Here is a 57,671-nt window from a genome sequence, read left to right as displayed (position 1 = left end):
CAATGGTTGCAGCGAGGCCGATCGAGGCATATGGCTTAAATCGCTCGAACGCACCGGGACAGCTTGGTACGGGTGTTGAATTTACTTCAATTACCCGTATTCGCAATGCTTTCCTGGATCAGCAATACCGTGAACAAAGTCATGGTGTTGGCAGCTTGGAGATTCAGACGGATACGCTTAACAAGCTCGAGGGCTACGTCAATGAACCTTCTGATCATGGAATTCGTGCAGTCATGGAGAAGTTCTGGAGCTCATGGTCTGACCTGAGCAAGGACCCAGAGAACGTAACGGGACGGGAAATTTTGCAGGAAACATCGAAGGCGTTAATGGATACATTCAACGAGCTGAATCGTCAATTGACGGATCTACATGCGGATTTAACTTCCAATGTCGATGTAAAGGCGTCAGAAGCCAATTCGCTTCTCTCTACCATTAGTTCATTGAACCGGGAGATTGGCAGAATCGAATCCATTGGCGATAGTGCCAACGATCTTAGGGATCAACGGGATCTCATGACGGACAAGCTCTCCAAAATCATGAACATTACAGTATCCGAAACTAACCAAGGTTATACCATTAACATGGGGACGACGAACCTGTTGGAAGGAACGACAGTCACTCCGGTCACTGCGGGAACGCTGGAAGCCGCGTATACTAGCGGATCTCTGCAGGGCGGAGAAGTTCATGGCATGATCGTATCCCGCGATAAATACGTGACGGAATTCGCGAGTCAGTTGCACACGCTAGCGAATACGATTGCAAATGGGGAAATCGAGGTTACGATACCCAAAGGGTCGGTTCTGCCTGGTACTACCGTGCCGCTTGCTGCCGACCAAACCATTACGGTTAACGGTATTAATGGATTGCATAAGCTTGGTTACACGTTAGAGGATCCGGCTACTGCCGGACAAGATTTCTTCGTCTTTACCGCTGATCCGAACAGTTTGACAGGTTGGAATTATCAGCTTAATGCATCTATAGCGGCCGACTCCAACAAAATCGCTACTTCGTTGCGCACGACTACTGACGGTGGCGGAGTAACAAGCGTAATTAAAGGGAACAACGGATTGGCGCTCCTCATGTCCGAATTAAAAAACGTAAGGTTTGCTTTTGATGAGACTGCAAAAGGCGGAGGTATTACTCAAGCAACGGTTAGCGACTTTTATGGTGCCGTTGTCGGTGCTCTTGGCGTTCAAAGTCAGGAAGCGGATAGACAGTACAACAACTCACAGATGCAATTGGACCAAGTTCAAAGCAACAGATTATCCGTCAGCGGGGTTTCTTTGGACGAAGAAATGTCCGATCTGATTAAGTACCAATATGCCTACAGCGCATCTGCAAGATTCATGACTACATTCGACGAGATGCTGAATAAGCTTATCAATGGAACAGGAGTCGTTGGCCGCTAATTTAAGCGGTTATCGCTAAGGGGGAACTGGAGTATGACGCTTCGAGTAACGCAGAGTATGATGCATTTGCAATTGTCTAGAAACTTAAACAGGAATATGACCCAGATGGAGCAGTTGCAACAGCAAACGGCGACTGGTCGCAAGATCAACAAAGCATCCGATGATCCGGTAGGTATTACATATTCCTTACGGTACCGCTCGGAGCTATCGGCCACGGAGCAATATCAGAAGAACGTAGACGCTGCGCTCTCTTGGCTTGACTTTAATGATACAGTGCTCAGTCAGGCGGGAGATGTTTTGAAACGGGTTAAAGATTTATCTATTCAAGCTTCGAATGGAACCAATTCGCAAGTTGCGCTTGATAGCGTCAAAAATGAAATCATTCAACTGAAGAATCAGCTTGTAGATATTGCGAATAGCAAGATTAATGGAAAATATATATTTAATGGGGAGAATTATGACCAAGCTCCCTACAGCAAAACAAACCCAAAAGCTTCTGAAACGGATAATGGAACGATACAATACGCCGTTGGTTTTAATATGACATTGGATATTAATCAGCCAGGTGAGAAAGTATTCGGTATTGCTGATCCCGCAGGTACGACAGATAATGTTTTTTCCGTATTGGATCGAATAATAACAGGGCTAGAGAGCGGTTTGCATGATTCTATTGATGCTGAGTTTTCAAATATAGACATAAGTATTAATCGAATTTTAAATATACGGTCGGAGTTTGGTGCTCGAACGAATCGGGTAGAGCTGATTCAGAATAGACTTGGAGATTTAAATATTAATTTAACTGGTATGCAGTCAAAAACCGAAGATGCTGATTTCGAAAAGCTGCTTATTGGTGCTCAGATCAACGAAAATATTTATCAGGCTTCGCTATCAGTTGGTGCAAAAATTGTTAGTAAATCCTTAGTGGATTTTTTAAGGTAGTATGTTACCGATACCACAAATTCAAATTCAGTCGACATCGGCAAAAATCGGCATGAAGAGTGAGGCAGGAAAATTTGATATCTCGCAGCCGAGAGCACAAATGAATATTCAGACCGAACCGTCCACTTTGGATATTAAATCGGAGCAACCTGTTGTTATCGTAGATATGTCCGCGATGTGGGATGCGCTTAATGGCGGCAGTCATCTGCAGTTTATGAACCGTATATATAATCAAAGCGGTAAGTTCGTTGTAGAAGCAGTCAGAGGCACCGTGGAGGAGTACAACAGAATTGGAGAGATACTGACTGACGTCGACCAAGTTGGTGAAGCTGCTTGGTCTAATCTTACGAAGGAGCCGATGCAAATTGAAGTTTATGGTTCTGCTTCGTATGATAATGTTCAGTTTGAGGCGAAAATTTCAAAACCGGACATTAACTTTAATCGTGGTCATGTAGAGATTGATATCCGTCCCCAAAAGGTGGAGGTCTCATTCACAAGGGGGCAGTTGCAAATTTACATGGAACGTTATCCATCTCTTCAAATAAGTGTACCCAAAGTTAATATGTTTGGATAGCCATGATTTTGGGAATCCGTATAGGTGTAGCAGACTTATACGGTTTTTTTAATTTAGGGAACAGATATGCACTACGAACAATTTCCAACTGTCGTATCGCAAAATAGTGAAATGAGGTGTAGTTATGCTGATGCAATCATCACGTTTAGGTGAAATCGAATACGATGAAAATGAAGTGATTTCTTTTAAAAATGGGATACCTGGCTTCAAAGAGCATAAAAGATTTAAAGTGATCGCAGTGGAAGACAGCCCATTTATGTATCTACACTCAATAGACGACGGTGCACTATCATTTATAATCGTATCGCCTTTTGATTTTTTTCAGGAGTATGAATTCGATTTGCCTGATTACGTATTAGATGAATTGAGTATTGCAGAGAACTCAAGTCTGAAAATCATTAGCATTGTAACCATTCGGGATAATCTTGCTAATGCAACTATTAACTTGGCTGCACCGATCATAATCAATGTAACCAGCAAACGAGGCATACAATATATATTGCCGGACGGCAAGTATAAAGTAAGCCAATTACTCTTCACAAAACAAGATATGGAGTAAGGGGGGGATTTAATGCTTGTATTGTCTAGAAAAAAAGGAGAATCAATACTGATTGGAGAAGATATTGAAATAAGCATAATTGAGATTACTAACGACCAAATAAAGCTAGGCATAAAAGCACCCAAGGAAGTTGCAATCTTAAGAAAAGAGTTGTATGTATCGATCGAGCATACCAATCGTGATGCAGAACAGTCTCCAATAAGTATGACAGAACTTAAAGAACAGTTTAATTTGTTGAAGAAAGAGAAGTCTTAGGAAGACATAAACTACTGGTTATTTTTTTTGGATCTCAGCATTTTGCAACCCGTGTCTTTTTTTCAGAGACGCGGGTTATCTATATGTATGAAAGATTGCCGGCTAGCTTAGGCTGGCTATTTCCGCTCTCATCAAAACAATAAAAACAGCCGAAAAAAATGAAGACTGCTATAAACATTTCCGAAATGCCGCCGATAATATTAATATAGCCGTTATATAAACAACTGCTAACCACAAGGATGTGGAAATCACAACATTTCAGGGAGGAATTATCAATGCGTATTAATCACAACATCACAGCTTTGAACAACCACCGTAACATGGGAATGAACGATGTTAAGGCTGGAAAATCCATGGAGAAACTTTCGTCCGGGCTTCGCATTAACCGTGCTGGCGACGACGCTGCAGGTCTTGCTATTTCCGAGACTATGCGTGCTCAAATCCGTGGTCTTGAACAATCCCAAAAGAACGTTCAAGATGGTATCTCCTTCGTTCAAACAATGGAGGGTGCACTTAACGAAGTAAGTGCAATGTTGGTTCGTATGAAAGAGCTTAACGTTCAGTCCGCTAACGGAACTTACAGCTCTGATGATACTGCAAACATTACTGCGGAGTTGAATGCTCTGAACTCCCAAATCACGCAGATCACAACGACGACTAACTTCAACGGCAAGAAACTGTCCGATTCCATCGACATCAGAACAAGTGACGTTGCAAGCACTGTCATTACAATCGGTTCAACAACTGTATCGCTGGGTTCGACAGGTGAGTCTGACGTTGATGCTGCAATCAAATCGGTTACAACATCGCGTGGTACATTGGGTGCTCTTCAAAACCGTTTGGAGTACACTTCCAACAACCTTGGTACTACGATTGAAAACATCAGTGCTTCTGAATCGCGTATCCGCGACACAGACATGGCTAAGGAAATGGTTGAGCTCACGAAGAACAACATTCTTCTTCAAGCTTCCCAAGCTATGCTTGCGCAAGCGAACCAACAACCGCAAGGCGTTCTTTCCTTGCTCCGTTAATCATCTTAGAAAAAATAGGGCGCCGATTAAAATCGGTGCCTTTTTTTTGTATAAGAAACCCCCCAGTTCGACTGAGGGGTTCAGGAAAGCTTATAGCTATACGTAAAAATCCCATTGACCTTTATGATATAGGGCCGATGGAAGCCACCGGCTAAGTCGGTGGTTATGACTATATATACTAATGAAAATCTGTCATATACCGATAAATAATATATAAGGAGCTAATCGGGAGGTTATGAGATGATTACTGGAATTGCCGGTGGCAGCTACTCCGGAGGAAGCCAGGCAGAGAGCCGGCCTGTTGCTCGAGAGTATGCACAATATCAACAAAACTCTGAACCGATTACACCTACTCCAACATCAAGTATATTTAATCAACCAGATACAGGTGTAAAGAAATCTATTGGCGACGAACAATGGGACAAGATTTTAAGTGCTGCTGTAAAGGATTTGCAAGGGCCGAATACTTCACTAAGTATTTCAGTCCACGAGGAATCCAATCAACTTTTAATAAAAGTAGTAAATAAGGATTCGGGAGACGTAATACGCGAAATCCCTCCAGAAAAGACCTTGGATTATTTAGCGAATTTATTGAAGTTTGCAGGAATCATAATAGACAAAAAGGTTTAAGGAGGTTGCTAGATGCGATTATCAGGCTTGGCATCTGGAATGGATATTGACACGATGGTGAAGCAGCTAATGATGACTCGTAAAGGGCCGTTGAACAGGCTGCAACAAGAAAAGCAGACACTCGAATGGCAGCGTGAATCCTATCGTGAAGTGAGTACCAAATTAGTAACTTTAGTGAACGACAAAATGACAAGCTTGCGGAATACGTTTAATAATCAATCGTTGAAGGCTTCGACAAGCGGCACTAATCCTGATGCGATCTCGGTGGTAGCGAGGAAGGATGCGACAAGACTTCCGGTAAGCATTAATGTAACCAATACTGCAACGGCATCATCTGCGACAGCTACTTTTACCGGTATTACCAGGGATTCTCTTGTAACTATTGCATCTGGAGGGGCAATTTCGAACAGCTCATCTATTAATATCGTAATAACAAAACCTGACACCTCATCAGAGACATTAACTGTAAACTTTGAAGCTACCGATACGATGCAATCTTTAGTGAAAAAGATAAATAGCCAATATGGAGAAAAAGTGTCGGCTACCTTCGACAGTGCCTCGGGGAATCTGGTTGTACAAAATAAAGTAACAGGGGCTAGTGCAGGCACGATTAGCCTGGATGGCGTTCTGTTTAGCAATATTGATCCGGAAGTTTCAGTTGCTGGACAAGATGCGGTGTACACCATTAACGGTACAGATCCGAGAACTAGCTCATCTAATACGATTACTTATGATGGACTTACCATCACATTGAAAAGTGCAGGCACCGCAACGGTTACGACTGCAGCTAATACTGACGAACTCGTATCGGCAGTAAAAACTTTTATTGAAGAGTATAATTCCTTGCTGTCGCTTATTAATGGTAAAACGAACGAAGAACGCTTTCGTGCGTACAAACCATTGACAGATGACCAGAAGGAAGGAATGACAGAAGACGAGATCGAAAAGTGGGAAGTAAAATCAAAGAGCGGGCTATTAAGAAATGATAGCATTCTCACAGGGATCACAAATTCGCTACGTACATCTATGGTTACAGGTGTTGATACAGATTATGGTTCAGTGTCTATAATGGATTTGGGTATTGTAACAGGCTCTTATGGCACAAGGGGGCAGTTGAAGTTAGAGGACGAAAGTAAGCTGCGTGCTCTTATTGAGCAGGAACCGGAGAAGCTGAGCGCCTTTTTTGGAGCTAATCAATTTGGCACTGACGCTTCATCCAAAGGCATGTTAAATCGTATTACGGATATTGCGAAAAAAGGGATGGATGATCTTTATAACAAGGCGGGCACATCTAGAATAAGTGCAGATCTTACTTCAGGATTTCTTGCCTCGAGTATAATAGGAAATCAGCTTAATCAGCTCGATTCGCGAATAGCGGAACAGAATCGAAAACTCGTTATTTGGGAAAATAATTATTATAAACAGTTTTCAGCAATGGAGTCTGCAATTAATAAACTAAACAGTCAAAGCAGCAGTATCACGAATTTGTTATCGTAAGAAAGGAGCGTCAAGGTTGATAACAACACCTTATGATAAATATCGTCAAGCACAAGCTCAAACTGTGAATGGTTCCAAGTTGGTAATCATGCTATATGAAGGTGCAATCCGTTTTACCAAATTAGGAATTGAGGGTATTGACAACAAGAACATTGAACAAGCGAATAACAATTTGATAAAAGCGCAGGCGATTATCAATGAGCTTGTCGCAACCTTGAACTTCGATTACGAGATATCTAAACAGTTGGTTCAATTATATGAATACATGTTGCACTTGCTGATCCAATCCAATTTACGCAAAAGCACATCTGAGGCAGAAGAAGTTGTAACACTCCTGACAGAATTAAAAGAAGCGTGGGTTACGATTAGTAAATCCGGCGATGCAACCACACATGCAGGGGCGAATCGTGCATGATCTGACGCTGCTATTAAGCAGACTTCGGGATTTAACTGTAACGATTGTCGAGAATATCGATAAAGTTACCTATGAGAAACTGGAGACTTTTGTCGAGGAGCGAGATGAACTTTGTGCCGACCTCATAAACAAGAGTAAATTGAGTGGCGGGTTAAATGAGGAGCAGAAGGCAAGCTTGAAATGGATACTGTCGCAGGATCAAACCATCTTAAAAAAGATGGAGCATTACAGGGATGAAGCAAGTGACTGGTTGCTTCGAAATCAGCAAAATAAGAGTAGAAAACTAGCTTATAACGCGGAATACGACTATGAGAGTATGTTTATAGATTTTAAGAAGTGAATAGCAAACAAAAACCAGTTTCAAAATCGGAAACTGGTTTTTGTTTGCTATTCGGTATAGCTACTTTATAATAGACAGTTTGCGTAACAAAGGGAAATAATCATATAACAGGTTCATATAATGAAGCTTCTTTGTCTCATTGTTTGAATGACTGATGTAATAACCAAGCAGTTGTTTCGAATCCGGGCCAAGTTCAATTGCTCGTTCAAGAAAGACGAGACCGTCATCAATTAGGTTGTTATTGAAATGTAGGAACGCTAGGTTCTCGCACCCCGAAGCAGTTAACTCATTTCGTTCCAGTACTATTTGATAGTAATTCACGGATAGATCAATTTGGTTCTTTTTAAAAAAGAAATTAGCTAGTAGGTTTAGAAGCGCAGAATGCTCGGCTCGTTGAACTACTCGGTCGAACAACTCATATTTTTTCAACAAGAAGAGTTCGGATGCAAACTCGAATATTGCGAGAGATTGTTCATCTGACCATTCATCGAGTATCTCTTTATCATGAATGAGCTTTTCATATAATGCTGCTGGAATAGATAGTTCATTTGCAGCCGTTTGAAAGATTTCAAGAGATTTTTCGCAGACTCCCCACAATATATTGCCTGCTGCGACGCAGCGAAGTGTACTGCTTTGATCGATAGGTAAATCTATCGATTTAAGAAGTGCTCTGAAAACTTGTTGTTGATCATGTAAGATTGCATATTTAAGCTGTATCTCCATTCGAAGTAAAGAGGGATCGTTTAACTCGGAATAGTAAATCTTTGAAAGCTCGGTCTGCCCGATATTTGTTAAAATGCTAACAAGCATATGCAGGTCTCTCTGCTTTAGTTCAGGGTATAGTTTATCAATATATTGCTGAACAGATTGGACGGATTCATGGTTTGCTAAAACGTCGAGAAGCTGACTCAGTGCATTATATTCATTTGGATTAGATTGGAGTATCTTTGTTTGATAATAAACGAAACTATTCAAATCCTGCTCTATGGAGGCGAGATGTGCCAACCTATTTAGAGGTATGCTTGACCCATACAAAGGGTTAATCAACCAAAATTTACTCTTGGCCGACAACTGTTCCGCTTTTTGAATAGATTTTTCGAAAGCAGATTTGGATTTTCCGTACATTCCCATTTGTTCATAGATAATGCCTTGAAAGCAATGGTATTCAGGAAAATTATCATAGGCTTTGAAAAACTTTTCATTAAGCTCCCATGCGTCAGAAAGGCGATCAAGCTTTAAAAATATATTCCATATTTTTGATGCGCAGTCGAACCTCCAAGGGTGCTGCGATGTTGTTTTTGAGAATGCTCTTTCATAGCTGTATAACGCTTTTTTAAGATCCCCTTTAACAGAGAATTCATTTCCTACGCAAAAATGATCGTATGGGGTGAATCCCGTTTTTTTCTTTAGTTCTGAAAATATTTTTTCGTTTCTTTGCTGCTTTCTCTTTTTATCTATGACGTCCAGAATATAACCGGTATGAAACACGGTTATTGGGGAGGCAGTAACTCTTAATGTTTCGCCGGAAGTATTTATCAGCTGCTCATGAATGGGGCGTTCATACTGAATGCCTTGGAAGTTAGGGAATAATCGAGGTATCGATGCTTCCGTTAATTTGGTCGAATGGATTGATTGCCCAACGTAGCTTACTACAGATATGGTGTATATGGATGAAGGAGTTATCGCTTCTTCCTGTAAAAACAAGCGAATCCTTGCAATATCATCAGGATTAATATATTCGTCGGCATCCAACACGAGCACCCATTGCGATGTTGCGTGCCGAATACTTTCATTTCGAGCAACTGAGAAGTCATTTACCCATTTGAAGTCATATACGTGATCGGTATATAAAGCGGCAATTTTCTTCGTTGAATCGGTTGAACCTGTGTCGACAATAATGAGTTCATCAGCTAAATCATTTACACTCTTGAGACAGCGTTCCAGAACATCATCCTCGTTTTTTACAATCATGCATATAGATAAGAGCTTCTCCACGATGCTAGATCTCCTAACTTATCGATATTATAATCAGTATTATATATTATATCGTCATTTAGATCGCACTTATTATATTAGAATGCTGCCTGTGTAAGATGTCTACATAATATGTAGTAAATCAAGACAAACAAATGATTAAAAAGACCATCATCTGTTAGCTCGGATGTCTAATAAAACCGTGGATGTATCCGCTTCCAAGAAATTGTTTGACAATTCCATGATTTCGGTGGTATAGTCAATTTGTGGGCCAGACCTCATTGAAGCCTCACAGTATTTGAAGATGAAGGGAATGTTTGCGAATGCAAGGTAAAGTAAAATGGTTTAATGCAGAAAAAGGCTATGGATTCATCGAGACTGAGCAAGGCGGCGACGTATTTGTTCATTTTTCCGCAATCCAATCCGAAGGCTTCAAAACGCTTGAAGAAGGTCAAGCGGTTGAATTCGACATCGTTGAAGGCGCACGCGGTCCACAAGCTGCAAACGTAGTCAAACTGTAATCATCCGGCTATTATTAGCCACTGAAATAGATGGTTCAATTGACAGTGCCTATCACAAAGCTCCGGGGAAACCCGGAGCTTTATTTTTTATACACCAAACATAGTCGCCATCTCTAGGGTGTATACCTAACTGGGGTTGGCAAACGACGTGGTGGACCTACCTAGGAGATCAGCCGTTTCGTTGGACTGCGATCTGGTGAATCTATCGATGATCTTCCCGAATGTCAGTGATCTGCTGAAGCGTTTGTCGATCAGCGAGCATTTACCCTTAATTTTATGGGTGGAATGTTCGATATACTAATATATATATGCTCATTAAGAAGGTGCTGGTGGATATGGGACTTCTAGATCGTTATAGAGGAATGAAAGTTCTGGTTACAGGACATACAGGATTTAAAGGGTCATGGATGAGCAAGGTACTTACTCTAAGTGGAGCAGAGGTTATCGGCTATGCCCTTGCACCTCCAACCGAACCCAGTTTGTTTAAATTGTCAGAAGTAGACAATAAATTATCTTCCATTACGGGAGACATCCGTGACCTAAAGAGATTACAGGATTGTTTCGCTACTTATCAGCCAGAAATCGTGATTCATATGGCAGCCCAGCCATTGGTTAGGGAATCATATAAAAACCCGGTTGATACATATGCAGTTAATGTAATGGGAACTGTTAATTTATTGGAAGCCGTGCGCGGTTGTGATAGTGTGAAATCGGTAGTCAATGTAACAACAGATAAAGTTTACCGAAATAAAGAGTGGGGTTGGGGATATCGTGAAAACGATGAATTAAATGGTTTTGATCCATATTCTAATTCCAAATCGTGCTCTGAATTAGTGACTTCAAGTTATATCAATTCCTTTTTTTCTTTCCGACAACAAAGTTGTGCGATTTCAACCTGCAGAGCAGGCAATGTAATTGGTGGTGGCGATTTTGCAATAGATCGGATTATTCCCGATTGTGTGCGAGCTGTCTCAGCAAATCGTGAAATTATTGTACGCAATCCAGCCTCTACCCGCCCGTATCAACATGTGCTTGAACCCATATTTGCCTATCTTCAATTGGCAATATCGCAATTAGAGAATTCAAAATTCGCGGGTTCCTATAATATCGGACCAGATGATGAAGATTGTGTTTCCACAGGGGAGCTAGTGGATATGTTCTGCGGAATCTGGGGAGAATCGGCATCATGGAATTGCATACCCGAAGAGAACGCACCTCATGAAGCGCATTATTTAAAACTCGATTGTTCCATGTTCAAAAGCGCTATAGGTTGGAAGCCAAAGTGGCATATTGAGGATGCTTTAAAGAAAACGGTTGAGTGGAGTAAAGCCTATCAAAATGGTGAAAACATTAGCGAAGTTATGAATCGACAAATTCTAGCCTACGCAGAGGGATAAAGGAGGGTGCGCTTTGAAAAAGGCTTTGGTAACGGGTGCGAACGGGTTCTTGGGTGCAGCTCTCATAAATGAATTATTAAAACAAAATGTATCGGTTATTGCTGCGGGGCGTGAAGGAAGAGACGATCATATTCCGAATCACGAGAAAGTGCGTTTTGTTTCTTTTGATATAAGCCGGATTTGTGATCTAAAAGATAAGATTGCCGATACAGATATCGATGTCTTCTATCATTTAGCTTGGGCAGGGAGTGCAGGTCCATCGCGTGCTGATACAGCCTTGCAGCTGCAAAATGCGCAGTGGACAGTGGATAGTGTTCGAGTTGCAAAGGAAATGGGCTGTAAGCGATTCGTAGGTGCGGGAAGTATTATGGAGAAAGAAACGACGACGGTTGCGTTTTCCCAAGGAAGCGAGCCTGGGATGGGCTACATTTATGGTGGAGGGAAGTTGATTGCCCATTGCATGAGTAAGTCTGTGGCCGCTCAACTTGGAATTGATCATCTATGGGCGGTTATAACTAACGCATTTGGCGAAGGGGAAATATCCCCGCGTTTTATCAATACGACGCTCCGCAATATAATGAATGACAAGCCTTTACAATTTACAGTTGGGACACAAAATTATGATTTTGTTCACGTGGCGGATGTGGCTAGAGCATTATATCTAATTGGTGACAACGGGAAAACGAATCATGAGTACGTTATTGGAAGCTCCAATGCACGTCCGTTGAGAGAATTCATCCTCGAAATGAAAGAACAGCTTGCACCGGAAAAAGAGTTTCAATTCGGGGATGTTCCCTTTACTGGCGTTAATCTTCCGATGGAGGTATTCAACTGCTCAGAAACCGAGCGGGATACAGGTTTTCGTGCCGAAATTTCCTTTTCCGAAGGTATTGTAAGAACGATGAAATGGGTTCAAAGAGAGGATCAATAATCATGCAGAACTTTTCGTTTCACGCCACAGAAATAGAAGGATTGATGCTTATAAAACCTTTTATAGCCGAAGATGAGCGTGGTTACTTTATAAAGGATTATTCCCGTGAAGTTTTCGAGAAGAATGGGATTCGTCATAATTTGGAAGAAGTTTTCTATACTAATTCCCATAAGGGAGTTATACGTGCTATTCATTTCCAACGTGTTAAACAGCAGGCGAAATTGGTCCGATGCGTTCAAGGACATATCTTCGATGTCGTGGTAGATCTGCGTAAGAACTCAAAAACCTTTGGCAATTGGCAGGGATTTTATTTGTCTGGAGAATCGAACGATGAGTTGCTTATACCTGCAGGCTGCGGGCACGGCTATCTAGTATTAGAACAATCCATCGTGTCTTACAAATGCGCAGAAAAATTTTACGGCGAATATGATGATGGCATCATATGGAACGATCCGGCATTGGCTATAGAATGGCCATTGAACCTAGTAGATGGAAGTGTCATTCTTTCTGCAAAGGATCAGAAATTACAGACATTTGCCCAGTTTGTAGATGTATACGGTGGCTTCTAATCTTCTGGGAATGAAAGGATGCATATGGAACAGATAAAAGTTACGTTTTTAATGATGGCATATAATGCAGAAAAGTATATTGCAAAAGCAATCGAAAGTGTCCTTAACCAGACAGAACGCAGCATTGTTCTTTGCATTCGTAACAATGGCTCTACCGACTCTACCGGCGAGATAATTAGGCGATATGCGGAGTTGGACTCGCGTATTCATGTTGTCGAAAATGAAAAAAACAATGTGAGTCAAGAAGGAATAACTCCCTTTCAGACAGGTTGGTGGCCTTATACTGAAGAGACTGCGGGTGAATACTTTTCTATTATAGATTCAGATGATTACTTAGCGCCTGATTTTGCAGAAGTTATGTATAGTGCGGCCAAGCGAGCATCTGCTGACATGGTGGTTGCCGGACATTACTTTGTGAACGAAGAAACGAATGAAGTTGTTGGACAACGCACACCCCCAAGGGTTGAAATGGATAAAATCGAGGAAATTGGAGTCAACTTCGTTCAACTTTATAATGGCATGCGAACTTGGTGGGGGAAGTTATTTCAAAAGGATTTTTTCATTCGTCATCATTCGGAATGCTGGGATAACATTGAACCTTTATCATGGACGATTGATACTGTTGTTATGTTGAACTATCTGGTTCGTTGTAGGATGCTTGTTTGTATTGATCGACCTCTTTATTATTTTCTGAGCCGAAAAAACTCGTCCTATAATACTCGCCCATTTGGTTATCTTCGTTTGTGCGAAGCGGACATTTTATACTTGGCAGGCTTTAATGTTTTGGACAAATTGAACATTCGATCTTTAGAAAATGAGGCCTTCCTACTTAATTTACATTGGACTTATATAGTGGAAGCATTAAACGGATTAAATCACACCAGTAATATGATTTCGCCTTTAAAAACGCTCGAGAGACTGGGTGATTTATTTAGTAATAGTATAGTGAGTTCCTACTTGGAATCCTCTTTTGCTCAAATTTTTGTCACTTGTGAGCCTTATATCCGTAGAGCGATGAATTCCGAACAAGAGAAAAACGTAATTTGGGGATCCTACTTATCCCGTCTTGTTTATCTAATGGAACAAGTTCCACAAGATACAAAACTATATTTTCCTTTGCTGTTGTCCTGTGTATGTGATCCTCAAAATAAGAATCGTGCTGGAAGAGGGTTCATTCTAAAGGCTAATCAAGAAAACAACAATACATCATATGGTCAGAAGTGGTTTCTGAGTTGTTCTAGGCAGATTCAAGAGTACTATTATGAACACCCGCAGCTACTAGTCGAGGAAATCGATTCTAGGGATCGGGATGATTCTCTCACTGAAAAAGAGAATTTATTAATTGAAAGCTTTCAACAAGAAGATATGGCGAAAGCGTGTGATTTGATTGAGGAAATCAGTCAGCAATCACCACTAAACCGGATTGCAATGTATTATCGCATTTATGTAGCTACATTAATTGATGAGTTTCCGCTCGCTTTAGTCATGGCAGCTTCCGCTAAGGTCCTATGGCCAAACGATATGGATATACAGCTATTGTACTGGAACATTCTGAATTCTTCGAACGATTAAATTATTAAAGGGGACTGAACATGAAGGTTGTTATTCTCGCAGGGGGACTCGGGACCCGTATTAGTGAAGAAAGTCAAGTGCGTCCTAAACCAATGATTGAAATCGGTGAATTCCCAATACTGTGGCACATTATGAAAATTTATTCCCATTACGGTTTTAATGATTTTGTGATTTGCCTCGGTTACAAAGCGCATATGATAAAAGAATTCTTTGCGGATTATTATTTGCATATGTCTGATGTTACGTTTGATTTCCGTAATGACAATCAAATGGTGATTCATCAGAATGTAGCAGAACCATGGCGTGTTACCTTGGTTGATACGGGTCTCTCGACTTTGACGGGAGGACGTCTCGCGCGCGTTAAGAAACATATTAATAACGAAACGTTTATGCTCACCTATGGAGATGGTGTGAGTGATATTGATATTCCTCGATTACTCGATCATCACAGAACCCATAAGAAGACTGTTACACTTACGGCTGTACAGCCAGGGGGGCGTTTCGGTGTTCTAAACCTTGATAATGCGGGAACTGATGTAATTGGTTTCGCCGAAAAATCAGTTGAGGAAGGCGGCTGGATCAACGGTGGATTTATGGTCATGGAGCCAGAAGTTTTCGACTATTTAGATGGCGACTTTACCGTTCTCGAGAAAGAGCCTATGGAGAATCTCAGTGCTAATGGCGCTTTATGCGCGTATAAGCACTACGGATTCTGGCACTGTATGGATACTTTGCGCGACAAATTGGTTTTGGAGAATTATTGGTCAAGCAAGAGTGCCCCGTGGAAAATCTGGGATGAAAACAGGAAATCGGGGATAAATGTATGAATAGTCCGTCTATTAGCGTAGTTCTTCCCACCTATAACCGTTGGATGTATTTGCCGCGAATGTTGGATAGCTTGCTGGAGCAAGAGTTTCGTGATTTCGAGATCCTACTCATCAACAACGGTTCAATAGATGATGGAAAAACCGATGAAATATGTTGCGCCTATTCGGAAAAGTCCTCTGCTATTCGTGTTTTCTCTATTGCCGAAAATCAAGGTCCTGCACCCGCTCGAAATCTTGGGATTCAGGAATCTACAGGTGAATATTTGATTCATCTGGATGATGATGACTATTGCGAACCCAACCATCTTAAGTTGCTGCATCAGCTGATCGTTCAACAACAAGCGGATGTTGCTATTTCGGGCTCGGTTCATGAAACGAATGGACTAATAGAGCCGAATCATGTGTATGAAGGGACATATGTTTGGAATCGCGCCGAGACGGTAAGTGAATTTCTCAAGCGGGAGAAGTTTAATACAGGGAGCCAAACGAAGCTTTACCGGCGCAGGTTATATGATGGAATCCGTTATGTCCCTGGGAAAATAATCGACGACATTCATGTGACGTATCGCCTGCTTGCGAATATTAATAAAGCGGTTGCTCATGGAATCCCGACATACCGATTTTGTAAGCATACGAACAATACCACCTCATTTCTTGAACAGGATATTGTGTGGCCTGAACTTTTGGATGAGTATTTAGCCATGCAGCTAGATAGGGTTGCTTATATTTCTGAGCATGTACCGGAGGAGTGCAAGCACGTACGATATGCAGCATGGTCATATATGATTTCAATGGTAGAGAAGATCCATCATGGTCGAGGGAAGGGTTGCGAGAAACAATTAGATATCATGAAAGTAGAATTGCTCACTCATGCAGAGGAATTCCTTCATGCTCCATGGATCACAGAGAGAGAACAAAAGCTTATGAACGCTCTTGTGTTAAACGAACAAAATGGAGGGAACCCATGATATGAACCCTTTGATAAGCATCATCATAACCGTATGTAATCTTGATAAATATATTGGCGAATGTTTAGACAGCCTTGTGCATCAAGAAGGCTTTTCTGATTATGAAATCGTTGTCGTTGACGATGGTTCGTCAGATAACAGCCCAGATATTTGTCGTGATTATGCTGAACGTTATCCCAATCACGTTCGGTTTGTTCCGCTTGAGCGGCCTTCGCAGTTATATCGCGCTCACAAAGCGGGATTGGAGACTGCTCGTGGAACCTATTTGCAGATTATAGATGGGGATGATTTTGTCAGGAGAGGATATCTGCACGAGGTGGCGGAAATTATTCAAACGCAAGCTCCTGACGTGATTATTGGGCGTTATATGAGCTTTACGGAAGCGAATGCATATCCCTTGATAGATATATCACTAGACCGTGATCGCATTGATTATTGTTCGACAGATAATGTCCTTCGTTATATTCAATCCATTCCTAATTATCATTTGGCCTATTGGCGATATATTTTTAAACGCTCGCTTATAAATGGATCTTTGTTTGAAAGTCACTTGGAAGAGGCGCGGTTTTGTCCATTGCTGGATGCCATTGTAACATTCCGTATCTTGTTCTCCGCATCCTCCTTTGCATTGTTGGAAAACCCGTTCCTTTACTATCGCCGCAGAGCAAACTCTACATCTTCTGCTGCTAAGCTCCAGTCCCTTGCTCATGTTCAATCCTTTGCTGAGTTTCTTGCATTGTTGCAGGAAGTAAAGGATTTCGATGCCAAGAAATCAATTGTTATTTCGAAACTAGCCCAAGAACTGAAATTGGTTTTAGGGCATAGCGATTTATGGGCTAGTGAAAGTTGGCAGCAAGCAGTGAAGATATTGAATCATGTCCGAACTGTTTTGTCACTGATCAAGGAAGATTTGCATGAAGAACTAGCACGGTTGCAAGTTTTTATGGAAGCCGACGATTTGAACGGGGAAACACTTGCGACTTACTTTGCATCAGAGCGGCAGCGCATCGTAGGTTATGTTGAAGGTCTATCACCTGCTTCGATTTATATATTGCCATGTGGTCGTTATGCACAGGATATTATGCGCTGGTTAGACTACAGCAGATTCTCAAATATGGCTTATTTAGATAATAACACGGAGATGCATGGTCTAACCATTCAAGGAAAGTCATGTGATGCTCCAGCCATATTGGATACACTTACCGATGCTCAAAAAGAACGAACCGTTGTTTTGATTGCAACGATTTATCGTGATTTGAATGAACTTCTATATCAACAGTGTGTGAACTATGGAGTTCCGGAAAGTAATCTGCTAGTTTGTTAAAGGTTGGAGGGGACAAGATGGAGTTTGACGTTGTAATTGTTGGAACCGGACTTGCTGGAAGTATTCTGGCAAGAGAGTTGGCTGAAATCGGAAAGCGGGTTTTGATGCTGGAACGTCGGGCACATATCGCAGGCAATACATTCGATGAAGTGGATGAACACGGAATATTGGTACAGCGATATGGACCGCATACTTTTCATACTAATGATCGCGGTGTGTATGAATATTTATGCCGATTCGTCAAGATGAATCCCTATAAGTTGACTTACAGGGCGATCGTTAAGGGGATTGCGGTTCCTTGTCCTTTTAATTTTACATCCATTCGCATGCTTTATGACTCGGAAACCGCAGAAGATTTAATTTCTCGTTTGCTGCGAGCTTATCCCGGTCAAGAGAAAGTTACCGTCTTTGAACTGCTTGAGTCAGATGATGATGCAATAAGAGGTTACGCTGAAATGCTTTTTGAGGAAGATTTCCGCCCTTATACAGCTAAACAGTGGGGAAGGGATCCGGAGGAAATCGATAAGAGCGTCATACGCCGTGTCCCTATATTGCTGAATGATAGAGATAGTTACTTTAATGATGAATTCGAATGTCAACCAGAGGGCGGATTTACGGCAATGGTCCGCAACATGGTGGATCATCCGCTAATATCCATAAGGTTACAGACGGATGCTTTGCAAGATCTGGAGCTTGATGAAGAAACGGGACGGGTTTCTTACCAAAAAAATTCTGCCCCACATATTATTTATACTGGAGCCCTTGATGAATTGTTCGGTTGGCAATTTGGAGCACTTCCCTATCGCTCACTTGTCTTTGAGTGGGTCTCGCTTCCACAATCTAGCTTTCAGGAAACAGCTATTGTTGCTTATCCCAAGGACGCTGCATTTACTCGTATCACAGAGTATACCAAGCTACCTGTGCAAGATATTCCAGGGAGGACAGTCATTGCCAAAGAATATTCACTTCCTTACGATAAGTCAGCTGACCAAGGGAACGAGCCTTATTATCCAATAGGTAACGATCAAACTCAACTTCTAAAAGAAAAATATCTGCAGCTAGCTAAGGAATTCAGCAATCTGACACTCTGCGGCAGATTGGCAGATTATCAATACTACAACATGGATAATGTTGTGCGGCGTGCGCTTGATGTGGCTGAGGAATTGAAAGGAAGAATCTAGTTTAAGGGTGAGCTTTATGGAACTTCCACTGGTAAGTATAATAATGCCAGTTTACAATAGGGAACGGATCCTTATTGAGACAATAAATGAACTTTTAAATATGAAGTTTGCCGATTATGAACTCTTGTTAGTAAATGATGCTTCTACAGATAGAAGCGCTGAAATTTGTGATTCATTTGCTAGCGAGTACTCTCATATCAAGGCCATCCATCAATTAAAGAATGGTGGCCCAGGTCTGGCACGGAACAAAGGAATGGAATTGGCAACAGGGCAGTTTATCTTTTTCATGGATAGTGACGATAAGATTGATAACACGGTGTTTGATAAAATTGCCGAACGTTTGCGGGCAAATCCCCAAATAGACATATTAACTTTGAATCACAAAGAAATTACACCACAAGGAACTCACGAGGTTCGGATTGTTGAACATGATAAGGAATATGACGCAGATGATTTGTTATCAGATAAAGCCGCCCTCCTGCACCTTGCCGTATGGCGGAGTTTGTTTAATCATTCTTTTTTGAAGAATAACAACTTAACTTTTTTTGATATTAAAACTCATGAAGATATTTGCTTCAACAGCTTAGCTTTTTTGAGTGCCAAAACCATACACACCATGCCGGATATTTTTTATTTCTATTACAGGCATTTTTCTGAAAATTCCTTGGTAGATACATTTACAGTCCAGGAGAATTATAAGGGGATCGAATTTTGTTCGAAACAAATGGATCTGTTTATTCAGAAAAATGCAATCTCGGAAGCGAAACAACGAGCTGTTGATCATTTCATTTATGCAAGCACCTTGTCGTTAATAGACAAAATGTCTTTGGATGAAATCGCTGACTATAAGTTTTTTTCTTCGGATGTTGAATTTGAAACCTTCACCGTCAATCTTTCCTTATATCGACAATACGGTATGCTTGGCTGTGCTGCTTATGTATGGGGGTTCATACGAAAGCAGGTGCAATTACAAAGTGAACAATTAGGCAAAGATATTTATTTTTGCCCAGCTGGCAAATTATCCGTATCTTTTGCTCAGCGTATCACAAATAAGGGCAGTCAAATTGTCGGAATTCTGGACAATAACTGCCGACTGGATAATTTCCATATTGTTGAGGCACAGAAAGCAAACTCTATCCATGTTTATCCTTTTAGCCAGCTGGAAAAATACAAAAAGCCTGAAGATTATTTTATTATTGTGCTGGGTTCGATGAACACCGCGCGTGCAATATCTCGACAACTTGATCAATTAGGGCTTGTTAAGAATATTAACTATGTTTCAGGAGTATAGGAGGGGTTAACATGGATATTCTGGTGATTTCCAGTAAAAAGTTTTATTCATATTTGCTGGTTATGCTTGCTTCTTTGTATGAAAATCATGTAGGTACTGAAATTAATGTCTATGTCATGCATTCCGAATTAGAGGCAGAGGACTTTACATTACTTCAAGAACAAGCGGATTTTTATAACAACCATATTCATCCGATACCGATAGATACTTCTCTTCTAGCAGGGTTCCCGGTAAGGCAACAATTTCCTGGAATTCTATATTTCAGGATGTTTATAGCGGATGTATTGCCACAATCGGTTAATCGAGTTCTGGCTTTGGATGTTGATATTATCGTTAGAAAATCGCTGCAGGAATTCTATGATACTGACTTGGATAATTACTATATTGCCGCTTGTGAAGATTTGGAGCTGAATACGGATCGTTTCAAGCGAAAGTTGCAAATCCCACAGGGAAGCATATATTTTAATGCGGGAATCATGTTGTTTAATTTGCACAAAATGCGAGAAGAGGGAGTTGGGTTTAAGTACTTCTTGCAAATTGCTGGTGAAAACATAAGTCGGCTTACTTGGTTCGATCAGGACATCTTTAACCTGGCTTTGAGTTCAAAATGTCGGATCGTAAATGCGACCGATTATAATTGTCCTCCTGCTCTTTTTGAACAATTATACGGCAGTGCTAAGTCACATGAGGAACACTTCGCTTCTATCATTCATTACCTAAGTCCTAATTACAAACCATGGAACGCTACTGTGGCAAGCCCTGGTTCAATTATAGAAAATCTATGGTGGGATTATGCTCAAAAGACCCCTTTTTATGAACAATTACGAGCAGAATACGAAGAATCCTCAAGTAACCTAGGCCAACAAAACCGAGCGTTAAAGTTGTATTATGCCATGGCATTGCTATTGTTGAAAACAGAAGATAGGCAACGGAAGCTGGAGCATTATTTTCAAGAGAGGAACTTTTATAAAATAGCTGTCTACGGGGTGAACCCGATGCAAGAAATACTATGCTCTGATCTTGATAAAGGAGAAGTAAAGGTTTCTTACCTTATCGATAAGAATGCTAAAGGATACAGCAATGGGATTGAAATCAGAAACGGTTCTCACTTTGATGACGTTGATGTGATTATAGTGGCAGCATGCGCTCATTTTCGTCAAATCCGTGATTATCTTGATGATTCATGTCCAGTTTTATCATTGGAAACAGTGATCTACGAACTTAATAAAATGTAGCTTAGAAAGCGGGAGGCTAACTGGCTGACCTTGCAAAGGAGTGCAAATATAGTGTCTTCATCTTCTAAGAAGCTCAATATAAATACGCCAAAGTATGTAATCTTCGGTAGTGGAGTTGGATTTGAATTCATTAATGATAGATTTAATATTTTGGATGGGGCGGATTTCTTCATTGAGTCAACGCCAAGCACAAGGGAGAAATACGGTAAGCGCGTATTAAGTGTGGATGAGTTTACGAATATGAATTATTCAGCCGAAGATTATACAATATTAATTTGTAATCGGTTTTGGAAGCGGATAAAAGATGAGGATGAGTACAAGAAGCTGGGTAACTATACAGTTATTGATGTTCTCAATACGATGATGAGTGATGTATTAAACGAGAATATTGAGATGAAACAGTACTATCCACAAATGATTAAGTTTATAGGTGTTTATCGTGATATCGAGATAAATCCATGCGATGAAAAAGAGAAGTTGCTCATAATGATTCAAGAGTGGGTTGGAATGGTCATACCCTTTCAGCAAATCGCATTAGGAATGATGTTGAGAGCAAAAGGGGTAAATGTGGAATTTTTATTAAACGATCAGTCTTATTTTGGGGACGCGTTCCTACATGATGGAGTAAATGAATATCAAAATAAACTATTTATTGAATTGTTAGAGAAGGTAAAGGATGTTTCCGGTATACCGTTTTATAAATTAAGTGAATCTAATCAGATTGAATTAGATAAACAAGAACTACAAATTCTTCAAAGAAAGCTTTACTACAATAAGGTTTGGCTTACGAGAAGTATAGTTTTGAATGATAACAGTGAACTGTTAAGACAGGTGGAATATAAGTGGTATAAAAATGCGAGAGCAATAAAAGGATTTTTAAGTACTCACGACTATCACAAAGTGGTCACCTTTACTGGCATTCATTTTGAGTTCTCAATATTGAATGAGTTGGCCAAGCTATTCGGAAAACAAGTTTACACGTATGAATATGTTAGGGGATATACTTTTTCAAAGTCAGGTCCTGCCGTCCTGCAGAAAGATATTCGATTCATGGAGGATAAAGAGTTATCTCATTCACAATTATCTTATTTCTATGAGTTTGCTGATACCCATATGAAGAATAATTTTAAAGGTAAAACGAATAAAAGCATTCAAAAATCGGTGCTAATACCGCTGAACATCTTTTGGGACAGCGCTGCCTTTGGAGATCATGATGTATTTGGTTATTTTGATGAATGGTTAGTCAAAACAATAGAGTATATACTAGCCAATCATTCAGTTAAGGTTATTGTAAGACAGCATCCACATGAACGGCGGTTCGGCACAGGAAAAGAAGTAGAGTCGCTGCTTCGTTCGAAGTTCGACGGGCATCCTTTATTTGAATTCATTCCGGCTAGCTCTGATGTTGACTCGTATGAATTAATTGAGAATGCTTCAGTTATTCTACCGAACACTAGTACAGTTGGAGTTGAAGCTGCCCTAATTGGAAAAAACGTTATCGTTAAAAATGATGTATATTATGCTAACGCTGGCTTTGTAAAAAAGGCTGAAAGCGAGAAAGAGTATTTTCAATATATCAGCGAAGCTTTACAAGAGCAAGAAATTAAATTGACAGATGATAAAATCTTAAAAGCAAAATTATATTTTGCTCTAATCATGCACAACAGTGTTGATAATTCCTTTGGTCATGTCACGTCTGATTTTATGATGTGGATTGAAGAGAGCTGGGACACGCTAATGAATCACCGCTCTACAAAATGGTTGTTAGATATGATAATTAACAATAAGACATTATTAGAAAACTACATGGATGAACGCCCATCTTATGAAAATTGGGACACGCCCCAAACATTACTATTGTAAAGGGGCGTTCTGATTTTCTAGAATAAAAAAGGCTGTCCCAAAAGCGGGGAGTAATTTGTAGGCTAGCGAAAGCCACCAATTTCAACTTAGGTTTCTATTGAGTTCTGCTGTCACTTAGACTCAAGCGAATTATGCAAAATGCTCATTTTAATAGCATTCATTCCCGATAAATAAGGTATAAGGTTTGGGGATATATGCAACAGCTGAATGTGCATAAAATGGGAATTGGGGGCTAGTCTGAGATGGATAACTTCTTCTATCAAAAGAAAATATTAATTATTGGCGGCACAGGAACGATTGGACAAAGTCTTCTGCGGCATATATTATCTCAGTCGCCGACCGTCGTTCGTGTGTTTAGCCGTGATGAACATAAACAATTCGAACTTCAGCAAGCAATGCGGGAATTTGGGAATATCCGTTACCTCATCGGAGATGTTCGTGATTACGATCGTGTGCTCCGTGCGATGCAGGACATCGATTATGTGTTCCACGTCGCTGCGATGAAACATGTACCGGCTTGCGAATATAATCCCTTCGAGGCGGTTCAGACGAATATTATTGGCACCCAGAACGTAATACGTGCGTCCCTCGAATGCGGAGTGCGAAAAACGATATTTACGAGCACGGACAAGGCGATCGCGCCCTCCAACACGTATGGTGCATCCAAGCTTATGGCTGAACGATTGATTCAAGCCGGGCAATATCAGGCAGGGGCAGGTAAAACGATTTTTGCGGCTGTTCGTTTCGGTAATGTCATGGGCTCTCGAGGTTCAGTTATCCCATTATTTCAGCAACAGATCGCAGAGCGCGGTGGCATCACTTTGACACGGCGCGACATGACGAGATTCATGATGACGAAGCAGCAAGCAACGGAGCTCACGATCAAGGCGATGGAACGGGCACAAGGTGGAGAAGTATTCGTTCTGAAAATGCCAGTTATCCGACTGTCCGAACTTGCTGACTGCATTATCGAGGCTTCCGCACGACAGTTGGGCATTCCGGCAAAACGCATTCAAATCGAAGAAATAGGTCTGCGGCCAGGTGAGAAAATGTATGAGGAGCTATTAACAGAGGAAGAATACAGCCGAGCGATTGAATTGGAGGATATGTTCGTTGTTCCGAGTGCGTTCATTCAACGAAATAAATATGAGGGAGAAAGAGTGACTCGAACAGACAGCTATAGTTCCCATGACGCTCTTCCGATCACGAAAGAAGAACTGCGAGAGATGTTGTTGTCGAATCGTTTAATTGAACATGCGCCGATCATGAAAGCGGGAGTAGGCCTGTGAAGACAGTGGCTATTGTACAAGCTCGAATGGGCTCGACGCGATTACCGGGCAAAGTGCTCAAACAAATTAATGGACTCAGTGTGCTTGGCCATGTGGTTGATCGGCTGAGGCGCGTGCCTTCCATCGATGAATTATGGATCGCCACAACGTCGAAGAAGAATGATGATCCTATCGAAGATGAGGCGCGCCGTTTAAACATACAAGTGTATCGGGGGAGCGAAGATGATGTGCTCGACCGGTACTACAGGACAGCTAAGAAGGCGGGGGCCGAGGCTGTCCTTCGCGTCACGTCCGACTGTCCTTTAATCGAGCCTGCTGTGGTCGAAGATCTCATCTGTTTGTACCGGGAATCGGGTAGCGATTATGCCAGCAACACACTGGAACGAACGTATCCGAGGGGGCTCGATGCGGAGATTTTCAGTTTTAGTGCGTTGGAGACAGCATGGTCCCAAGCAAGTCGTCCTTATGAACGCGAACATGTAACACCATATTTATATCAGCATCCGGATGTATTCCGTTGTGCAACACAAAGGGGTTCAGAAGATTATTCCCATTATCGTTGGACTTTAGATACGGAAGAGGATTGGGAATTGATTCGTACGATCTTCGAGAAATGCAGATATGAAGGGCCGTACATTACATTCGAAGATGCGAAAGTCTTGCTATTTCACTATCCTGAATTGAATAAAATTAACGCGCACGTAGAACAGAAAAAGCTAGTCTAAGGAAGGCTTGATTTATGATGAGGGTCGGTATTCGCGTTGATGCTTCTATAGAAATTGGAAGCGGACATGTTATGAGAAGCCTGACACTGGCAGAGAGGCTGCGTCGTAGTGGAGCCGATGTTCATTTCGTGTGCAGGGAACACGAGGGGAATCTGTGCGATTACGTTCAACGTCAAGGGTTTCACGTTTATCGGTTGCCGGCATGTGAGGAAACGAAGGGGCAAAAGGTCAAGGGAACCGGATACGAAACGTGGTTGGGCGAATCTTGGTCGATTGACGTTGCACAGACGGAAGGAAGCTTAAGGGATAACGGTTTATTAGACTGGCTCGTTATTGATCATTACGCGATTGATAGCCGCTGGGAAAAGAAAGCTAGAGCGTTCGCGAGACGCATTTTCGTAATCGATGATCTCGCAAACCGAACACATGATTGTGACATTTTACTCGATCAGAATCTGTTTGATAGAATGGTTCAACGGTACGACGGTTTGGTTCCAAGTGCCTGCGTGAAGTTGCTTGGCCCCCAGTATGCCCTTTTGAGGGAAGAGTTTCAACTCGCCCGTGCGAAGGCGAGGATTCGGGATGGCTCGATTCGCAATGTTCTCATTTTTTTTGGAGGCACCGACCCAACGGGGGAGACATTAAAGACTCTCAAAGCGATGGCTCGCTTAGTCATGACGGAGGTAGAATTTGATGTAGTTGTCGGAGGGGCAAATGAACAGCTTGATGACATTGCTCGATTTTGTGCTACGCATAACCATTTCCGACTTCATAGTCAGATCGACTATATGTCCCGGCTGATGCTGCATGCTGATTTAGCATTAGGGGCCGGAGGCTCGACCACTTGGGAAAGATGCTTTTTAGGCTTGCCCTCTGTAACCATAACGACTGCGGACAATCAAGTGGAAATCACGAAAATGGTTGCATTAACTGGGGCAACGTTCTATTTAGGCCATTATAATGAGATTTCAGAACAAGCATGGTTTGATTGTTTTGATCAGCTTCAACGAAGTCCTGAGCTAGTCACCGCAATGAGTTCGGCAGCATTGATGCTGATAAATCACTTTAACGAAGATACCGATATTCTTAATTCTATGTTGAAGGATGAAGTGAATTGAATATTTGTTTACTAGGTCCTAACAATAGACGTATTATTGAAACGCTTCAAATGCACGGAGATAGAGTGTGGTGCACAGAAGAACGTATTCTATTAGAAGAACTCGAACCTGCGGGAATTGAATTCATTGTTAGTTATAAATATCGGTATCTTATTCGGCAACCTATCTTAGAAAAATTCGAACGCAAATTAATCAATCTACATATTTCGTATTTACCTTGGAATCGAGGGGCGGATCCTAATTTGTGGAGTTTCTTAGAAGATACACCGAAGGGCGTGACGATTCATTATATCGACAGCGGTCTCGATACCGGGGATATTATCGCGCAGAAAATGGTGGAATTCAGTCCGCAAGATACATTAAAGACGAGCTACGAGCACCTTACAGCAACAATCGAGGACTTGTTTCTTGCCCAATGGCCGTCAATCCGTTCCGGAAAAGCAGAGGGAACAGTCCAACCCGCTGGAGGAAGTTATCATAGAACGGCAGATAAGCAGAGATTTGCCCACTTGCTAACGGATAGCTGGGAAACTCCGATCGAAAGGATTTTGGGTAAAGGACAAATATCAAAAACGACGGAGGGGTAGCAAATTGAATAAGCATGAAATAGTCGTCGGTAACCGCAAAATCGGAGCGAACCATCCGCCGTTCATCATCGCGGAGATGTCTGGGAACCATAACCAGTCGTTGGAGCGGGCGTTAGAGATCGTAGAAGCGGCAGCTCAAGCTGGAGCGCATGCATTAAAGATTCAGACCTATACGGCTGATACGATGACAATCAATTCGGACAACCCTGACTTCTATATTGAAGACCAGAATAGTTTATGGAAGAACAGGACCTTATACGACCTTTATGACGAGGCGCATACACCATGGGGATGGCACAAAGCGATCTTTGATCGCTGCAAGGAACTGGGTATTATTGGTTTCAGCACTCCTTTCGATGAAACGGCCGTTGATTTCTTGGAATCGCTCGGCGTCGAGTGTTACAAGATCGCTTCTTTCGAAAATACCGATGTGGCACTTCTTCGCAAAGTAGCCTCGACTGGAAAGCCAATGATCGTCTCAACGGGAATGGCGAGCATTGCCGAGTTGGACGAGCTTGTTCGAACGGTTAGAGAGGCCGGAGGGAATGATCTTGTTTTGCTGAAATGCACGAGCTCTTACCCTGCTTCTCCGGAGAACTCGAATATTCGTACGATTCCACACATGCAGCAATTATTCGACGTCCAAATCGGCCTTTCGGATCATACGCTCGGTATTGGAGTTGCCGTTGCCAGCGTGGCTATGGGGGCAACGGTCATCGAAAAGCATTTTACTCTGAATCGTGCCGACGGTGGAGTCGATGCCGAGTTTTCGCTCGAGCCTGCGGAAATGCGTAGTCTCGTAGAAGAAACAGAGAGAGCTTGGCAAGGCTTGGGGACGATTTCTTACGGGGCGACGGAGAGGGAGAGGGGCTCGTTAAAGTTCCGCCGCTCTCTCTATGTCGTCAAAGATATGAAAGTTGGCGAAGTGTTAAAAGCGGACAACTTGCGAGCGATTCGTCCGGGTTACGGTCTTTCTCCGAAACATTTGGAGCTGTTGCTGGGCCAGAAGGTTAGGAAGGACGTATCGAAGGGAACGCCAGCGAGTTATGACATAATTATGGATTGAGGATGAAATCGATGAACATTCTACTTACCGGCGGGGCCGGATTTATCGGAAGATGGGTGGCCAAACATCTGCTTGATGATGGCCATTCAGTGTGGATCGTGGATGATTTGTCTAACGGTCGTGAAGTGAATATTGACGAGTTCCGGGAAAATTCAGGATTGAAGGCATTCATTAAGGGCACGATCCTGGACGATACACTGCTCGAGCGGTTGTTTGAGGAGAACAGCTTCGATATTTGCTATCATCTCGGCGCATCCATCAACGTGCAGGATTCGATCGATGATCCGCGTACGACCTTCAATAACGATACAATTGGCACGTTCTATATTCTTGAGCAATGCCGCAAGTATGACGTTAAAGTTGTCTTTATGAGCACATGCATGGTGTACGACCGCTGTACAAATCTAGGAGGCATCACCGAGCTTGACCCGATTAAGCCAGCATCTCCATATGCCGGTGCGAAGATCGCTGCTGAGAACATGGTACTCTCTTACTACCATGCTTATGGTTTGCCGACGGTTGTCATTCGTCCGTTCAATACATATGGTCCATTCCAGAAAACGGGTGGAGAGGGCGGAGTTGTCGCGATTTTTATTAAGAACAAGTTGTCTGGTAAGATGCTGAACATCTATGGGGATGGCACACAAACCCGCGATTTGCTTTATGTTGAGGATTGTGCACGGTTCGTCGCTGAAGCGGGATACTCCGACGCTGTGAATGGTGAGATTGTGAACGCTGGGCTAGGGAGTGACATTGCAATCAACGATTTGGCTCAACTTGTCGTTGGAGACGAATCGCGTATATGTCATGTTAAGCATATCCATCCGCAGAGTGAGATACAGAAGTTGCTGTGTAACTCCGATAAGGCTGAGCGTCTGTTAGGTTGGAGGCCGGAAATTTCGCTTGAAGAGGGTATTCGTAGAACAGAGCAGTGGATTAAGACCACGAATCTGATTTAATTCTCTTGAAAGAGGGCAGTTGCCTATGAACACAATGAACCGCCGCGATCGTAATACTTTTCTTCCTTACGGCAAGCAATGGATTGACGATGAGGATATCGCAGCCGTTGTGGACGTGCTGCAGGGAGATTTTATTACACAAGGACCAGCTATTGAGCGTTTCGAGCGAGCGGTGGCAGAATATGTAGGCGCGAAGTACGTAGTCGCGTTCAGCAATGGAACTGCGGCTTTGCACGGCGCATGTTATGCGGCGGGCATCTCGCCAGGCGATGAGGTTATTACGACGCCGATTACCTTTTTGGCTAGCAGTAACTGCATACTCTATTGCGGAGGTACGCCAGTATTCGCGGATATCCGGCCGGATACATACAACTTAGACCCTGACGATGTAGAGCGCAAAATCAATTCCAAGTCGAAGGCGATCATTGCCGTCGACTTCAGCGGTCAGCCGGTGGAAACAGATCGTTTCTCGAAGCTTGCGAAAGAACATGGTCTCGTCTTCATCCAAGATGCTGCTCATTCGTTAGGAGCTTCTTACGAAGGGCGCAAGGTTGGGACACTCGCGGACATGACGATGTTCAGCTTCCATCCAGTCAAGCACGTGACGACTGGGGAAGGCGGTGTCATTGCTACGGATAGCGAGGAGTACCGTGATAGACTACTCGCTTTCCGCAGCCACGGGATGACGAAAGATCCAGCGTTGCTAGAACGTAACGATGGCCCCTGGTATTACGAGATGCAATCACTTGGATATAACTATCGGATAACCGATATACAGGCTGCACTTGGTGCCTCTCAGATGAATAAGCTTGATCGCTTCGTTGTGCGTCGCCGAGAGATTGCAGAGCAGTACAATCGTGCATTCGCAGACTTCGAGTGCATCATGAGGCCTTACCAGCACCCTAAATCAAACTCGAGTTGGCATTTGTACGTCATCCGTTGGCGAGTAGGCATTGACCGAGCTGATGCTTTCGCAGAGCTGCGCAAACGTAATATCGGCGTTCATGTACATTATATTCCTGTGTACAAGCAGCCATATTATCGTGATCTTGGTTATGCAGATCAGCAATGTCCGGAAGCAGAAGCTTATTATGAGGAGGCAATGTCCCTGCCAATTTTCCCGGCGATGTCGGATGATGACGTACAGGACGTCATTCATGCGGTTTTACGAACAGCTGGCAAGACCTATGAAGTGCTATAATTTGAATTTGTTTTACGCGTCACTATACCTACAGTAGTTGTAACGTGTCTGTGGCCTCCAAGAACTCGTTTCGTGGAGGTCCTCTTTTAAAGATAATCATAAAATTCGAAGTATATCGGAGTCGATAAGAATGACCGTTGGAACCTCAGTAGATACTAATGTTGAATTGCAAGAAATGGAAGGTTTATTTGATCTCCTCTTTCCAATCTGTCGAAGCATAACAGGTCCCGGTGTACGTGAATCCATTCAACTATTACAAAAGCATATTGATTTAGAGCTGCTCAGAGTTCCAACAGGAACCAAGGTATTTGACTGGACTATTCCCCAGGAATGGCATATTCGCGAAGCTTGGATTAAAGATTCGGCCGGTAACAAGATTATTGATTTTGCTAAATACAATTTACACGTTGTTAACTATAGCGCACCCCTCGATCAAAGAATGCCTTTAAGTGAGCTTAAGCAATATATTAACTCCATGCCTACGTTACCTGATGCAATTCCATATGTAACTTCCTACTATAAAAGACGCAGTGGATTCTGCATGGCTCACAGACAACTCGAATCTCTTCCCGAAGGAGAATATCATGCATACATCGATTCCGAATTTGTCAATGGAGAGCTGAACCTGGCACACTGCGTACTTCCAGGATCGAGTGACCGTGAAATTTTATTAAGCACGTATATTTGCCACCCCTCGATGGCCAACAATGAGCTAAGTGGTCCACTTGTAGCTACTTTTCTTTACAAAAGACTTAAAAAGTGGACAAATCGTCGATTTACGTATCGTTTTGTATTTCTCCCTGAAACAATTGGCAGTATTTCTTATCTCCATCTATTCGGACAAGAACTAAAGAAGCAGTTATACGCTGGACTTGTTTTTACTTGTCTTGGAGGTAAAGATTCGAGCGGAGCCATGCCTTCTCTTAGCTACAAAACGTCTAGACAAGAGACCTCTCATCTTGACGATTTTATTCAACATATTTTTCAATCGGGCGTGGTCACTGGTAATATACGTCCTTTCACTCCTATCGGCGGGTCTGATGAACGCCAGTATTGCTCTCCAGGTTTTAATCTCCCAGTAGGGCAGATGGCTCGTAGTGTGTATGGGCAATATGAAGCATATCATAATTCAATGGATGATAAAGAATTTATGACATTACAGGCATTGATGAACAGCGTGGATGAAATAGAGCAGTTATTAAAAGCATTCGAGGAAGATGGGTATTACGTAAGTCAATCACCTTACGGGGAAGTAAAACTTGACCAGCACGACTTATATCCTGATTTGAATAGCCCTTTGAACCGTTCATTTTCTACTAATGAACAGATTGATGGTCGTACACATCTGAATCGAGTCCTTACTCTTCTTAACTATGCAGATGGTCAACATCGTTTATCGGAGATTGCTGAGAAGTGTGAAACGAACATTTTTGAAATGTTACCAATCGTTCAATTATTGTTACAGAAAAACCTGCTTAAAGGTCCTTATCTGGAGAAAAGGAGTTGGTTCGATTGAATACGGTTTTCATGACTGGCTCCCATCCCCGTCATTTGTACATCGCTCGCAGGCTACATGAAGCAGGTCTTTTACGAGCACTCGTCATAGAACAACGTGAGAGCTTTGTTCCTGCACCACCTGAGAACCTAACAGAAATTGATCGAAAGAACTTTATTCGCCATTTTTCGGACCGTGATCTTACAGAACATAGGTTTTTTGATGAGACAATCTCTATAGATCTACTTGATGGTATACCTGTGTTGTATATCAGTCAAGAAGAACTGAACAGCCAAAAAGTTGTTGATTGGATTAGAAGATTTAATCCAGATCAACTAGTTTCCTATGGTGTTCATAAATTGTCACCAGAGATTATTGATATTTGTCCAAACTATGCTTGGAATATTCATGGGGGACTTTCCCCTTGGTATCGTGGAACTGTTACTTTATTTTGGCCATTTTATTTTATGAAGCCTAATTGGGCTGGCATGACTATTCATAGGCTAAGTCCTCAAATTGATGCAGGCGATATCATTCATCACTCTGTACCTGAGCTTAAAAAAGGTGATGGAATCCACGATGTTGCTTGTCGTGCCGTTACTCAAGTGGCCAAAGATCTAGTTAAGATCTTAAACCTTCGCAAAGATGGCCATAAGTTTGAAGGAACTCCGCAAAAAAACAGCGGAAAACTCTTTCTCAATTCGGACTGGGAACCTACCCACCTGCGAGTCATCTATCAATTGTTTGACAATGATATTGTTGATCAGTTTTTAGATGGTAGAATCCAAAGCGAAGCACCCAATTTGGTAAGAGCATTTCATTAATTTTGTTAAACTTTAAAACGATTGGTAAGAAAGTAGAGCAGATGATTCGTCCGAAAGCTTTTTTGATAAATTTAGATTGGAGTGAGTCACCTTTTGATTCAATACGATTATCTAATCGTCGGCGCAGGACCATTTGGCTCTCTTTTTGCTTATGAAGCGACCAAGCGAGGTAAACGTTGTTTAGTAATCGACAAACGTGATCACGTTGCTGGTAATATTTATACAGAGAATGTTGAAGGGATTAACGTACACAAATACGGGGCTCACATTTTTCATACGTCCAATAAAGCTACATGGGAATATATCAACCAGTTTGCCGAGTTCAATCATTTTGTGAATGCTCCGGTGGCCGTGTACAATGATGAATTGTACAATCTGCCGTTCAACATGAATACATTCAGCAAAATGTGGGGGATAAAGACGCCGGCAGAGGCTAAGCGAATCATCGAAGAGCAGATTGCTAATGCGGGTGTTGACGAGCCTCGCAATCTAGAGGAGCAGGCTATTCGTTTGGTAGGTAAGGACATCTATGAGAAGTTGATTAAGGGCTACACGGAGAAGCAATGGGGACGGCCATGTACTGAGCTTCCTGCATTCATAATTAAGCGCTTGCCGGTGCGTTTTACCTACAACAACAATTATTTTACGGATCGATATCAGGGTATTCCAATTGGTGGGTATTCTCAAATTATAGAGAAAATGCTTGAGGGGATCGAAGTGAGACTAAGTACAGACTACTTCGATTTTGTTAAAGAGAATCCCAATATTGCAACCAAAACGCTGTTTACAGGTCCGATTGACCAGTTCTATAAGTATTGTTATGGAGAGTTGGAATACAGGAGCCTTGTATTTGATACGAAAATTTTGGATGAGGAGAACTTTCAGGGTAACGCGGTTGTTAATTATACCGCTGCTGATGTACCTTATACACGAATTATCGAACACAAGCATTTTGAATTCGGCACACAAATGAAGACAGTCATTACCTACGAGTACTCGGCAGATTGGACTCGCGATGATGAACCATATTATCCCATAAATGACACTCGCAACAACTCTCTTTTCCTGAAATATCGGGAGCTGGCGGCTAGTGATCCGCATATAATTTTCGGAGGCAGATTAGGGGGTTATAAATATTATGACATGGATAAAGTCATTGAGGCCGCGTTAGGGCTGGTGGAGAAGGAATTCGAAGAAAGTAATTGATCCAGGCTCTTCTCTGTTATCAATGTGATTAGTGTGACAAATAGAGATTAAAGAAAATGATGCTGTTGTTCTTGAGATAAGGCCGTTTTAGCCTATGCTGGACGAAGTACGGCCGCAATAATGTTTTAGGTATTCAAAAGGGTGCTATCGAATCCTCGCAAGAGGCTAAACATCTCGCAATTCAAAGAAAAGATACGAGAGTTGACGAAGTGAACACGATATTGTCTATGGAGAACCGGATTATTCAGTTGAACTACTAGCTCATCTGCTGGTGTGGCTATTTCCGACTAGCCTCGGCGAAATGACACTGCCAGACGGTAGAGCCTTTTTAACCTTTTGGGACCGCCGTATGCGGACCCGCATGTACGTTGGTGTGAGAGGACGGCGGTTAGGCGCCCCTTCCGATTCGATTAAAATCTAGGCTAATGACAGCATCCAAATCTGTCGAAATTGATTGAATTAAGAATAATGAGCACGCGGAGGCTAGTCATGAAAACCTTGTCCTTGGTGATGATCGTCAAAAATGAAGAAGCCGTTTTAGGCAGATGTCTAGATAGCGTAAAAGATATTGTGGATGAAATTGTTATTGTTGACTCGGGGTCGACAGACCTGACGAAAGAAATAGCGCTTTCCTATAATGCAAATATATATGACTACGTGTGGAACAATCATTTTTCCGATGCCCGCAACTTTGCTCTTTCGCAATCGAAAAGCGATTGGAACCTGATCCTTGATGCAGATGAATATATCATGTACGACTGTGCTGAGGAAATCAAAGCCCTTATTAATGGAAACCCTGCAATCGGACGTGTGAGGCGTATCGACGCTTTCAAAGACAAAGAAGAGATAGCCTATGCGCAGTGCTTCATCTCCCGGCTTTTTCCGAAAGGGGTGTTCTACGAGGGGAGAATACATGAACAAGTTGTTTCTGATCTCCCGCGGATCAAGATTAACGTTGAAGTTGGTCATGATGGTTATGTTGATTCTTTAAGAACTGAACGCAATGTGCCGCTTCTTCAGATGGAGATTCAGGCTCATCCGAAAAATCCTTATTACCACTATCAAATCGCAAAAGAATACCGTGGCATCGAAAACTTCAAACTCTGCCATCTTCATTTGGCAGAAGCCTATATACTTTTAACACGTAAAGAAAACTATCATCCGAACGTAGTGGTCGATTATTTGTATGCCATGATTTCGTCGAAGAAACTAGATAAGGGTTTGGCGGTGATTGAGGCGGAAACTCCGAAGCTGAATGATTTCCCAGACTTCCATTTTGTATGCGGCCAATATTACTTGGATCTCATTCTGAACGATACGGCAAGCTACGCCCACCTGCTGCCGCTCATCGAACAATCCTACCACAAATGTTTGCAGCTAGGAGAAACCAACCGTTATGATAGCGTATTAGGAACTGGAAGCTTCTCAGCACTGCACAACCTAGGCGTATATTACGAAGTAACGGGTCAGATGGGTAAAGCCATTGATTATTATAAAGAGGCCGCAACTTACCAGTACGCGCCTTCTGAAAATCGCTTAAAGGTGTTGTGACGATGAACTGTCACAATCCCGACATTAATTTTCTGAAAATTCACAAATAACTAAAAACTATTTTGATCTAGGTTCCCGCATATGATATAATAAGAGCATGTAAAGGAGGAATGCCCCATGAATTACAACATTCGAGGCCAACGTTTTCAGGTTACAGATGCTTTGAGAGATTACGTCGAGAAGAAGCTTAGCCGGTTGGAACGATATTTCGAATCACCTATTACCTCCGAAATTAATGTCACTCTCTCCGTCACGAAGGCACAGCATACGGTAGAGGTGATGATTCCGCTAGTTGGCGTTATGCTTCGCGCCGAAGATAAGAGCGAAGACATGTATGCGTCCATCGATATGGTGGTGGATAAGCTGGAACGCCAGATTCGCAAGTACAAAACCAAAGTCAATCGCAAATTCAGACAGGGCAGCGGAGTGAGAGCCCTGTTCCGAGAAGAAGGCTCCGCAGTCAGTGTGCTGGAAGAGGAAGAAGATCTGGAGCTCGTGCGCACGAAGCGTCATATTCTGAAACCGATGGATGTGGAAGAGGCCATTCTGCAGATGAATATGGTTGGACATAACTTCTTCGTATTCGCCAACGCGGAGAGCAAGGAGGTCAACGTCGTCTATCGACGCAGCGATGGCAAATACGGATTAATCGAGCAAGGCTAATCCATAACAACCGCGAGCCCTGTCTCCATATTGGAGCAGGGCTTTTTTGCGCCTTGCCGCAGGTGCATTGCGACAGGGTCTACAAACTGTTACAATCTTAAACAAATAGACCAACTACCGAAAGGGGAAAACCATGCTCGGACTGGTGAAAAAAATATTCGGAGACGCGAATGAGCGCGAAGTAAAGCGCCTCATGCGGACGGTAGAAGAGATTAATGCGATGGAGTCGAAATTTACGGCTTTGTCTGATGAACAATTACGCGGCAAAACCGATGAGTTTAAGGCGCGCATCGAAAAGGGCGAGGAGCTGACGGCTATTCTGCCGGAGGCGTTCGCTACGGTACGGGAAGCTTCGAAGCGTACGCTCGGCATGCGCCATTTTGACGTGCAGCTTCTTGGCGGTATGGTGCTCCATGAGGGTAAAATATCCGAGATGAAAACCGGTGAAGGTAAAACGCTCGTCGCGACCCTCCCCGTTTACTTGAACGCATTGCTCGGCAAGGGTGTTCACGTCGTTACGGTCAACGGCTACTTGGCTGAGCGCGATAGCAAAATCATGGGCGAGCTGTATAATTTCCTTGGAATGACAGTGGGCTGTAACCTGCATGGGTTGTCGCATTCGGAGAAACAAGAGGCTTATGCCTGCGACATTACTTACGGCACGAACAATGAGTTCGGATTCGATTATTTGCGCGATAACATGGTTCTGTACAAGGAACAGATGGTTCAGCGTCCCCTGTACTACGCGATTATTGACGAAGTGGACTCCATCCTCGTCGACGAAGCGCGTACGCCGCTTATTATTTCCGGACAAGCAGCCAAGTCGACAGAGCTGTATCATGCGGCTGACCGCTTCGTGAACAAACTCAAGGTCGAAGAAGACTATACGGTCGATATCAAGCTTCGCAACGTTATGCTTAACGAGCAAGGCGTAGAGAAGGCGGAGCGCGCCTTCAGCATCGAGAACCTGTTCGATCACGCCAACGTGCTTATTAACCATCATATTCAGCAAGCGCTCAAGGCTAACGTCATTATGAAGCGGGACGTGGATTACGTCGTTCAAGAGGACGAGGTTGTTATCGTCGACGAGTTCACGGGTCGTCTCATGTCCGGCCGCCGCTACAGCGATGGTCTGCATCAAGCGATTGAGGCCAAGGAACAGCTCAAGGTACAGAACGAAAGCATGACGCTCGCGACGATCACGTTCCAGAACTACTTCCGGATGTATCGCAAGCTGGCGGGCATGACGGGTACGGCGAAGACGGAGGAAGAAGAGTTCCGCCGGATCTACGGTCTGGACGTTATTCAGATTCCTACGAACCGCTCTATGATTCGTAAGGATATCCCGGACGTCGTGTATAAGACGGAAAACGGCAAATTCAAGGCCGTCGTAGAAGAGATCGTGGAGCGCCACAAGAACAACCAGCCGGTTCTGGTCGGCACGATCTCCATCGAGAATTCGGAAAAGCTGTCCGATATGCTGAAGCGCCGCGGTGTCCAGCATAAAGTGTTGAATGCGAAGTTCCATGCCGAGGAAGCTGAAATTATTTCGCGTGCCGGTCAATACGGCGCCGTAACAATCGCGACCAATATGGCGGGACGCGGTACGGACATTTTGCTGGGCGAAAAGGTGCCTGAGCTTGGCGGTCTTCATATTATCGGTACGGAGCGCCACGAAAGCCGTCGGATCGACAATCAGCTGCGCGGACGCGCGGGACGCCAAGGCGACCCAGGTTCTTCGCAATTCTATCTGTCGCTGGAAGACGAGCTTATGCGTCGCTTCGGTTCGGAAAATATTATGGTCATGATGGACCGTCTCGGTCTGGAAGAAGATCAGCCGATCGAAAGCCGGATGATCTCCAAGGCCGTAGAATCCGCTCAGAAGCGCGTAGAGGGAAGCAACTTCGATACGCGGAAGGTTGTCCTGCAATACGACGACGTTATGAACCAGCAGCGCGAGGTTATTTATAAGCAGCGCCGTGATATTCTGGAATCGTCCGACATTCGCAGTGAAGTGATGGAGATGATCAAGCCGGTCGTCGAGCGTATCGTTGAAGCGCATTGCGCAGAGGATATTCCGGAGGATTGGGATCTGCAAGCCATCGTGGATTATGTGCACGCAAATCTTCTGGATGACGGCTCCATTACGAAGGAAGAGCTGTGGGGCAAGGAGAAGGAGGAGATGTCCGAATTCATCCTTGGCAAGGTCGTTGCATATTATGACGAGAGAGAAGAGCAGCTTGGCGCCGAGACGATGCGCGAATTCGAGAAGGTAGTCGTGCTTCGCGCGGTAGACAGCAAGTGGATGGATCATATCGATGCGATGGATCAGCTTCGCCAAGGTATCCATCTCCGCGCATACGGCGGTACGGATCCGCTTCGCGAATATCAATTCGAAGGTTTCGAGATGTTCAAGGCGATGATCGAGACGATCCAGGAGGAAGTCGCCAAGTATATCATGAAAGCTCGCGTAGAGAGCAACCTGGAGCGCCAAGAGGTCGTGAAGGGCCAAACGTCGTCGACTAGCGGCGGTGGCGAGAATACGGAGAAGCGGCCAGCGAAGCGCGAAGAACGCGTCGGACGCAACGATATGTGCCCATGCGGCAGCGGAAAGAAATACAAGCAGTGCCACGGAAAGTAATTAGGTAGTTGAAAAAATAAAGGTTCAAAAGGCGATCAAAAGCGGACTTTTTGAACTACCAGATTGAAATAAAGGTTCAAAAAGTCCGGTTTTCAGCACCGAGAAGGTTGGATGAAACTAGGAAATGAGGAGCGGAGCGTAGCAGAGCTACGTGAGCACCTGCAATGTTTCCGGAGGAAACATACCTCGAAAGCATATGCTTAGTTCCGGTTGAATTCAAGATTCGACGTCGAATAAACTTCTTGGGATACTTCGTGATCAAAAACGGACTTTTTGAACTACCTTATATTGAGGAGAATCGTGCCATGTTGGATATTAAGGTAAAACAGGATCTACGCGAGATGGCCAAGCGACTCCAAGAGCTCAGGGGGTCTCTTTGACCTGGATCTCAAGCAAGAGATCATCGCGAACTTTGAGGAAAAAATGTCGATGCCAGACTTCTGGGACGACAATGAGCGGGCGCAGGGCATTATCTCCGAGCTGAACGCCGTGAAGTCGGTCGTGGAACAATACGACCGGATGAATAACGATCGGGAAGAGCTGCAGATGATGATGGAGCTGGTAGAGGAAGAGGGCGACGAGTCTCTCGAAGCCGAGCTGGCGCAAGGCGTCGAGGCTCTGCTGACGAAGGTTGGCGACTTCGAGCTTCAATTGTTATTGAATCAGCCTTACGATAAGCTCAATGCCATCATCGAGCTTCATCCCGGCGCAGGCGGCACGGAGTCGCAGGACTGGGGACTGATGTTGTACCGGATGTACACGAGATGGGCGGAGAAGCGCGGCTTCAAGGTCGAGGTGCTGGATTACCAGGACGGAGACGAAGCGGGCATCAAGAGCGTATCCATCCTGATCAAAGGATACAATGCTTACGGCTACCTCAAAGCGGAGAAGGGCGTGCACCGACTCGTGCGAATTTCGCCGTTCGACTCGGCTGGAAGACGTCATACGTCATTCTGCTCTCTCGACGTCATGCCGGAGATCGACGACACAATCGAGATCGAGATTCGTTCGGAGGATCTGAAGGTCGATACGTATAGAGCCAGCGGCGCGGGCGGCCAACACGTCAATAAGACGGAATCCGCGATCCGGATTACGCATATTCCGACGGGAATCATCGTTGCTTGTCAGCAGGAACGCTCACAGATCGCCAACCGCGATCGCGCGATGAAGATGTTGAAGTCGAAGCTATACGAGCGCAAGATCGAAGAGCAGATGAAAGAGCTCGCCGAGATTCGCGGGGTGCAATCCGACATTGCTTGGGGCAGCCAGATCAGATCCTACGTTTTCCACCCTTACAGCATGGTCAAGGACCACCGCACATCCGTGGAGACAGGCAACGTAGGCGCGGTCATGGATGGCGATATCGACGCTTTCATCGACGGCTACTTGCGTCATCAGATCCGCCAGGAAGAATAACAAAAGGGAAGAGTTCTGACACTGTAATTAACGGTGCGGGACTCTTCTTTTGGGTATAGGAGGATTGTTCGAGTGGAAGTGGGAAAGAGAAAACGCGGCAATTCGCTAAAGCGGCGTAATCCACGGCTGTACGCCATATGGAATATCGCGCAATTATTATTAGGTTCGATGATCGTAGCCACGAGCTTTAATCTGTTCCTTGTGCCGAATGGCATTGCTTCGGGCGGTGTATCCGGCATATCGATTTTGGTGCAAGAGCTGGCTGGCGTTATGCCCGCGTACACGCAATGGGCCATCAATATTCCGTTGTTCATAGCCGGAGTGCTGATCATTGGGCGGAAATTTGGCGCCAAGACGCTGCTGGGTACGATCGTGTTGCCGCTATTCGTGCTTCTGACAGCTCATATGCCGCCGCCTACGGACAATCCGATTTTGGCCTCTATATACGGCGGGATCGGCGTCGGACTGGGGCTGGGGTTGGTGTTCAGGGGAGGCGGATCCACGGGAGGACTTGATCTGGCGGCGCAGATGCTTCATAGGTTTACGGGGCTCCCGTACAATCTGGCGATTGTTTGTTTTGACGGCTGCGTTATTATTGCGGCGGGTATTATTTTCTCGCCGGAGGTGTCGTTGTACGCGCTGATCGGACTTTTCGTGACCAGCAAGACGATTGACTTCGTGCAGAACGGTCTGCAATTGTCCAAGGTAGCATTCATCATCAGCGATCGGACGGAGGAGGTGGCGACGGCCATCCTGAACGATCTGGACCGCGGGTTGACGAGATTGGATGGACATGGCGGCTTCACGGGTCAGGGCCGGACGATACTCATGGTCGTTGTAAGCCAGAATGAGGTGTCGAAGCTTAAGGTGCTTGTGCGCGACATCGATGCAGGGGCATTCGTTATTATTAGCAATACGGCCGAGGTGCTCGGGCAAGGGTTCAAGTTGGAGACATAAAAGGAAAGGGAGCCTGCGCGACTGAATGTATAGACGTAACCGAGCATTCATAACTGTGCAGGCCTTATAAACCACGAATGCTTCATCATGAGACATTGCACCAGAACATTTGTTCCTATTTTAATGTTTGGCAGGGAATTAGTCAATCTCAAGAGTGAGAAAATATCGTCATATTGATTATTGTATTAATATTAGTCTGAATGTATAATAATACAGACTTCAATCATATGTTCATAACAACCTTAATGTTGTAAAATAGGAAGTTGTAGATACTGGAAGGCCTCGCGACTGCAAGCGCATGGACGACATTTTACCTTGGCAGTGGGGCCTACATCACATAGCATCATGAGATTGAGATTGTAATAAGGGAGTGGATCGCAATGGGCAAAAAGCTGGGTGTCGCCATCGTCGGCTCGACGGGATACGGCGGCGTTGAATTGATAAGGCTTCTGGCGTCCCATCCGCTTGCGGAAGTGACTTCGGTCATCTCTTCGTCCAGCGCGGGAACGCCGATTACGGAAGGTTATCCGCATTTGACGGGCATTCGGGAAGAACTGCTTGACGATGTCGACGCCGAGGCGATCAAGCGGAAGGCGGATGTTGTATTCCTGGGCACGCCTGCGGGCGTTGCCTCCAAGCTGGCGCCGCAATATTTGGAAGCGGGTCTTAAGGTCATCGACCTGTCCGGAGATTTCCGATTGAAGTCGCCAGGATTATATGAGCAATGGTACAAAAAAACGGCAGCAGACGAGCGTTATCTGGAGCAAGCCGTGTTCGGCCTATCCGAGCTGTATGCTGAGAAGGTTCGCGGAGCGAGCTTTGTATCCAATCCGGGTTGTTATCCAACCGCAACGACGCTCGGTCTTGCGCCGGCCGTACGGGAAGGCTGGATCGATCCCGCAACCATCATTATCGATGCAAAGTCGGGCGTGTCCGGCGCGGGCCGCGGCGCTTCGCTCGGCACCCACTATTCGGAGCTGAACGAGAACTTCAAGGCTTATAAAATCAATCAGCATCAGCATATCCCCGAGATCGAGATGATACTGTCGGATATGGCCGGGGCGCCGGTCGTGACGACGTTTACGACGCATCTCGTGCCGATGACGCGGGGCATTATGTCGACGATGTATGCCACGATTAAGGGCGACCGCAAGGCGAGCGACTTCATTGATCTATACCGCAGCTTCTACGAGGGCAGACCTTTCGTTCGTATTCGGCCGGAAGGACAGGTACCTGCGACGAAGGAAGTATGGGGCTCCAACTATTGCGATATCGGCTTCGCGGTCGACGAGCGTACGGGTCGCGTGACGATCGTGTCCGTCATCGACAATCTGGTTAAGGGCGCTGCCGGTCAAGCGATACAGAACCTGAATCTTATGATGGGCTGGGACGAGACGCTGGGATTGCAATTCGTTCCTGTATATCCGTAATTCCTGCTGCTCGCTATCATGCCTGGGCAACCGGGCAGCTTCTACCTAACTGACAAGGAGACACGATTCAAGATGGAACAAGGCAGCTTCAAAGTATTGGCGGACGGCTCCGTCACGACGCCCAAGGGCTTCCGGGCCGGCGGTCTGCACTGCGGACTTAAGAAGACAACCCGTCACGACCTGGGAGCTATCGTATGCGAGGTTCCGGCGACGGCGGCTGGCGTATATACGACGAATGTTTTTCAGGCGGCGCCTTTGCAGGTAACGCGCGAGAGCATCGGATCGGACGGCGTGCTTAGAGCGGTTCTCGTCAACAGCGGCAACGCTAATGCCTGCACAGGCGAACAAGGCGAGGCGGATGCCTACGAGATGCGTTCCCGGTTCGCGGAGGCGATCGGCGTATCGGCGGATCAAGTGGCAGTAGCGTCTACAGGGGTTATCGGCGAGAATTTGAAAATGGACAAAGTGCGCTCCGGAATCGACGGCTTGCCGGCGAAGTTGGACGGCGGTCTTGCTGGCGCTGAGGATTTCTGCCAAGCGATCCTCACGACGGATCTCGTGCAGAAGATGGTGTGCGTGGAGCTGATGTTGGACGGTCAGCGCGTGTCCATTGCCGGCGCGGCGAAGGGCTCCGGCATGATCCATCCCAACATGGCGACGATGCTGGGCTTTGTTACGACGGATGCCGCGATCGGAAGCGACGAACTTCAGACGTTGCTTCGCCAGTCGACGGATCTGACGTTTAATATGATTACGGTGGACGGCGACACGAGCACGAACGACATGCTAGTCGCCATGGCAAGCGGTCTCGCAGGCAATCAGTCCCTTACGCCTCGACATGAAGGCTGGGCTGCGTTCGCGGACGCGCTTCGTTATGTATGCGAAGTGCTTGCCAAAGCGATCGCCAGGGACGGCGAAGGCGCGACGAAGCTGGTAGAGGTGCAAGTGCGCGGCGCGGAAAGCGATGAGTCGGCGCAGGCGATTGCGAAGACGGTGATCGGTTCTTCTCTTGTAAAATCCGCGGTGTTCGGCGCCGACGCCAACTGGGGCCGCATTATCGCGGCCGTGGGACGCGCGGGCCAACCGGTAAATCCGGCTACGGTGGATATCAGGCTGGGCGATATCGTGACGCTGGAGCAATCCCGTCCGGTCGCGTTCGACGAGGATGCGGCGCTGGAATATCTCAAAGGCGATACGGTCGTTATCGGCGTCGACCTGCATATGGGGAGCGGCAGCGCGACCGCTTGGGGCTGCGACCTGACGTACGACTACGTGCGCATTAACGCGGCGTACCGGACGTAAGGAGGAGAGCGGACATGGAACAACGGTTTGTGATGAAATGCGGCGGCAGCACCCTCGCGGCGCTGCCCGACGGCTTCTTCCACGAATTGCGCGACTTGCAGGCGGCGGGCGTGAAGCCGGTCATCGTGCACGGGGGCGGACCCGCGATTTCGGAGACGCTGACGAAGCTCGGCATCGAGACGGAGTTCGTGAACGGGCTGCGCAAGACGAACGACGACGTATTGGACGTCGTGGAGATGGTATTGGCGGGACGGATCAACAAAGAGATCGTGCGCAAGATCGGCGTTAACGGTGCCCAGTCGCTTGGTTTATCCGGCGTGGACGGCGGCTTGATTCAGGCTCAGCCGGTGGGCAACACGCACGAAATCGGCTTCGTCGGCGACGTAACGGATGTGAACGCGTCCATTATCGAAGGGGTGATGGGAATGGGCTATATTCCCGTAATTGCCCCCATCGGCATCGACGCTGCGGGACAACGCTACAACATTAATGCAGATACGGCGGCAGGAGCGGTTGCGTCCCATCTGGGCGTAGAGCGGATGATCGTCGTCACGGACGTGCCGGGCATCATGAAGACGGTGGACGGAGAGAAGGTCGTGCTCCCGTCCGTGACGGTGGCGGAGATCGACGAAATGATCGCGAGCGGCGAAATCTACGGAGGCATGATTCCGAAGGTTCGCGCGGCGGTGCAATGTATACAGGGACGCGTGCAAGAGGTTGTTATCGTTAGCGGACAGGAGCCTGGCGTATTGACGCGGGCCGTCCGCGAAGGCGGAGTAGGCACACGCATCGTCCAATCCAGCGAAAGGCGGGTGTAATTCCAAGATGACGGATACGATAGAGGCGGTAGCTACACAATCCTTGCTACCTACCTATGCGCGTTATCCTATGGCGCTGGTTAAGGGTGAAGGAAGCTGGCTGTGGGACGACAAGGGTAACAAATATTTGGATTTCATGAGCGGTATTGCCGTCACGAATTTGGGGCATGCTCCTAAGCGAATCAAGGAAGCGCTGGTGAAGCAGCTTGACGAGCTGTGGCATGTATCGAATCTGTTCCAAATTCCGAATCAGGCGGAAGCGGCCAAGCTGCTGACGGACAACAGCTGCGGCGACGCGGTGTTCTTCTGCAACAGCGGCGCGGAGGCGAACGAGGCTGCGATTAAGCTTGCCCGTCGTTACCAGCAACTGGTGGCCAAGAACGGGCGCTACGAAATCATCACGTTCGAACAATCATTCCACGGAAGAACGCTGGCGACCCTGACGGCGACGGGCCAAGCGAAGGTGAAGGAAGGTTTCGCCCCGCTGCCGGAAGGCTTCAAGACGATCCCTTACAATGACATCGAGGCGCTCAAAGCCGCGATTAGCGGAGTAACGGCTGCGGTCATGCTGGAGCTGGTGCAAGCGGAGGGCGGCGTCCATCCGGCGAATGCGGACTATATTCGGCAAGTAGCAGAACTGTGTGAACGCGAAGGCATTCTCCTCGTCGTGGACGAGATTCAGACGGGCATAGGACGGACGGGCAAATTGTTCGCATACGAGCACTACGGCATCCAGCCGGATATCTTTACGCTGGCCAAAGGGCTTGGCAGCGGCTTCCCGGTCGGCGCTATGGTCGCCAAGGAAAAGCTGCGCGAAGGTTTCACGGCAGGCAGCCATGGCTCGACATTCGGCGGCACGCCGATCGCGACGGCTGTGGTAAAGGCGACGCTGGAGACGATTGTAGGCGACGAGCTTCCTGCGCGAGCTGCGGAGCAGAGCGTTTATCTTATGGAGCAACTTCGCAATAAGCTTGCGAGCGCGTCTTTCGTAAAGGAAGTTAGAGGACTTGGACTCATCGTCGGCATTGAATGCGAAGGACCCGTGGCGAACGTGCTGACAGAGGCGCAGAATCGCGGATTGCTCGTTATAGCGGCAGGGCCAAACGTTATTCGTTTACTGCCAAACTTGCTGGTGACTAGCGAGGAGATCGATATCGCGGTATCGATATTAGCGGAGCTGCTCGAGGCAGCAAAATAACTGGGAATAGCAGAGGCATTAAAGGAGGGAACATCCATGCAAGTCGTTAACGAAGAATTGGCGCAGAGCCTGAAAGGCCGCGATTTCCTTATGCTGGTCGATTTCAAGCAGGAGGAGCTGCGTTACCTGATCGATCTGGCGATCGATCTTAAGAAAAAGCAGAAGGCCGGCGAGACCCATCATATTCTGAAGGGCAAGACGCTTGGCATGATTTTCGAGAAGTCGTCGACGCGCACGCGCGTATCGTTTGAGGTAGGGATGTACCAGCTCGGCGGGCAGGGGCTGTTCCTGAGCGGGAACGATCTGCAGATCGGCCGGGGCGAAACGATCTGGGATACGGCGCAGACGTTGTCGCGTTATCTGGACGGCATCATGATTCGCACGTTCGCACATCGCAAGGTTGTTGAATTGGCGCGCGGAGCGACGATTCCGGTCATTAACGGTCTGACGGACCTGTCCCATCCTTGCCAGGCGCTAGCGGACTTCCAGACGATCTACGAGCAGAAGGGCCGCTTGGAAGGCCTGAAGATGGCGTACATCGGCGACGGCAACAATATGGTTCACTCCCTTATGATGGGAGCCGCCAAGCTTGGCGTGCATATGTCGATCGCGACGCCGGAAAGCTACGAACCGGATGCCGACATTATCGAGCAGACGAAAGCCAACGCGGCGGAGACGGGCGCGCGCATCACGATTTGCCGCGATCCGAAGGAAGCGGTAGACGGAGCGGACATTATTTATACGGACGTATGGGCCAGCATGGGGCAAGAAGCCGAGCAGAAGGAACGCGAGGTTGCCTTCAAGAAGTTCCAGGTAAACGACGAGCTTGTGAAATACGCGAACAACGACTACCTGTTCATGCACTGCCTGCCGGCGCATCGCGGCGAAGAAGTCAGCGAGAGCGTTATCGACGGGAAGCAGTCCATTATTTTCGACCAGGCTGAGAATCGTCTCCATGCGCAGAAAGCGATCATGGCGGCTATCATGTCTTAATTCATACGAAAACCAAGATTGAAGGGGAGTAAGAGAACAATGGCGAAGGAAAAAATCGTGCTGGCCTATTCCGGCGGTTTGGATACATCTGTCATTCTGAAATGGCTTAAAGAAACGTACGACGCGGAAATTATCGCGTTTACGGCCGACATCGGACAGAAGGACGAGCTAGACGGTCTGGAGGAAAAAGCGCTGGCTACCGGCGCTTCCAAAGTATACATCGACGACCTGCGCGCGGAATTCGCGAAGGACTTCATCTATCCGATGTTCCAAGCCGGAACGCTGTACGAAGGCCAATATTTGCTGGGCACGTCCATCGCGCGTCCGCTGATCGCGAAGCGCATGGTGGATATCGCGCGCGCGGAAGGCGCAACGGCGATCGCGCACGGCGCGACGGGCAAAGGCAACGACCAAGTGCGCTTCGAGCTTACGGCGGCGGCTCTGGCTCCCGAGATCGGCGTTATCGCGCCATGGCGTCTGGAAGCGTTCCGCGAGCAATTCCCGGGCCGCGCCGAGATGATCGCTTATGCGGAGAAACACGGCATTCCGGTTACGGCATCGGCGGCGAAGCCGTATTCCACGGACCGCAACCTGTTGCACATCAGCTTCGAGAGCGGCATGCTGGAGGATCCATGGTTCGATCCGAGCGCCGAAGAGAACGAAGACATGTACGTCCTCAGCGTATCGCCGGAGCGCGCTCCGGACCAAGCGGAATACGTCGAGCTGACATTCGAGCAAGGCGACTGCGTGGCGCTGAACGGCGAAGCGTTGAGCCCGCTTGAAGTGATGGAGAAGCTCAACGAGCTGGGCGGCAAGCACGGCATCGGCCGCGTGGACATGGTAGAAAACCGTTTTGTCGGCATGAAAAGCCGCGGCGTATACGAGACGCCGGGCGGCACGATCCTCTTCACGGCTCACCGCAAGATGGAGTCGCTCACGATGGACCGCGAAGTGATGCATCTTCGCGACTCCCTGATCGCGAAATACAGCCAGCTCGTGTACAACGGCTTCTGGTTCGCGCCGGAGCGTCTTGCTCTGCAGGCGCTGGTCGCGGAATCGCAGAAGAACGTCTCGGGCGTCGTTCGCCTCAAGCTGTACAAAGGCAACGTCATCGGCGCCGGCGTCAAGAGCCCGGTCAGCCTGTACAACCCGGACATCGCGACGATGGAAGCCGATCCTTCGCAGGCGTACGATCAAGGCGACGCGACAGGTTTCATCCGCTTGAACGCGCTGCGCCTAAAGGTATCGTCGGGCGTGGAGCAAAGCAAAGGCGAGTAGAGTCGGGACCCTATAGAGTAATGGACCGGACAGACGGCGGAAGCTTGCGCAGGCAGGCTTCCGTCCGCCATGTCCGATCCTCTTTTATATCAGATATAACCGGAAGTTCACGATCGGAAGGAGTGCTGAGTCACGCATGAGCAAATTATGGGGTGGGCGATTTACGAAGAAAACGGACCAGTTGGTCGAGGAGTATACAGCTTCGATCATGTTCGATAAGGAGCTGGCGGAGGAGGATGTGCAGGGCAGCCTCGCGCATGTCACGATGCTGGGCAAGCAGGGCATTTTGCCGGCGGACGATGTGGAGAAGATCAAAGACGGCCTGCATCGGGTGCTGCAGCGCATCAAGCGCGACGACATCGAATTTTCGATCGGCGATGAAGACATTCATATGAATATCGAAAAAACGCTCATCGATGACGTAGGCACGGTCGGCGGCAAGCTTCATACGGGCCGCAGCCGGAACGACCAGGTCGCAACGGACATGCATCTGTGGCTTCGCAAACGCGTCGTGGAATTCGTCGACATGCTGCACAAGCTGCAAACCGCGCTGGTCGAGCAGGCGAAAGCCAACACGGACACGATCGTGCCCGGTTATACGCATCTGCAGCGCGCGCAGCCGATTTTGTTCGCGCATCACTTGATGGCGTACGTATCCATGTTCGGCCGCGACATCGAGCGTCTTCAGGACAGCTATAAGCGCATCAACGTACTGCCGCTGGGCGCAGGCGCGCTGGCGGGCACAACGTTTCCGATCGACCGGCATTTCGTGGCGAGTCAGCTGAAGTTCGACAGCGTCTATGAGAACAGCCTCGATGCGGTAAGCGATCGCGATTTCATCCTGGAGTTCTTGTCGCACGCCTCCATCATTATGATGCATCTTTCGCGCCTCAGCGAGGAGCTCATTCTGTGGTCGAGCACGGAGTTCCGCTTCGTGGAGCTGGATGACGCGTTCTGCACGGGCAGCAGCATTATGCCGCAGAAGAAGAACCCGGACGTGCCGGAGCTTGTGCGCGGCAAGACCGGACGCGTATACGGCAACCTTGTAGGCTTGCTGACGGTGCTCAAGTCGCTGCCGCTCGCTTACAACAAGGACATGCAGGAAGACAAGGAAGGCATGTTCGACACCGTGAAGACGCTTCAGGGTGCCCTCCAATTGTTCGCCCCGATGATCGCGACGATGAAGGTGAACAAGGAGCAGATGCGCCAGGCAGTGAATCAGGACTTCTCCAACGCCACGGACATCGCCGACTTCCTCGTGGGCAAAGGATTGCCGTTCCGTCAGGCGCATGAAGTCATTGGCAAGACCGTTCTGTACTGCATCGAGCAGAACAAATATTTGCTGGATCTGACGCTGGACGAGTTCAAGCAGTTCTCCTCGCTGTTCGACGACCGCATTTATGCGGTGCTGCAGCCGGAGCAGGTCGTAAACGCGCGCAACGTTTATGGCGGCACGGCGAAGCCGCAGGTCGAGGACGCGATCGGCCGCGCCGAAACGGCGCTGGCCGGGACGTCGGCGTGGGTAGCGGAATATTTGGAACGCAGCAAGTAAGCTGCAGGAATAGCAAGTATTGGTTAAGCTGCTTTGCAGCCTGCATAACCATTGACATGCAAGTGAGGGCGCTTCGCGATGAAGCGCCTTTTTGGCGCGGGTACACAGTTTGTCTGAGAGACCGACAAAGCCGGCAAAAATGGTGCGTTTAGAGGGCGGTTTGTCGGCCAGAACGGCAAAGTCGGCAGATACAGCCCTTCTCGGCTTAAATCGAGGCCCCAGCTAACCGCCTCTCATATCCCATCCTCCACGATCGGTTCCTTCGTGCCGGGCATGCTCGGGGATGGCGTAGACGTCAGCGAGGATGGCCCTACCTCGATGATTGTCGGCTGGGCGCGGTACGTATCGCGGGAAACTCGCTCGCGCGACACCTCTTTGCCGTCCTCAATCAGCGTACGGAAGGTGTCCACGACATACCCTGGCTTGCCTCTCTCCACGACCCGCTGCTCGCCTACCGCCAGTCCCTGGTTTACTTTCTGCTGCGCGCCAGGCTCTACCGTCTTGATGGTCACGGACTCGATATCATAGGCGACGTTCTCCGGCATTGTCCCGAATAACTTGATGGTTAATTTGCGATTTTCCACGACGGTGCGAATAATAAGATGTTTGCCGGTCGAATTAAGAAACTTGAAGTCGATGGCGTCCGTGGCATAGGTGGCGTCATGGCCTAGCGGGAGGTAGGCGACAGGCAACGAGTGGTTGCGACGTTCTACGATGTCGAGTCCGGCTCTTAATACGGCTTGATAGAGCGTGCTCGATACCTGGCAAATGCCGCCGCCGATGCCCGGCACGAACTTGCCGTTGAGAATAACGGGCGCTTCCCGGTATTCGTGCTCCTGCTCAGCTTTGGCGATAAGCTCCGCATAGGAGAACGTCTCCCCGGGGGCCAGATGCCAATCGTTTAGCGTTTCCGCCGTTACCGTCACATTATGGGCGCGTCCCTCCGCGCTGGTGCCGAAGTCGGTGGAGAAAGACATGATTTTTCGGTCGATGCCCTCCGCCTTAAGCTCTTCCAGAGTGGTGTCGGGCTCTACCGTCTTCAAGGGCAGCTCGGCCTCCAAGTCGGCTAAGCTGCCCGTTATCCGCTCACCGACCTCGCGTTCCCCAAGCACCACCCATTCGTCCACTTGCTGCAGCAGGGAATCCAGCTCCAATCGATACGCATTATGATGCGGCGTATAGACGACCTTGTCGTCAGGAGTGATCTCCCTTTTTGCGTCCTGCGGCTCCCCCTTCTCCATCCAACTCCACTGCTTGCGCACGGCTGCATCGAAAATATCGCGATTCCAGCTCTGGGAGAGCGAATAATGTTTAGGGAAATGGTAGCGATAGACGGCCCGATCCCACCAACTGCCTTCACGCAGCTTTAATAACGCCAGCCTCGCCTCACTGAATTCGGCGCGGTAGCCGAGCTCTGCGGTCGTCCAGCTCTTACTGTCGCCTGCGGGTTCTCCGGCCCGAACGGTGATCGTTCTATCCTGCAAAGATTTCTCGTAGCGGGAGAGCAGCTCGATTGCATCTGCGATTGGCATGCCTCCGAGCTCGATGCGTCCAATCGTCACCCCCTCGGGAACAGAATCCTGTTCGGCATATTGCCAGAGCAGCGCTCCTGTTACGGCAACGGCGGCAAGCAGGAGAATCGTTAACGTAAGCAACGTAAAACGCAACTTTTTCATGGGATGGGAAACACTCTCCTGTTCGTTAATAAAGGAGCTTCGGACGCAGGTTCCGACGGGGCGCCGACAATCAGGCACAGCTCCATGCATCCTTTCATGTATATGCGGGGCAGACCTGCTAATTTCCAAATATATGTAGGGGGTATTCGACAAATCCTTTAAATATTAGAAAAGTGAAAAAAGAGGAAATGACGCCGCTGTTGAAGGAATTAGCCGCAAGCTGTCGAAATAGTAAAATTGACTACATACAGGATGTGATAAAGTGATCGAAATGCACGACATATGGAAGACATACGCAGATGGAACGCATGCTCTTCGTGGGGTTTCCGTTCGAATAGATCGCAACGAATTCGTGTACCTCGTAGGACCTTCCGGAGCCGGCAAGTCTACGTTCATGAAACTTATCTATCGGGAGGAAATACCGACAAAAGGGCAGATTTCGGTCAACGGATTCAACATAGGCAAGCTCAAACCGCGCAAGATTCCTTATGTGAGACGAAATATCGGCGTTATTTTTCAAGATTTCCGTTTGTTGCCCAAGCTTACTGTATATGAAAATGTCGCATTTGCGATGGAAGTGATCGAAGCGCCGCGGCGCATTATTAAAAAGCGCACCATGGAAGTGCTGGAGCTCGTAGGTCTAAAGCATAAACACGCCAGCGTGCCATCGCAGCTATCGGGCGGCGAACAGCAAAGGGTGTCGATTGCCCGGGCAATAGTGAACAATCCGTCGGTTATCGTCGCGGACGAGCCCACGGGCAATCTCGACCCGGAGACCTCGCTGGGGATTATGAATTTGCTGGAAGAGATCAACTTCAGAGGCTCTACGATTGTAATGGCCACGCACAACAGGGATATCGTTAACAGCATGCGCAAACGGGTTATTGCGATTGAAGACGGCAATATCGTTCGGGATGAGGCAAGAGGGGAGTACGGCTATGAAGTTTAGCACGCTCCTGCGCCACTTCAGGGAAGGCGCAAAAAATATTTTGCGTAATGGCTGGATGTCTTTTGCATCGATGAGCTCTATCTTTATCTCATTGTTTATACTAGGGATTTTCATTTTGCTTGCTGTTAACGTAAATTCCATGGCGGATCAGATCGAGAGCCGGGTACAAATCCGGGTATTCTTGCAGACGGCCGTTGAGGAAGCCAAGGTAACGGAGCTGCAGAACAAGATCGGCAACATTCAGGAAGTCAGCAAGGTAACGTTCGTGTCCAAGGAAGATGGTCTGTCGATCTTGCGAGAGGCGATGGGCGAAGAGAACGGCGATTGGCTGGAAGGCTACAATAATGAAAACAATCCGCTGCCGGTATCTTTCACCATAGAAGTGTACGATCCGCAGACCGTTGACGATGTAGCCGCGCAGATCCAAGCAATCAACGATGCGGACGAGACGGGTCCGATCTACCGGATCAAGTACGGCCAAGGAACGGTCGAGATGTTGTTCAAGGTGACGAATGCAGTACGCAATATCGGTTTCGGCATCGTGATTGGTCTGGCTGTTACGGCTATGCTGCTTATCTCCAACACGATCAAGATGACTATTATTAACCGTCGCCGAGAGATTGGAATCATGAAGCTGGTAGGCGCGACGAATGCTTTTATACGTTGGCCTTTCTTCGTCGAAGGAGCGATGATCGGCTTTATAAGCTCTGCTCTGACGACAGGCGCCGTACTGTTTGGCTACAGCAAGATTATCAGTTTGACCCAGTTGGATATGTCGCTCATGTTGATATCGCTAGTGCCGATCAAGGAAATTGGTTGGCTGACCGCCGGGCTGATCCTTGTGATCGGAACTTTGATCGGAATGCTCGGCAGCACCATCTCGATTCGAAAGTACTTGAAAGTGTAGGTGAAGCATGTATATGAGAAAAGCTGGAGCATGGCTGCTCGTAGCAGCGCTGTTAACCGTATTCCTGATCCAGCCTTCGGGTAACGGCGGACAAGTCCAGGCCGCGTCGTTGTCGCAGATCGAAAGGGACATTGCGGCCGCGAACAAACAGATCAAGGAAGCCGAACGAACGGCGGCGAACGCAGCCAAGGATGCGAAGTCGGCGGAATCCCAAAAGCAGAGCTTGACGGTTAAGAAAGCGGATCTCCAAAACGAGATTTTGAGCCTGATGAAGGAAATCGACCGAGTTGCCGTCGAGAAGCAGAAGACGCAGGAACAGGTGGACGCGAAGGAAGCCGAGTTGCTGCAAGCCGGCGCTGCTCTCGATGCCGTTCAGGAGAGAATCGTCAAGCGCGAAGCGCTTCTGGAGTCTCGCATGCGAGTGATGTATACGGACGGCTTCGTTTCTTATATGGATGTATTGTTCAGCTCTAACAGCTTCGGGGATTTTCTGGACCGTTTCGATGCGATCCAGACGATTCTGGATTCCGATCGCGAAACGTTGGCGGCGCACAAAAAGGACAAGGAAACCGCCGAACAGCAGAAAGCTTTGATCGAGCAACAATATGCCGATATTCAAGCTTTGTTCCAGGAATTGGAGCTTCAGCAGGTAGAGCTCGTCAAGAAGGAATCCGAAAAGGAAGTGCTCATCGCGAGCTATAATGCCAATCTCCAGCAGCTCGATGAGACACTGCATCAATTGGAGGAAATCAGCGAGGAGCAGGAGAAGCTGCTTATGGCGCTAGCCGCCAAGAGGTCGAAGCTCGTAGCGGAGAAGAACCGCATTCAGAATCCTTATTCTGGCGGCAAGCTGGGCATGCCGATCAAACAGGGCTATCGGGTAACGTCGAACTTCGGAACCAGGGTTCATCCTATCTCGGGCAAGAAGCATACCCATACGGGCATCGACTTCGGAGCTCCATCCGGTACGCCGATCTATGCGGCCGAAGGCGGAAGGGTCATTATCTCGCAAGTATGGAGCACCTACGGCAATTGTATCGTCATCGACCACGGCAACGGATTGTGGACATTGTACGCCCATATCCGCAACGGCGGCCTGCTGGTTGATGAAGGCGACACAGTGAAGAAAGGCGATAAAATCGCCGAGGTTGGCAGCACGGGCAATTCCACTGGACCGCATCTCCACTTCGAAGTGCGCAAGAACGAAGTGCCCGTCAATCCGGGCGGCTATCTGAAATAATTGACATCATCCATATCTCATCAGTGACAAGCGGCAGCCCTCAAGAGGGCTGCCCTTGTTGTCCATATGACTTTCGAATAAGCCTCCTGTAAATAATTGTGATCGGCTTGTCATATAATAGTGGGGCCGTCACAAACGGGAAATCGATAAGGTGGTGTACCGGATGTACTTTAAAGGAAGAACCGTAATGACGTTCGTATTGCTGACGATGATCGCATCCGTGCTCGTCACAATGACGATTGCCGATCGGCTTATTATTCCGGATGCAGGGAGCAAGAAGGTCGTCGCGGCGGCCGCGGATGCTGGCGTTACCCCAGGCTTCAAGAAGGAAGAGCTGGCGAAGCTCAATGCGGTGCTCGAGCTGATCGAGACCAGATATTACGAGAAGGTGGAGCGGGAAGAGCTTCTGGATGGCGCTGTCAGCGGCATGATGGAAGCGCTGGACGATCCGTACTCCGTCTATATGGAGAAGGACGATGCGCTTCACTTCTCCGAATCCATTGAAGGTTCTTTTACGGGCATCGGCGCAGAGGTGACGACCGAAAACGGCAAGATTGTCGTTGTCGCACCGATTAAAGGTTCGCCGGCAGAGAAGTCGGGCCTGCTGGCCAAGGATGTGCTAATCTCCGTTAATGGCGACAGTCTGGCGGGACTTAACCTGCAGCAGGCTGTCGGCAAGATCCGCGGACCAAAAGGAACGAAGGCGAAGCTGCTTGTACAACGCAGCGGAGTAACGGAGCCGATCCAGCTCGTCTTGATTCGGGATGACATCGATGTGGAGACGGTTTATGGGGCGCTGAGACCGGATGGCGTGGGTGTTATCGAGATCCGGCAATTTTCTCTGCACACGGCCAAGCGATTCAAGGAAGAGCTGGCGAAGCTGGAGCAGAGCGGCATGAAGGGGCTTGTCCTGGATGTGCGCAATAATCCGGGCGGCGTATTGCCAATCGTCGTAGAAATATCGCAGCTGCTGATGAAGGAAGGCACGACAGTCGTTCAGGTGGAGGATCGCGACGGCAATCGCGACAAGACGCTGGCCAAGGGCGGCGAGGCAAAGTCTTATCCCATCGCGGTTCTGACGAACAAGGGCAGCGCAAGCGCGTCCGAAATTTTGGCCGGAGCCTTGCAGGAAGCAGCCGGCGCCAAGGTAATCGGCGAGCAGTCGTTCGGCAAGGGGACTGTGCAAGTGAGCTACAACAAGGCTCTCGGCGACGGCAGCCTCGTTAAGATGACGATCGCCAAGTGGTTGACGCCAAATGGAAATTGGATCCATGAGAAAGGCATTAAGCCGGATCTTGTCGTGGAGCCGCCAGATCTGTATACGGTGGCCAGAATATCGCTGCAAGAGACGCTGAAGCAAGATACGCTCAGCGAGGCCGTTCGCAGCGCCCAGATTATGCTGCATGGTCTCGGTTATGAGCCTAAGCGCGAGGACGGCTACTTCGGCGATGAGACAGCGAGCGCGGTTCGAAAGTTCCAGAACGATAAAGGACTGCCGTCCACAGGCGAGATAGATACCAAGACGGCTCAGAAGCTGGAGCAGGCCGTCATCGAGTGGATTCAAAATAAGGAACATGATGTTCAACTGCTGGAAGCCGTTCGGGCGGTAAGCAGGAAATAGCGACGAACGCGTCGAATGGTACAAAGGTCGGTTTCGCGCCAGCGGAGCTGACCTTTTACTTTAGTGCGAGGCGAGGAGTGGAGGAATTGGAGACAGCTCGTGCAATAGCGGACATGCTGGGATCGGCGGCGCTGCAGCTGGCGTCGGGCCCCTTCTTCTATTTGGCTATATTATTTATCATTCTTCAATATTCAAGACAGATGCGGCTAGAGAGGCAGTTGTTCGCGGTCAAGCTTCATGATTGGAAGGGAATGGCCTTGCGGGCGGTCGTCACAGGTTTATTGGTCGGACTGGGACTATCCCTTATATCTGTCTTTATTGGTGCGTCGCTCTCCCCATCGGCTGTGCTATGGTTGTGGGGGATCGCTGCGCTTCTTATGCTGGCGCGCATTCGTTATCTGTGCTTCGCGTATAGCGCCGGTGTAGTGACACTGCTGCAATGGATAGCGGGTTTCACATCCTTGGCGGAGCGGGAAGATGGAATCGGAGCGATGGCGGCGTCGTTGGCCCGAATTGACGCGGCAGGCCTGCTGCTGCTAGTGGCGATGCTTCATCTGGCGGAAGCGCTGTTAGTCCGTCTGCAAGGCGACAAGCTGTCGACGCCGCTGTTTTTGGAGGGCAAGAGAGGCAAGCTGGTGGGCGGCTATATGCTTCAGGGCTTTTGGCCGGTCCCATTGCTGCTGCTGACTCCGGTATCGGCGGAGACGGGGGCGTCGGCCGCAGCGAGCGCTTCTCTGCCATGGCCCACGTTGTTCGGAGGAACAGGAGCAGAGGGCTGGACGCTCGTGGCATTGCCCATGATTATCGGCTTTACCGAGATGACAAGATCGCTGCTGCCCTCTGCCAAGGCAAGACATGCGGCCAAGGGCCTTCTACTCTATAGCGTCATCTTGGGTGGTGCGGCACTGGCAGCCTGGTGGCAGTCTGCGTTGCTGCCGATCGCGGCAGTATTGTCGATCATCTTGCATGAGGCGCTTGTATGGAGGAGTAAGGCCATGGAGGCGCGCCGTGAGCCTCTCTACGTGCACGATGCGCGCGGTCTTCGCATACTTGGCATTGTCCCGGGAACGCCGGCGGAGGCTATGGGATTGTCGGCAGGGGAAGTGATTTACAAGGTTAACGGAATGCGAGTGTCCACTAAAGAAGATCTATACGGGGCGCTCGGGGCCAATTCAGCCTTCTGCAAGCTGGAGGTTCTTACGGTGGGCGGCGAACCCAAGTTCGCGCAACGTGCGCGTTACGCAGGCGAGCATCATCAATTGGGCGTTATTCTTGCCCCTGATGAACGAGCCAACTTCTATGCGGCAGACGGGGCTTCTTCGTTAATGGAGCTGTTGAGGGGACGCCGGGCATCGAATAGACGGGGAGGCGCGAAGTCTTCTCCCGTGGGAGCTGTCGGCGGCGAAGAGAAAGTGCAGGCGTGACGGGCACCGAGAGGCTGACACAATGCTGTTCCGTTAAGACAGCATGGATAAGACTGAACGTGGACATGAGATGCGAGCGAATACGAAAGCGGTGTAAGCCGAAAAAGTCGGGTTACAGCTCGATGAGTAGCGCCATTTGGGGCTGTAGCCCGAAAAAAATCGGGTTACAGCTCGATGAGTGGCGCCATTTGGAGCTATAGCCCGAAAAAATCGGGTTACAGCCCGATGTGTGGCGCTTTTTGGAGCTGTAGCCCGAAAAAATCGGGTTACAGCCCGATGAGTA

Annotated in this window: 51 protein-coding genes (1 of these 51 running past the window's edge); 49 read left to right on the top strand and 2 right to left on the bottom strand. The window is 47.1% G+C overall.

Annotated elements, in window-relative coordinates; translation table 11 throughout:
• The 10 genes from flgK to fliT all read left to right on the top strand — a co-directional run.
• Nucleotides 1-1,409, top strand: partial view of a flagellar hook-associated protein FlgK gene (flgK, locus tag B1748_RS18610; RefSeq protein WP_087569435.1) — the 3' portion only. 127 nt of this gene lie to the left of the window's left edge; 1,409 of the gene's 1,536 nt are visible here — the last part of the coding sequence; its start codon lies off the left edge, out of view; its stop codon occupies nucleotides 1,407-1,409.
• 33 nt (nucleotides 1,410-1,442) lie between these two features.
• Nucleotides 1,443-2,348 carry a flagellar hook-associated protein FlgL gene (flgL, locus tag B1748_RS18605; RefSeq protein WP_087569434.1) on the top strand — a complete coding sequence of 302 codons (906 nt, stop codon included), beginning with the start codon at nucleotides 1,443-1,445 and terminating at the stop codon, nucleotides 2,346-2,348.
• Between the two features lies 1 nt (nucleotide 2,349).
• A complete protein-coding gene (locus B1748_RS18600; RefSeq protein WP_087569433.1) occupies nucleotides 2,350-2,922 on the top strand; it encodes a DUF6470 family protein in 573 nt (190 codons plus the stop codon).
• Between the two features lie 124 nt (nucleotides 2,923-3,046).
• Nucleotides 3,047-3,481: a flagellar assembly protein FliW gene (gene fliW, locus B1748_RS18595; protein ID WP_087569432.1), complete on the top strand. Its 435-nt coding sequence runs from the start codon at nucleotides 3,047-3,049 to the stop codon at nucleotides 3,479-3,481.
• A 12-nt stretch (nucleotides 3,482-3,493) separates the two neighbouring features.
• The gene (csrA, locus tag B1748_RS18590; protein ID WP_087569431.1) at nucleotides 3,494-3,736 is read left to right on the top strand and encodes a carbon storage regulator CsrA; all 243 of its coding nucleotides are present in this window, start codon (nucleotides 3,494-3,496) and stop codon (nucleotides 3,734-3,736) included.
• A gap of 275 nt (nucleotides 3,737-4,011) precedes the next feature.
• Nucleotides 4,012-4,767 (top strand): flagellin N-terminal helical domain-containing protein, encoded by a 756-nt coding sequence (locus tag B1748_RS18585; RefSeq protein ID WP_087569430.1) that lies wholly within the window; start codon nucleotides 4,012-4,014, stop codon nucleotides 4,765-4,767.
• A gap of 240 nt (nucleotides 4,768-5,007) precedes the next feature.
• The gene (locus B1748_RS18580) at nucleotides 5,008-5,397 is read left to right on the top strand and encodes a flagellar protein FlaG (protein ID WP_087569429.1); all 390 of its coding nucleotides are present in this window, start codon (nucleotides 5,008-5,010) and stop codon (nucleotides 5,395-5,397) included.
• A 12-nt stretch (nucleotides 5,398-5,409) separates the two neighbouring features.
• Nucleotides 5,410-6,894 (top strand): flagellar filament capping protein FliD, encoded by a 1,485-nt coding sequence (gene fliD / locus B1748_RS18575; RefSeq protein WP_087569428.1) that lies wholly within the window; start codon nucleotides 5,410-5,412, stop codon nucleotides 6,892-6,894.
• A gap of 16 nt (nucleotides 6,895-6,910) precedes the next feature.
• Nucleotides 6,911-7,309 carry a flagellar export chaperone FliS gene (gene fliS / locus B1748_RS18570; protein ID WP_087569427.1) on the top strand — a complete coding sequence of 133 codons (399 nt, stop codon included), beginning with the start codon at nucleotides 6,911-6,913 and terminating at the stop codon, nucleotides 7,307-7,309.
• On the top strand, nucleotides 7,302-7,649 hold the full coding sequence (gene fliT, locus B1748_RS18565) for a flagellar protein FliT (protein WP_087569426.1): 348 nt from the start codon (nucleotides 7,302-7,304) through the stop codon (nucleotides 7,647-7,649). The genes fliS and fliT overlap by 8 nt, the downstream gene beginning before the upstream one ends.
• Before the next feature lie 60 nt (nucleotides 7,650-7,709).
• Here the strand turns inward: fliT and B1748_RS18560 are convergent, their stop codons facing one another.
• Entirely contained in the window at nucleotides 7,710-9,644 is a 1,935-nt protein-coding gene (locus tag B1748_RS18560) for a tetratricopeptide repeat-containing glycosyltransferase family 2 protein (protein WP_087569425.1), read from the bottom strand.
• Between the two features lie 302 nt (nucleotides 9,645-9,946).
• Between B1748_RS18560 and B1748_RS18555 the strand changes: the two genes are divergently transcribed.
• The 34 genes from B1748_RS18555 to argH all read left to right on the top strand — a co-directional run bounded on the left by B1748_RS18555 (nucleotide 9,947) and on the right by argH (nucleotide 49,571).
• On the top strand, nucleotides 9,947-10,144 hold the full coding sequence (locus B1748_RS18555; protein WP_087569424.1) for a cold shock domain-containing protein: 198 nt from the start codon (nucleotides 9,947-9,949) through the stop codon (nucleotides 10,142-10,144).
• 335 nt (nucleotides 10,145-10,479) lie between these two features.
• On the top strand, nucleotides 10,480-11,541 hold the full coding sequence (rfbG, locus tag B1748_RS18550; RefSeq protein WP_087569423.1) for a CDP-glucose 4,6-dehydratase: 1,062 nt from the start codon (nucleotides 10,480-10,482) through the stop codon (nucleotides 11,539-11,541).
• Nucleotides 11,542-11,554: 13 nt separating this feature from the next.
• A complete protein-coding gene (locus B1748_RS18545) occupies nucleotides 11,555-12,472 on the top strand; it encodes an NAD-dependent epimerase/dehydratase family protein (RefSeq protein WP_087569422.1) in 918 nt (305 codons plus the stop codon).
• Nucleotides 12,473-12,474: 2 nt separating this feature from the next.
• Nucleotides 12,475-13,041: a dTDP-4-dehydrorhamnose 3,5-epimerase gene (gene rfbC, locus B1748_RS18540; RefSeq protein WP_218781642.1), complete on the top strand. Its 567-nt coding sequence runs from the start codon at nucleotides 12,475-12,477 to the stop codon at nucleotides 13,039-13,041.
• Nucleotides 13,042-13,065: 24 nt separating this feature from the next.
• Nucleotides 13,066-14,613: a glycosyltransferase gene (locus B1748_RS18535; protein ID WP_179215665.1), complete on the top strand. Its 1,548-nt coding sequence runs from the start codon at nucleotides 13,066-13,068 to the stop codon at nucleotides 14,611-14,613.
• 20 nt (nucleotides 14,614-14,633) lie between these two features.
• Entirely contained in the window at nucleotides 14,634-15,440 is an 807-nt protein-coding gene (gene rfbF / locus B1748_RS18530) for a glucose-1-phosphate cytidylyltransferase (protein ID WP_087569420.1), read from the top strand.
• Entirely contained in the window at nucleotides 15,437-16,408 is a 972-nt protein-coding gene (locus B1748_RS18525) for a glycosyltransferase family 2 protein (RefSeq protein WP_087569419.1), read from the top strand. The genes rfbF and B1748_RS18525 overlap by 4 nt, the downstream gene beginning before the upstream one ends.
• 1 nt (nucleotide 16,409) lies before the next feature.
• Nucleotides 16,410-17,732 (top strand): glycosyltransferase family 2 protein, encoded by a 1,323-nt coding sequence (locus B1748_RS18520; RefSeq protein WP_179215664.1) that lies wholly within the window; start codon nucleotides 16,410-16,412, stop codon nucleotides 17,730-17,732.
• 17 nt (nucleotides 17,733-17,749) lie between these two features.
• A complete protein-coding gene (gene glf, locus B1748_RS18515) occupies nucleotides 17,750-18,913 on the top strand; it encodes a UDP-galactopyranose mutase (protein WP_087569417.1) in 1,164 nt (387 codons plus the stop codon).
• A 16-nt stretch (nucleotides 18,914-18,929) separates the two neighbouring features.
• Entirely contained in the window at nucleotides 18,930-20,204 is a 1,275-nt protein-coding gene (locus B1748_RS18510) for a glycosyltransferase family 2 protein (protein WP_087569416.1), read from the top strand.
• A gap of 11 nt (nucleotides 20,205-20,215) precedes the next feature.
• Nucleotides 20,216-21,439 carry a glycosyltransferase family 8 protein gene (locus B1748_RS18505; RefSeq protein WP_087569415.1) on the top strand — a complete coding sequence of 408 codons (1,224 nt, stop codon included), beginning with the start codon at nucleotides 20,216-20,218 and terminating at the stop codon, nucleotides 21,437-21,439.
• A 51-nt stretch (nucleotides 21,440-21,490) separates the two neighbouring features.
• Complete coding sequence (locus tag B1748_RS18500; protein WP_087569414.1) at nucleotides 21,491-23,302, top strand: capsular polysaccharide export protein, LipB/KpsS family; 1,812 nt, start codon at nucleotides 21,491-21,493, stop codon at nucleotides 23,300-23,302.
• A gap of 242 nt (nucleotides 23,303-23,544) precedes the next feature.
• Complete coding sequence (locus tag B1748_RS18495) at nucleotides 23,545-24,591, top strand: polysaccharide biosynthesis protein (protein WP_087569413.1); 1,047 nt, start codon at nucleotides 23,545-23,547, stop codon at nucleotides 24,589-24,591.
• The gene (locus tag B1748_RS18490) at nucleotides 24,588-25,316 is read left to right on the top strand and encodes a cytidylyltransferase domain-containing protein (protein WP_087569412.1); all 729 of its coding nucleotides are present in this window, start codon (nucleotides 24,588-24,590) and stop codon (nucleotides 25,314-25,316) included. The genes B1748_RS18495 and B1748_RS18490 overlap by 4 nt, the downstream gene beginning before the upstream one ends.
• A 14-nt stretch (nucleotides 25,317-25,330) precedes the next feature.
• The gene (pseG, locus tag B1748_RS18485; protein WP_087569411.1) at nucleotides 25,331-26,434 is read left to right on the top strand and encodes a UDP-2,4-diacetamido-2,4,6-trideoxy-beta-L-altropyranose hydrolase; all 1,104 of its coding nucleotides are present in this window, start codon (nucleotides 25,331-25,333) and stop codon (nucleotides 26,432-26,434) included.
• Complete coding sequence (locus tag B1748_RS18480; protein ID WP_256975757.1) at nucleotides 26,431-27,021, top strand: formyltransferase family protein; 591 nt, start codon at nucleotides 26,431-26,433, stop codon at nucleotides 27,019-27,021. Before pseG ends, B1748_RS18480 begins: the two co-directional genes overlap by 4 nt.
• A 4-nt stretch (nucleotides 27,022-27,025) precedes the next feature.
• A complete protein-coding gene (gene pseI / locus B1748_RS18475; RefSeq protein ID WP_256975756.1) occupies nucleotides 27,026-28,087 on the top strand; it encodes a pseudaminic acid synthase in 1,062 nt (353 codons plus the stop codon).
• A gap of 11 nt (nucleotides 28,088-28,098) precedes the next feature.
• Nucleotides 28,099-29,046, top strand: coding sequence for a dTDP-glucose 4,6-dehydratase (locus B1748_RS18470; RefSeq protein ID WP_087569410.1), 948 nt, complete (start codon nucleotides 28,099-28,101; stop codon nucleotides 29,044-29,046).
• Between the two features lie 34 nt (nucleotides 29,047-29,080).
• Nucleotides 29,081-30,247 (top strand): UDP-4-amino-4,6-dideoxy-N-acetyl-beta-L-altrosamine transaminase, encoded by a 1,167-nt coding sequence (gene pseC / locus B1748_RS18465; protein WP_087569515.1) that lies wholly within the window; start codon nucleotides 29,081-29,083, stop codon nucleotides 30,245-30,247.
• 130 nt (nucleotides 30,248-30,377) lie between these two features.
• Complete coding sequence (locus tag B1748_RS18460; protein ID WP_218781641.1) at nucleotides 30,378-31,763, top strand: DUF4910 domain-containing protein; 1,386 nt, start codon at nucleotides 30,378-30,380, stop codon at nucleotides 31,761-31,763.
• The gene (locus tag B1748_RS18455) at nucleotides 31,760-32,566 is read left to right on the top strand and encodes a formyltransferase family protein (protein WP_087569409.1); all 807 of its coding nucleotides are present in this window, start codon (nucleotides 31,760-31,762) and stop codon (nucleotides 32,564-32,566) included. The genes B1748_RS18460 and B1748_RS18455 overlap by 4 nt, the downstream gene beginning before the upstream one ends.
• Nucleotides 32,567-32,662: 96 nt before the next feature.
• Complete coding sequence (glf, locus tag B1748_RS18450; protein WP_087569513.1) at nucleotides 32,663-33,772, top strand: UDP-galactopyranose mutase; 1,110 nt, start codon at nucleotides 32,663-32,665, stop codon at nucleotides 33,770-33,772.
• 489 nt (nucleotides 33,773-34,261) lie between these two features.
• Nucleotides 34,262-35,323, top strand: coding sequence for a glycosyltransferase family 2 protein (locus tag B1748_RS18445; RefSeq protein WP_256975755.1), 1,062 nt, complete (start codon nucleotides 34,262-34,264; stop codon nucleotides 35,321-35,323).
• Nucleotides 35,324-35,440: 117 nt separating this feature from the next.
• Complete coding sequence (gene hpf, locus B1748_RS18440) at nucleotides 35,441-35,986, top strand: ribosome hibernation-promoting factor, HPF/YfiA family (protein WP_087569408.1); 546 nt, start codon at nucleotides 35,441-35,443, stop codon at nucleotides 35,984-35,986.
• 133 nt (nucleotides 35,987-36,119) lie between these two features.
• Complete coding sequence (secA, locus tag B1748_RS18435) at nucleotides 36,120-38,627, top strand: preprotein translocase subunit SecA (RefSeq protein ID WP_087569407.1); 2,508 nt, start codon at nucleotides 36,120-36,122, stop codon at nucleotides 38,625-38,627.
• Between the two features lie 305 nt (nucleotides 38,628-38,932).
• Nucleotides 38,933-40,043, top strand: a protein-coding gene (prfB, locus tag B1748_RS18425; protein ID WP_108991670.1) for a peptide chain release factor 2 whose coding sequence is annotated in 2 segments (ribosomal slippage) — nucleotides 38,933-39,004 and nucleotides 39,006-40,043 — 1,110 coding nt in all. Because the reading frame shifts where the segments join, the coding sequence is not laid out codon by codon here.
• A gap of 63 nt (nucleotides 40,044-40,106) precedes the next feature.
• Nucleotides 40,107-41,000: a YitT family protein gene (locus tag B1748_RS18420; RefSeq protein ID WP_373271286.1), complete on the top strand. Its 894-nt coding sequence runs from the start codon at nucleotides 40,107-40,109 to the stop codon at nucleotides 40,998-41,000.
• Between the two features lie 380 nt (nucleotides 41,001-41,380).
• Nucleotides 41,381-42,430: an N-acetyl-gamma-glutamyl-phosphate reductase gene (gene argC, locus B1748_RS18415; protein WP_087569404.1), complete on the top strand. Its 1,050-nt coding sequence runs from the start codon at nucleotides 41,381-41,383 to the stop codon at nucleotides 42,428-42,430.
• A gap of 72 nt (nucleotides 42,431-42,502) precedes the next feature.
• Nucleotides 42,503-43,732, top strand: coding sequence for a bifunctional ornithine acetyltransferase/N-acetylglutamate synthase (gene argJ, locus B1748_RS18410; protein ID WP_087569403.1), 1,230 nt, complete (start codon nucleotides 42,503-42,505; stop codon nucleotides 43,730-43,732).
• A gap of 14 nt (nucleotides 43,733-43,746) precedes the next feature.
• Nucleotides 43,747-44,550 (top strand): acetylglutamate kinase, encoded by an 804-nt coding sequence (argB, locus tag B1748_RS18405; RefSeq protein ID WP_087569402.1) that lies wholly within the window; start codon nucleotides 43,747-43,749, stop codon nucleotides 44,548-44,550.
• Between the two features lie 7 nt (nucleotides 44,551-44,557).
• The gene (locus tag B1748_RS18400; RefSeq protein WP_087569401.1) at nucleotides 44,558-45,748 is read left to right on the top strand and encodes an acetylornithine transaminase; all 1,191 of its coding nucleotides are present in this window, start codon (nucleotides 44,558-44,560) and stop codon (nucleotides 45,746-45,748) included.
• A 36-nt stretch (nucleotides 45,749-45,784) separates the two neighbouring features.
• Nucleotides 45,785-46,741, top strand: a complete 957-nt coding sequence (argF, locus tag B1748_RS18395) for an ornithine carbamoyltransferase (RefSeq protein WP_087569400.1) — start codon at nucleotides 45,785-45,787, stop codon at nucleotides 46,739-46,741.
• 39 nt (nucleotides 46,742-46,780) lie between these two features.
• Nucleotides 46,781-48,019 carry an argininosuccinate synthase gene (locus tag B1748_RS18390; RefSeq protein ID WP_087569399.1) on the top strand — a complete coding sequence of 413 codons (1,239 nt, stop codon included), beginning with the start codon at nucleotides 46,781-46,783 and terminating at the stop codon, nucleotides 48,017-48,019.
• Between the two features lie 136 nt (nucleotides 48,020-48,155).
• Nucleotides 48,156-49,571 carry an argininosuccinate lyase gene (argH, locus tag B1748_RS18385; RefSeq protein WP_087569398.1) on the top strand — a complete coding sequence of 472 codons (1,416 nt, stop codon included), beginning with the start codon at nucleotides 48,156-48,158 and terminating at the stop codon, nucleotides 49,569-49,571.
• A 233-nt stretch (nucleotides 49,572-49,804) separates the two neighbouring features.
• On the opposite strand, the gene B1748_RS18380 is transcribed toward argH, so the two are convergent.
• Nucleotides 49,805-51,247, bottom strand: coding sequence for a VanW family protein (locus tag B1748_RS18380; RefSeq protein ID WP_179215663.1), 1,443 nt, complete (start codon nucleotides 51,245-51,247; stop codon nucleotides 49,805-49,807).
• Nucleotides 51,248-51,509: 262 nt separating this feature from the next.
• On the opposite strand from B1748_RS18380, the gene ftsE reads away from it, so the two are divergent.
• The 5 genes from ftsE to B1748_RS18355 all read left to right on the top strand — a co-directional run bounded on the left by ftsE (nucleotide 51,510) and on the right by B1748_RS18355 (nucleotide 57,388).
• Nucleotides 51,510-52,196 (top strand): cell division ATP-binding protein FtsE, encoded by a 687-nt coding sequence (ftsE, locus tag B1748_RS18375; protein WP_087569396.1) that lies wholly within the window; start codon nucleotides 51,510-51,512, stop codon nucleotides 52,194-52,196.
• A complete protein-coding gene (gene ftsX, locus B1748_RS18370; protein ID WP_087569395.1) occupies nucleotides 52,186-53,103 on the top strand; it encodes a permease-like cell division protein FtsX in 918 nt (305 codons plus the stop codon). Before ftsE ends, ftsX begins: the two co-directional genes overlap by 11 nt.
• Nucleotides 53,104-53,116: 13 nt before the next feature.
• Nucleotides 53,117-54,343, top strand: coding sequence for a murein hydrolase activator EnvC family protein (locus B1748_RS18365; protein ID WP_256975754.1), 1,227 nt, complete (start codon nucleotides 53,117-53,119; stop codon nucleotides 54,341-54,343).
• A 187-nt stretch (nucleotides 54,344-54,530) separates the two neighbouring features.
• Nucleotides 54,531-55,964, top strand: a complete 1,434-nt coding sequence (locus tag B1748_RS18360) for a S41 family peptidase (protein WP_256975753.1) — start codon at nucleotides 54,531-54,533, stop codon at nucleotides 55,962-55,964.
• A gap of 86 nt (nucleotides 55,965-56,050) precedes the next feature.
• Nucleotides 56,051-57,388: a PDZ domain-containing protein gene (locus B1748_RS18355; protein ID WP_087569392.1), complete on the top strand. Its 1,338-nt coding sequence runs from the start codon at nucleotides 56,051-56,053 to the stop codon at nucleotides 57,386-57,388.
• Nucleotides 57,389-57,671 lie beyond the last annotated feature (283 nt).

The sequence above is a fragment of the Paenibacillus sp. MY03 genome (genome assembly GCF_002165585.1).
Taxonomy (GTDB): Bacteria; Bacillota; Bacilli; order Paenibacillales; family Paenibacillaceae; genus Pristimantibacillus; species Pristimantibacillus agaridevorans.
Note: the sequence above shows the minus strand (reverse complement) of the source record. Positions and strands in the feature narration are given on the sequence as shown.

Coding starts and splice junctions, on each gene's coding strand:
- flgL (WP_087569434.1), top strand. CDS start 1,443: ATGACGCTTCGAGTAACGCAGAGTATGATGCATTTGCAATTGTCTAGA.
- B1748_RS18600 (WP_087569433.1), top strand. CDS start 2,350: ATGTTACCGATACCACAAATTCAAATTCAGTCGACATCGGCAAAAATC.
- fliW (WP_087569432.1), top strand. CDS start 3,047: ATGCTGATGCAATCATCACGTTTAGGTGAAATCGAATACGATGAAAAT.
- csrA (WP_087569431.1), top strand. CDS start 3,494: ATGCTTGTATTGTCTAGAAAAAAAGGAGAATCAATACTGATTGGAGAA.
- B1748_RS18585 (WP_087569430.1), top strand. CDS start 4,012: ATGCGTATTAATCACAACATCACAGCTTTGAACAACCACCGTAACATG.
- B1748_RS18580 (WP_087569429.1), top strand. CDS start 5,008: ATGATTACTGGAATTGCCGGTGGCAGCTACTCCGGAGGAAGCCAGGCA.
- fliD (WP_087569428.1), top strand. CDS start 5,410: ATGCGATTATCAGGCTTGGCATCTGGAATGGATATTGACACGATGGTG.
- B1748_RS18555 (WP_087569424.1), top strand. CDS start 9,947: ATGCAAGGTAAAGTAAAATGGTTTAATGCAGAAAAAGGCTATGGATTC.
- rfbG (WP_087569423.1), top strand. CDS start 10,480: ATGGGACTTCTAGATCGTTATAGAGGAATGAAAGTTCTGGTTACAGGA.
- rfbC (WP_218781642.1), top strand. CDS start 12,475: ATGCAGAACTTTTCGTTTCACGCCACAGAAATAGAAGGATTGATGCTT.
- B1748_RS18535 (WP_179215665.1), top strand. CDS start 13,066: ATGGAACAGATAAAAGTTACGTTTTTAATGATGGCATATAATGCAGAA.
- rfbF (WP_087569420.1), top strand. CDS start 14,634: ATGAAGGTTGTTATTCTCGCAGGGGGACTCGGGACCCGTATTAGTGAA.
- B1748_RS18525 (WP_087569419.1), top strand. CDS start 15,437: ATGAATAGTCCGTCTATTAGCGTAGTTCTTCCCACCTATAACCGTTGG.
- B1748_RS18520 (WP_179215664.1), top strand. CDS start 16,410: ATGAACCCTTTGATAAGCATCATCATAACCGTATGTAATCTTGATAAA.
- glf (WP_087569417.1), top strand. CDS start 17,750: ATGGAGTTTGACGTTGTAATTGTTGGAACCGGACTTGCTGGAAGTATT.
- B1748_RS18510 (WP_087569416.1), top strand. CDS start 18,930: ATGGAACTTCCACTGGTAAGTATAATAATGCCAGTTTACAATAGGGAA.
- B1748_RS18505 (WP_087569415.1), top strand. CDS start 20,216: ATGGATATTCTGGTGATTTCCAGTAAAAAGTTTTATTCATATTTGCTG.
- B1748_RS18495 (WP_087569413.1), top strand. CDS start 23,545: ATGGATAACTTCTTCTATCAAAAGAAAATATTAATTATTGGCGGCACA.
- pseG (WP_087569411.1), top strand. CDS start 25,331: ATGATGAGGGTCGGTATTCGCGTTGATGCTTCTATAGAAATTGGAAGC.
- B1748_RS18470 (WP_087569410.1), top strand. CDS start 28,099: ATGAACATTCTACTTACCGGCGGGGCCGGATTTATCGGAAGATGGGTG.
- pseC (WP_087569515.1), top strand. CDS start 29,081: ATGAACCGCCGCGATCGTAATACTTTTCTTCCTTACGGCAAGCAATGG.
- B1748_RS18460 (WP_218781641.1), top strand. CDS start 30,378: ATGACCGTTGGAACCTCAGTAGATACTAATGTTGAATTGCAAGAAATG.
- B1748_RS18445 (WP_256975755.1), top strand. CDS start 34,262: ATGAAAACCTTGTCCTTGGTGATGATCGTCAAAAATGAAGAAGCCGTT.
- hpf (WP_087569408.1), top strand. CDS start 35,441: ATGAATTACAACATTCGAGGCCAACGTTTTCAGGTTACAGATGCTTTG.
- secA (WP_087569407.1), top strand. CDS start 36,120: ATGCTCGGACTGGTGAAAAAAATATTCGGAGACGCGAATGAGCGCGAA.
- argC (WP_087569404.1), top strand. CDS start 41,381: ATGGGCAAAAAGCTGGGTGTCGCCATCGTCGGCTCGACGGGATACGGC.
- argJ (WP_087569403.1), top strand. CDS start 42,503: ATGGAACAAGGCAGCTTCAAAGTATTGGCGGACGGCTCCGTCACGACG.
- argB (WP_087569402.1), top strand. CDS start 43,747: ATGGAACAACGGTTTGTGATGAAATGCGGCGGCAGCACCCTCGCGGCG.
- B1748_RS18400 (WP_087569401.1), top strand. CDS start 44,558: ATGACGGATACGATAGAGGCGGTAGCTACACAATCCTTGCTACCTACC.
- argF (WP_087569400.1), top strand. CDS start 45,785: ATGCAAGTCGTTAACGAAGAATTGGCGCAGAGCCTGAAAGGCCGCGAT.
- B1748_RS18390 (WP_087569399.1), top strand. CDS start 46,781: ATGGCGAAGGAAAAAATCGTGCTGGCCTATTCCGGCGGTTTGGATACA.
- argH (WP_087569398.1), top strand. CDS start 48,156: ATGAGCAAATTATGGGGTGGGCGATTTACGAAGAAAACGGACCAGTTG.
- B1748_RS18380 (WP_179215663.1), bottom strand. CDS start 51,247: ATGAAAAAGTTGCGTTTTACGTTGCTTACGTTAACGATTCTCCTGCTT.
- ftsX (WP_087569395.1), top strand. CDS start 52,186: ATGAAGTTTAGCACGCTCCTGCGCCACTTCAGGGAAGGCGCAAAAAAT.
- B1748_RS18365 (WP_256975754.1), top strand. CDS start 53,117: ATGAGAAAAGCTGGAGCATGGCTGCTCGTAGCAGCGCTGTTAACCGTA.
- B1748_RS18360 (WP_256975753.1), top strand. CDS start 54,531: ATGACGTTCGTATTGCTGACGATGATCGCATCCGTGCTCGTCACAATG.